47 protein-coding genes and 2 pseudogenes are annotated in these 51,862 nt (G+C 65.5%); 15 read left to right on the top strand and 34 right to left on the bottom strand.

Translation table 11 applies throughout. The features are described 5' to 3' along the window. Nucleotides 1-185: pseudogene (locus tag L0C59_RS06875) on the bottom strand (RNA methyltransferase); the annotation flags it as partial. Nucleotides 186-227: 42 nt separating this feature from the next. Here L0C59_RS06875 and L0C59_RS06880 point away from each other — a divergent pair. The 6 genes from L0C59_RS06880 to L0C59_RS06905 all read left to right on the top strand — a co-directional run bounded on the left by L0C59_RS06880 (nucleotide 228) and on the right by L0C59_RS06905 (nucleotide 7,580). After that, on the top strand, nucleotides 228-881 hold the full coding sequence (locus tag L0C59_RS06880) for a response regulator transcription factor (RefSeq protein ID WP_015716409.1): 654 nt from the start codon (nucleotides 228-230) through the stop codon (nucleotides 879-881). Further along, complete coding sequence (locus tag L0C59_RS06885) at nucleotides 881-1,873, top strand: M20/M25/M40 family metallo-hydrolase (protein ID WP_243090604.1); 993 nt, start codon at nucleotides 881-883, stop codon at nucleotides 1,871-1,873. The genes L0C59_RS06880 and L0C59_RS06885 overlap by 1 nt, the downstream gene beginning before the upstream one ends. Nucleotides 1,874-1,878: 5 nt before the next feature. Then, complete coding sequence (locus tag L0C59_RS06890) at nucleotides 1,879-2,712, top strand: hypothetical protein (RefSeq protein ID WP_243090605.1); 834 nt, start codon at nucleotides 1,879-1,881, stop codon at nucleotides 2,710-2,712. Nucleotides 2,713-2,850: 138 nt separating this feature from the next. Beyond that, the gene (locus L0C59_RS06895) at nucleotides 2,851-4,599 is read left to right on the top strand and encodes an ABC transporter ATP-binding protein (RefSeq protein ID WP_243090606.1); all 1,749 of its coding nucleotides are present in this window, start codon (nucleotides 2,851-2,853) and stop codon (nucleotides 4,597-4,599) included. Further along, complete coding sequence (locus L0C59_RS06900; RefSeq protein WP_243090608.1) at nucleotides 4,596-6,422, top strand: ABC transporter ATP-binding protein; 1,827 nt, start codon at nucleotides 4,596-4,598, stop codon at nucleotides 6,420-6,422. Before L0C59_RS06895 ends, L0C59_RS06900 begins: the two co-directional genes overlap by 4 nt. 3 nt (nucleotides 6,423-6,425) lie before the next feature. Continuing rightward, entirely contained in the window at nucleotides 6,426-7,580 is a 1,155-nt protein-coding gene (locus tag L0C59_RS06905) for a bifunctional folylpolyglutamate synthase/dihydrofolate synthase (RefSeq protein WP_243090609.1), read from the top strand. A 1-nt stretch (nucleotide 7,581) separates the two neighbouring features. Here the strand turns inward: L0C59_RS06905 and L0C59_RS06910 are convergent, their stop codons facing one another. From L0C59_RS06910 to glnA, 10 genes are all read right to left on the bottom strand, one after another. After that, complete coding sequence (locus L0C59_RS06910) at nucleotides 7,582-8,634, bottom strand: protease complex subunit PrcB family protein (protein ID WP_243090610.1); 1,053 nt, start codon at nucleotides 8,632-8,634, stop codon at nucleotides 7,582-7,584. Nucleotides 8,635-8,688: 54 nt separating this feature from the next. Continuing rightward, nucleotides 8,689-9,537: an ABC transporter permease gene (locus L0C59_RS06915; protein ID WP_243090611.1), complete on the bottom strand. Its 849-nt coding sequence runs from the start codon at nucleotides 9,535-9,537 to the stop codon at nucleotides 8,689-8,691. 4 nt (nucleotides 9,538-9,541) lie between these two features. Then, the gene (locus tag L0C59_RS06920; protein ID WP_243090612.1) at nucleotides 9,542-10,552 is read right to left on the bottom strand and encodes an ABC transporter permease; all 1,011 of its coding nucleotides are present in this window, start codon (nucleotides 10,550-10,552) and stop codon (nucleotides 9,542-9,544) included. A gap of 53 nt (nucleotides 10,553-10,605) precedes the next feature. Beyond that, nucleotides 10,606-12,189 (bottom strand): ABC transporter substrate-binding protein, encoded by a 1,584-nt coding sequence (locus tag L0C59_RS06925; protein WP_243090613.1) that lies wholly within the window; start codon nucleotides 12,187-12,189, stop codon nucleotides 10,606-10,608. Nucleotides 12,190-12,285: 96 nt separating this feature from the next. Then, complete coding sequence (locus L0C59_RS06930) at nucleotides 12,286-12,999, bottom strand: ABC transporter ATP-binding protein (RefSeq protein WP_243090614.1); 714 nt, start codon at nucleotides 12,997-12,999, stop codon at nucleotides 12,286-12,288. Further along, a complete protein-coding gene (locus tag L0C59_RS06935) occupies nucleotides 12,996-13,775 on the bottom strand; it encodes an ABC transporter ATP-binding protein (protein WP_243090615.1) in 780 nt (259 codons plus the stop codon). Before L0C59_RS06935 ends, L0C59_RS06930 begins: the two co-directional genes overlap by 4 nt. Next, nucleotides 13,772-15,100: a branched-chain amino acid ABC transporter permease gene (locus L0C59_RS06940; RefSeq protein ID WP_243090616.1), complete on the bottom strand. Its 1,329-nt coding sequence runs from the start codon at nucleotides 15,098-15,100 to the stop codon at nucleotides 13,772-13,774. The genes L0C59_RS06935 and L0C59_RS06940 overlap by 4 nt, the downstream gene beginning before the upstream one ends. Continuing rightward, a complete protein-coding gene (locus L0C59_RS06945) occupies nucleotides 15,097-16,065 on the bottom strand; it encodes a branched-chain amino acid ABC transporter permease (protein WP_243090617.1) in 969 nt (322 codons plus the stop codon). Before L0C59_RS06945 ends, L0C59_RS06940 begins: the two co-directional genes overlap by 4 nt. A 65-nt stretch (nucleotides 16,066-16,130) precedes the next feature. Continuing rightward, nucleotides 16,131-17,303, bottom strand: coding sequence for a branched-chain amino acid ABC transporter substrate-binding protein (locus L0C59_RS06950; RefSeq protein WP_243090618.1), 1,173 nt, complete (start codon nucleotides 17,301-17,303; stop codon nucleotides 16,131-16,133). A 145-nt stretch (nucleotides 17,304-17,448) separates the two neighbouring features. Then, nucleotides 17,449-18,789: a type I glutamate--ammonia ligase gene (gene glnA, locus L0C59_RS06955; protein ID WP_243090619.1), complete on the bottom strand. Its 1,341-nt coding sequence runs from the start codon at nucleotides 18,787-18,789 to the stop codon at nucleotides 17,449-17,451. Nucleotides 18,790-18,975: 186 nt separating this feature from the next. Here glnA and L0C59_RS06960 point away from each other — a divergent pair, with 186 nt between their 5' ends. Beyond that, nucleotides 18,976-20,634: a bifunctional metallophosphatase/5'-nucleotidase gene (locus L0C59_RS06960; RefSeq protein ID WP_243090620.1), complete on the top strand. Its 1,659-nt coding sequence runs from the start codon at nucleotides 18,976-18,978 to the stop codon at nucleotides 20,632-20,634. Nucleotides 20,635-20,704: 70 nt separating this feature from the next. Here the strand turns inward: L0C59_RS06960 and L0C59_RS06965 are convergent, their stop codons facing one another. The 3 genes from L0C59_RS06965 to L0C59_RS06975 all read right to left on the bottom strand — a co-directional run bounded on the left by L0C59_RS06965 (nucleotide 20,705) and on the right by L0C59_RS06975 (nucleotide 23,139). Continuing rightward, nucleotides 20,705-21,145 carry an MOSC domain-containing protein gene (locus tag L0C59_RS06965; RefSeq protein WP_243090621.1) on the bottom strand — a complete coding sequence of 147 codons (441 nt, stop codon included), beginning with the start codon at nucleotides 21,143-21,145 and terminating at the stop codon, nucleotides 20,705-20,707. Further along, on the bottom strand, nucleotides 21,142-21,837 hold the full coding sequence (locus L0C59_RS06970) for a c-type cytochrome (protein ID WP_423247927.1): 696 nt from the start codon (nucleotides 21,835-21,837) through the stop codon (nucleotides 21,142-21,144). Before L0C59_RS06970 ends, L0C59_RS06965 begins: the two co-directional genes overlap by 4 nt. Before the next feature lie 78 nt (nucleotides 21,838-21,915). Then, on the bottom strand, nucleotides 21,916-23,139 hold the full coding sequence (locus L0C59_RS06975) for a sulfite oxidase (RefSeq protein WP_243090623.1): 1,224 nt from the start codon (nucleotides 23,137-23,139) through the stop codon (nucleotides 21,916-21,918). A 151-nt stretch (nucleotides 23,140-23,290) separates the two neighbouring features. Here L0C59_RS06975 and mutS point away from each other — a divergent pair, with 151 nt between their 5' ends. Both mutS and mutL read left to right on the top strand, forming a co-directional pair. Further along, on the top strand, nucleotides 23,291-25,726 hold the full coding sequence (gene mutS, locus L0C59_RS06980; protein WP_243090660.1) for a DNA mismatch repair protein MutS: 2,436 nt from the start codon (nucleotides 23,291-23,293) through the stop codon (nucleotides 25,724-25,726). Continuing rightward, entirely contained in the window at nucleotides 25,723-27,345 is a 1,623-nt protein-coding gene (mutL, locus tag L0C59_RS06985) for a DNA mismatch repair endonuclease MutL (protein WP_243090624.1), read from the top strand. Before mutS ends, mutL begins: the two co-directional genes overlap by 4 nt. Here the strand turns inward: mutL and rraA are convergent. Next, nucleotides 27,239-27,733, bottom strand: coding sequence for a ribonuclease E activity regulator RraA (rraA, locus tag L0C59_RS06990; protein WP_243090625.1), 495 nt, complete (start codon nucleotides 27,731-27,733; stop codon nucleotides 27,239-27,241). The genes mutL and rraA overlap by 107 nt on opposite strands. Nucleotides 27,734-27,751: 18 nt before the next feature. Here rraA and purU point away from each other — a divergent pair, with 18 nt between their 5' ends. Together purU and L0C59_RS07000 are read left to right on the top strand one after the other, a co-directional pair. Further along, on the top strand, nucleotides 27,752-28,609 hold the full coding sequence (gene purU / locus L0C59_RS06995) for a formyltetrahydrofolate deformylase (protein WP_243090627.1): 858 nt from the start codon (nucleotides 27,752-27,754) through the stop codon (nucleotides 28,607-28,609). Between the two features lie 46 nt (nucleotides 28,610-28,655). Further along, nucleotides 28,656-29,867: a S1C family serine protease gene (locus L0C59_RS07000; RefSeq protein ID WP_243090629.1), complete on the top strand. Its 1,212-nt coding sequence runs from the start codon at nucleotides 28,656-28,658 to the stop codon at nucleotides 29,865-29,867. Here L0C59_RS07000 and L0C59_RS07005 read toward each other — a convergent pair. From L0C59_RS07005 to L0C59_RS07025, 5 genes are all read right to left on the bottom strand, one after another. After that, nucleotides 29,864-30,277 (bottom strand): hypothetical protein, encoded by a 414-nt coding sequence (locus tag L0C59_RS07005; RefSeq protein ID WP_243090662.1) that lies wholly within the window; start codon nucleotides 30,275-30,277, stop codon nucleotides 29,864-29,866. The two genes, L0C59_RS07000 and L0C59_RS07005, sit on opposite strands and share 4 nt — an antisense overlap. A 13-nt stretch (nucleotides 30,278-30,290) precedes the next feature. Continuing rightward, complete coding sequence (locus L0C59_RS07010; protein WP_243090632.1) at nucleotides 30,291-31,268, bottom strand: TAXI family TRAP transporter solute-binding subunit; 978 nt, start codon at nucleotides 31,266-31,268, stop codon at nucleotides 30,291-30,293. A 29-nt stretch (nucleotides 31,269-31,297) separates the two neighbouring features. Further along, nucleotides 31,298-33,415, bottom strand: coding sequence for a TRAP transporter permease (locus L0C59_RS07015; RefSeq protein ID WP_243090633.1), 2,118 nt, complete (start codon nucleotides 33,413-33,415; stop codon nucleotides 31,298-31,300). Nucleotides 33,416-33,476: 61 nt separating this feature from the next. Beyond that, complete coding sequence (locus L0C59_RS07020; protein ID WP_243090634.1) at nucleotides 33,477-34,460, bottom strand: TAXI family TRAP transporter solute-binding subunit; 984 nt, start codon at nucleotides 34,458-34,460, stop codon at nucleotides 33,477-33,479. A gap of 54 nt (nucleotides 34,461-34,514) precedes the next feature. Beyond that, nucleotides 34,515-35,606: a site-2 protease family protein gene (locus L0C59_RS07025; RefSeq protein ID WP_243090636.1), complete on the bottom strand. Its 1,092-nt coding sequence runs from the start codon at nucleotides 35,604-35,606 to the stop codon at nucleotides 34,515-34,517. A 68-nt stretch (nucleotides 35,607-35,674) separates the two neighbouring features. Between L0C59_RS07025 and L0C59_RS07030 the strand changes: the two genes are divergently transcribed. Then, a complete protein-coding gene (locus tag L0C59_RS07030) occupies nucleotides 35,675-36,871 on the top strand; it encodes an MFS transporter (RefSeq protein WP_243090638.1) in 1,197 nt (398 codons plus the stop codon). Here L0C59_RS07030 and wecB read toward each other — a convergent pair. Genes wecB through L0C59_RS07050 form a run of 4 tightly spaced genes read right to left on the bottom strand, consistent with a single transcriptional unit; the run spans nucleotide 36,846 to nucleotide 40,539 of the window. After that, nucleotides 36,846-37,964, bottom strand: coding sequence for a non-hydrolyzing UDP-N-acetylglucosamine 2-epimerase (gene wecB, locus L0C59_RS07035; RefSeq protein ID WP_243090639.1), 1,119 nt, complete (start codon nucleotides 37,962-37,964; stop codon nucleotides 36,846-36,848). The genes L0C59_RS07030 and wecB overlap by 26 nt on opposite strands. Before the next feature lies 1 nt (nucleotide 37,965). Continuing rightward, nucleotides 37,966-39,054 carry an MraY family glycosyltransferase gene (locus tag L0C59_RS07040; protein WP_243090641.1) on the bottom strand — a complete coding sequence of 363 codons (1,089 nt, stop codon included), beginning with the start codon at nucleotides 39,052-39,054 and terminating at the stop codon, nucleotides 37,966-37,968. Continuing rightward, nucleotides 39,051-39,677, bottom strand: a complete 627-nt coding sequence (gene upp, locus L0C59_RS07045) for a uracil phosphoribosyltransferase (RefSeq protein WP_243090642.1) — start codon at nucleotides 39,675-39,677, stop codon at nucleotides 39,051-39,053. Before upp ends, L0C59_RS07040 begins: the two co-directional genes overlap by 4 nt. A gap of 10 nt (nucleotides 39,678-39,687) precedes the next feature. After that, nucleotides 39,688-40,539 (bottom strand): phosphotransferase, encoded by an 852-nt coding sequence (locus L0C59_RS07050; protein ID WP_243090643.1) that lies wholly within the window; start codon nucleotides 40,537-40,539, stop codon nucleotides 39,688-39,690. A 106-nt stretch (nucleotides 40,540-40,645) separates the two neighbouring features. On the opposite strand from L0C59_RS07050, the gene L0C59_RS07055 reads away from it, so the two are divergent. Beyond that, the gene (locus tag L0C59_RS07055) at nucleotides 40,646-41,719 is read left to right on the top strand and encodes a radical SAM protein (RefSeq protein ID WP_243090644.1); all 1,074 of its coding nucleotides are present in this window, start codon (nucleotides 40,646-40,648) and stop codon (nucleotides 41,717-41,719) included. A gap of 28 nt (nucleotides 41,720-41,747) precedes the next feature. After that, a complete protein-coding gene (locus L0C59_RS07060; RefSeq protein WP_243090645.1) occupies nucleotides 41,748-42,137 on the top strand; it encodes an NADH-quinone oxidoreductase subunit 15 in 390 nt (129 codons plus the stop codon). On the opposite strand, the gene hemW is transcribed toward L0C59_RS07060, so the two are convergent. The 10 genes and pseudogenes from hemW to aceB all read right to left on the bottom strand — a co-directional run bounded on the left by hemW (nucleotide 42,134) and on the right by aceB (nucleotide 50,900). Continuing rightward, complete coding sequence (hemW, locus tag L0C59_RS07065; protein ID WP_243090664.1) at nucleotides 42,134-43,237, bottom strand: radical SAM family heme chaperone HemW; 1,104 nt, start codon at nucleotides 43,235-43,237, stop codon at nucleotides 42,134-42,136. The two genes, L0C59_RS07060 and hemW, sit on opposite strands and share 4 nt — an antisense overlap. A 279-nt stretch (nucleotides 43,238-43,516) precedes the next feature. Continuing rightward, the gene (locus tag L0C59_RS07070; protein ID WP_243090646.1) at nucleotides 43,517-43,687 is read right to left on the bottom strand and encodes a HEPN domain-containing protein; all 171 of its coding nucleotides are present in this window, start codon (nucleotides 43,685-43,687) and stop codon (nucleotides 43,517-43,519) included. 44 nt (nucleotides 43,688-43,731) lie between these two features. Next, on the bottom strand, nucleotides 43,732-43,896 hold the full coding sequence (locus tag L0C59_RS07075; protein ID WP_243090665.1) for a hypothetical protein: 165 nt from the start codon (nucleotides 43,894-43,896) through the stop codon (nucleotides 43,732-43,734). A gap of 47 nt (nucleotides 43,897-43,943) precedes the next feature. Then, nucleotides 43,944-44,057 (bottom strand): annotated as a pseudogene (locus L0C59_RS11130) (nucleotidyltransferase domain-containing protein); the annotation flags it as partial. Between the two features lie 4 nt (nucleotides 44,058-44,061). Then, nucleotides 44,062-45,282 carry a glycerate kinase type-2 family protein gene (locus L0C59_RS07085; protein ID WP_243090647.1) on the bottom strand — a complete coding sequence of 407 codons (1,221 nt, stop codon included), beginning with the start codon at nucleotides 45,280-45,282 and terminating at the stop codon, nucleotides 44,062-44,064. A gap of 2 nt (nucleotides 45,283-45,284) precedes the next feature. Further along, entirely contained in the window at nucleotides 45,285-45,464 is a 180-nt protein-coding gene (locus tag L0C59_RS11205; RefSeq protein ID WP_341474743.1) for a type II toxin-antitoxin system VapC family toxin, read from the bottom strand. A 42-nt stretch (nucleotides 45,465-45,506) separates the two neighbouring features. Beyond that, nucleotides 45,507-46,793 (bottom strand): glycolate oxidase subunit GlcF, encoded by a 1,287-nt coding sequence (gene glcF, locus L0C59_RS07090; protein ID WP_243090648.1) that lies wholly within the window; start codon nucleotides 46,791-46,793, stop codon nucleotides 45,507-45,509. Nucleotides 46,794-46,797: 4 nt separating this feature from the next. Then, nucleotides 46,798-47,844 carry an FAD-binding protein gene (locus tag L0C59_RS07095; protein WP_243090650.1) on the bottom strand — a complete coding sequence of 349 codons (1,047 nt, stop codon included), beginning with the start codon at nucleotides 47,842-47,844 and terminating at the stop codon, nucleotides 46,798-46,800. After that, the gene (locus tag L0C59_RS07100) at nucleotides 47,837-49,261 is read right to left on the bottom strand and encodes an FAD-linked oxidase C-terminal domain-containing protein (protein WP_243090652.1); all 1,425 of its coding nucleotides are present in this window, start codon (nucleotides 49,259-49,261) and stop codon (nucleotides 47,837-47,839) included. Before L0C59_RS07100 ends, L0C59_RS07095 begins: the two co-directional genes overlap by 8 nt. Nucleotides 49,262-49,337: 76 nt before the next feature. After that, nucleotides 49,338-50,900: a malate synthase A gene (gene aceB, locus L0C59_RS07105; protein ID WP_243090654.1), complete on the bottom strand. Its 1,563-nt coding sequence runs from the start codon at nucleotides 50,898-50,900 to the stop codon at nucleotides 49,338-49,340. A 98-nt stretch (nucleotides 50,901-50,998) separates the two neighbouring features. Here aceB and L0C59_RS07110 point away from each other — a divergent pair, with 98 nt between their 5' ends. Then, on the top strand, nucleotides 50,999-51,757 hold the full coding sequence (locus L0C59_RS07110) for an IclR family transcriptional regulator (protein WP_243090656.1): 759 nt from the start codon (nucleotides 50,999-51,001) through the stop codon (nucleotides 51,755-51,757). Nucleotides 51,758-51,862 lie beyond the last annotated feature (105 nt).

Genomic DNA, 51,862 nt, shown 5'->3' on the forward strand with positions numbered 1-51,862 from the left:
GGGTAGCGGTCGGGGCGGGGGGTGAGCACCTCCACCTCCTCCAGGAAAAGGGTTCCCCTGCGGCGCACGGGTTTCCCCCGCACCACCTCCCCCGGCAGGGCCCCCTTGATGAGGACGGCTCCTTCCCCGGTGCGGGCCAGGCCGTAGCCTCCCGGCACCAGCTTCTCCACGGTGAGAACCCTCACCCTCTCACCCTACACCAAGCCCGCCAGCGCTAAGATGAAGGGGTGATTCGGGTACTGTTAGCGGACGACCACGCCCTGTTCCGCCAGGGACTCAAGAGCCTCTTGGAGGCGGAAGGGGACTTCCGGGTGGTGGGGGAGGCCAAGGACGGCTGGGAGGCCTTAAGGCATGCCCTCGAGGCCAGGCCGGATGTCATCCTCATGGATATCCAGATGCCCAACCTGGACGGGGTGCAGGCCACCCAGGCCATCCTCAAGGAGTGGCCCGAGGCCAAGGTGATCATCCTCACCATGTACCGCCAGGATGCCTACGTTTTCGAAGCGGTGAAGGCGGGGGCCAGGGGTTACCTCCTCAAGGACACCGATGCCAGCGAACTCATCGGGGCCATCCGCCGGGTGCACGCGGGGGAGGTGCTCTTGGATGCCGAGCTGGCCGGGCGGATCATCCAGGACTTTCGGGCCAAGAAGGAGTCCAGCCTTCCCCTCCATGCGGAGCTTTCCGAAAGGGAGATCCAGATCCTCAAGCTGGTGGCCCAGGGCTACACCAACCTGGAAATCGCCGCAGAGCTGCAGCTATCCGAGAAGACCGTGCGCAACCGCCTTTCCGAGATCTTCCAAAAACTACACCTGAACAACCGCACCCAGGCGGCCCTTTACGCCATCCGGGAAGGGTTGGCCGGGCCTGAGCCCCAGGAGTAGTGGACCCGGTACGGCTTCTTCTGGAGCTCTCTCCCCTGGCGGGGGAAGGGGCACGGGGGGAGTTCGTGGCCGCCCACCTGCCCCGGGCCCGAAGGGATGGCCTGGGCAACGTGTGGGCGGGGGAGGGGCCGGTGCTCCTTTTGGCCCATCTGGACACGGTGTTGCCGCCAAGGCCCCCAAGGCGGGTGGGGGAGAGGCTCTACGGCCCGGGGGTGGGGGACAACTCCAGCGGGGTGGCCGTCCTCCTCTCCCTGCCCGAGATTCCCGGGGTGGTGCGGGGCTTCACCGTGGGGGAGGAGGGCTTAGGGAACCTGAAAGGGGCCCGGGCCCTGGTGGAAACCCTGGCCCCCGAGGTGGTGGTGGCGGTGGACGGGTATCTGCCGGGGGTGGTGGACCGGGCCTTGGGCTCGGTCCGCTTCCGGGCGTCCTTTCTGGGCCGGGGAGGCCACGCCTGGGGGGACAGGGGGACTCCCAATCCCGTGTTTGCCTTGGCGGAGGGGCTTGCCCAGCTTCATGCCCTTTTCAAGGAGGTGGGAGGCGAGGCCAGCCTGAACGCCAGCGGCCTCCGGGGGGGTGAGGCGGTGAACGCCATCCCCAAGGAGGCCTCGGCCCTGCTGGAGATCCGCGCTTTGGAGCAGGAGGCCCTTCCCCTCCTTTACCGCAAGGCCCGGGAGGTCCTGGAGGGGGCGGCCCGGCTTCACGGGGTGGAGGTCTCCCTGGAGGTCCTGGGAAGGAGGCCTGCAGGGGGCACCGCCACGCCCAGGCTTCTCCGGGCGGCGGAGGTGGCGCTGGCCAAGATCGGGGAAAGGCCCCAGTTCCAGCCAGGCTCCACCGATGCCAGCGCCGCCATCGAACGGGGCATCCCCGCCTTGGCCCTGGGGGTGTACCGGGGGGGTGGGGCCCATACCCCGGAGGAATGGGTGCTTCCCCAAAGCCTTTGGGAGGGGCGGGAGGTGCTCCTGGCCTTTTTGGAGGCCCTTGGCGTAGGATAGGGCGTATGCGCGTGGGTGTCTTAAGGGGCTTCCTGTCCCGGCGGTACCTGGGCTTTTGGGAAGCCTATCTAGAGGCCTTGGGGGTGGAGGGGGTGCGGGTGGAGGTGCCGCCTGCCCGCCACCAGCCCTACTGCCTGCCGGTGCAGGAGCTTTTGGCCCAGGTGGAGGCCCTGAAGGCCCAGGGAGTGGACTACCTGCTCCTTCCCGACCCCCAAGGGGGGGTGGAGTCGGAGAAGGGCGGGGGGCAGTGCCCTTGGCTTTTGGACCTCGAGGCCGCCCTCCTCCGCTACTTTCCGGGGCTTCCCCCGGTGCTCAAGGTGCCCGCGGAGCTCTCCGAGCGGGTTTTGGGCCGGGCGGCGGAGGTGGGCCACCTCCTCGCCCAAAACCCCATGCTGGTGGGCCGGGCCCTGGACCGGGTGCGGGGGCTTTTGAAGCCCCCTCCTCCCCTCAAGACCCCTTTGGGGAGCGTGGGGGTGGTGGCCCAGCCCTACCTCCTCGAGGACGCATCCTTCCGCAAGGGGGTGGAGGAGGCCTTGGCCCGGGAGGGGCTCATCCCCTACTTCCCCGACCTGCCCCCGGAGAAGCTGAGGGAGGAGGGGGATAGGCTCCTTCCCATGGACCTCCCCACCGACCGGGAACTGGTGGGCATGGTCCACTACCTCCACCGGCTGGGCCGGGTTAAGGGCCTTTTGCTGGTGGTTTCCTACGCCTGCCCTCCCATTCCCGGGCTCTTGCGCAAGGCAACGCGGCGGCTTGCCAAGCCCCATCGCCTGGTGACCCTGGGGGAGGACTGGCAAGAGGCCCTGCGCTCCTTGAGGGAGGAGATCCAGGGGGGTTAATCCCACCCCGGCTTGGCGAAGGCCGAGGCGGAGGCCCCGGGGCATCCTGGCCCTTGCGCTGATGGGGGATGGGAAAGGATATGCGGGGTGTGGCCGGGCCATTTTTCCGCCCAGGCGGTTTAGGGTAAACTCATGGCTATGACCGGTTGGTCAGTGGCTCCCCTCCGCCGCCTGGGGGCTTACCTTCGCCCTTATCGGGGGCGGTACGCCCTGGGGGTCCTGCTGGGCCTCCTTTCCATCTTCTTTTTCGTGCTTAGCCCTTACTTCCTGCGCCTGGCCGTGGATGCCTTGGGGCATGGCGGGCCCTATGGGCGCTATGCCTCCTTTTTGCTCCTCACCGCTGGGATCAGCGCCCTCCTTTCCTTCTTCATGCGCCGGCTGGCGGTGGTGGCCAGCCGCCTGGTGGAGTACGACCTCAGGAAGGACCTTTTCCATCACCTTCTCCGCCTGGACCGCTCCTTCTACCACGCCACCCGGGTGGGGGACCTGATGAACCGCTTGAACACGGATCTCTCCGCGGTGCGGGAGATGGTGGGGCCGGGGATCATGATGGGGAGCCGCCTTTCCTTTTTGGTCCTCCTGGCCTTCTTTTCCATGTATGCGGTGAACCTCAGGCTGGCCCTCTATCTCACCCTGATCCTGCCCTTCATCGCTTTGGCCATGTTCTATCTTCTCCGCCTCATCGACCGCCGTTACCGGGAGGCCCAGGAGGCCTTTGACGGGATCAGCACCCTGGCCCAGGAGGCCTTTAGCGGCATCCGGGTGGTGAAGGGATATGCCCTGGAGGGGCGCATGCTTTCCCGTTTCCAGGAGCTAAACCGCATCTACATGGGCAAGAGCCTGGCCCTGGCCAAGGTGGAGGGGCCCATGCAGGCCCTGCTGGGCTTTCTCATGGGGTTTGCCTTCCTCACCGTCCTCTGGGTGGGTGGGGGGATGGTGGTCCGGGGGGAGATGAGCGTAGGCCAGCTGGTGCAGTTCAACGCCTATTTGGCCCAGCTCACCTGGCCCATCTTGGGCCTGGGCTGGGTGATGGCCATGTACCAGCGGGGTTTTACCAGCTTGAAAAGGCTTTTGGAGCTTCTGGACCGGGAGCCCGCCGTTCGCGACCAGGACCCCTTGCCCCTTTCCGTGGCCCATCTTTCCGGGGAGGTGCGCCTCGAGGAGGTGGGGCTTTTCCGGGATGGGCGCTGGCTTCTTAAGGACCTCACCCTCACCATCCCCGAGGGGATGACCCTGGGGATCACCGGGCGCACGGGCTCGGGAAAAAGCCTCCTGGCGGCCCTCGTACCCCGCCTTTTGGACCCCACGGAGGGCAGGGTTCTCGTGGGGGGGTATGAGGTGCGGCGGATCCCCCTGGCCACCCTGCGCCAGGCAGTAGGGGTGGTCCCCCAGGAGCCCTTCCTTTTCAGCGAAACCATCCTGGAAAACATCGCCTTCGGCCTGGATACCCTGGATCGGGAGCGGGTGGAATGGGCGGCGAGGCTTGCGGGCATCCACGAGGAGATCTTGTCCTTTCCCAAGGGCTACGAAACGGTTTTGGGGGAGCGGGGGGTGACGCTATCGGGTGGCCAGCGGCAGCGGGTGGCCCTGGCCCGGGCCTTGGCCAAGGGGCCCAGGATCCTCATCCTGGACGATGCCTTAAGCGCTGTGGACACGGAAACCGAGGCCAGGATCCTTCAGGGCTTGAAAGGGGTCCTGGGCCGCCAGACCACCTTCCTCATCTCCCACCGCACCGCCACCTTGCGCCATGCGGACTGGATCATCGTTTTGGACGAGGGAAGGATCGTGGAGGAGGGTACCCATGAAAGCCTCCTCGAGGCGGGGGGCCTCTATGCCGAGCTGGACCGTATCCAGCGCATGGAGGTGGAAGGGGAGGTGGAGGGATGAGCCAGAATGCCTCCCATCGGGAGCAGGAGGACGCCTACACCAAAGCCTTTGACCGGGTCCTCTTCGCCCGCATCCTCCAGTACGTGAAGCCCTACCGGGCCCAGGTGGCCTTGGCCCTCCTCTTCCTCCTCCTCACCACCCTCACCGCCGCCCTTACCCCCCTCTTCTTCAAATGGGCCATCGACGGTGCCCTGGTTCCCAAGGAGGCCAAGCCCGTGGCGGAGCGCTTTGCCCTTCTCCTTTGGGTGAGCCTGGGCTTCCTCTTGGTGCGAGGGGTAAACTTCGCTGCCACCTACGGCCAGACCTACCTGATCCAGTGGGTGGGACAGAGGGTGCTCTTCGACTTAAGGAGTGCCCTTTTCGGCAAGCTTATGCGCCTACACCCGGGCTTTTACGACAAAAACCCTGTGGGCCGCCTCATGACCCGCATCACCTCCGACGTGGACGCCATCAACCAGTTCATCACCGGGGGGCTCGTGGGGGTCATCGCCGACTTCTTCACCATCCTGGGCCTATTGGCCTTCATGATGGTCCTAAGCCCTAAGCTCACCCTGGTGGTCCTCCTGGTGGTGCCCGTGCTCCTTTGGGTCACCGCCTGGGTCAGAAACGGCATGCGCACCGCTTACCGGGAGATGCGCCTGCGCTTGGCCCGCTTAAACGCCGCCCTGCAGGAAAACCTTTCCGGGGTGGAAACCATCCAGCTTTTCGTGAAGGAAAGGGAACGGGAGGAGAAGTTTGACCGCTTAAGCAGGGACCTCCTTAGGGCCTGGGTGGAGATCGTGCGCTGGTTTGCCCTCTTCTTCCCCGTGGTGGGGTTTTTAGGGGATCTGGCGGTGGCGGGCCTCCTTTTCTACGGCGGGGGCGAGGTGGTGCGGGGGGTGGCCACCTTGGGGCTTCTGGTGGCCTTCGTGGACTACACCCGCCAGCTTTTCCAGCCCCTGCAGGACCTTTCGGATAAGTTCAACCTCTTCCAGGGGGCCATGGCCAGCGCCGAGCGCATCTTTGGGGTTTTGGACGCGGAGGAGGAGCTCAAGGACCCGGAAAACCCCAAGCCCATCGCCCGCTTCCGGGGGGAGGTGGAGTTTCAGGGGGTGTGGCTGGCCTATACTCCCAAGGGCGTGGAGCCCACGGAGAAAGACTGGGTGCTTAAGGGGGTTTCCTTCCGCATCGCTAAGGGGGAGAAGGTGGCCCTGGTGGGGGCCACGGGGGCGGGTAAGACCAGCGTGGTGAGCCTCATCGCCCGCTTCTACGATCCCCAAAGGGGACAGGTGCTCATCGACGGGGAGGACGTGCGGAACTACCGCCAGGAGGACTTAAGGCGGCATGTGGGGATCGTGCTCCAGGACCCCTTTCTCTTCTCGGGCACCATTCTGGACAACCTCCGCCTTTTTGACGAGGCCATCCCCGAGGAGAGGGTGGTGGAGGTGGCCCGCTTTTTGGGGGTGCATGAGGCCATTTTGCGCCTGCCCCAGGGTTACCACACCCGGGTAGGGGAGAGGGGGGCAGGGCTTTCCACGGGGGAGAAGCAGCTCCTGGCCCTGGTGCGGGCCCTTTTGGCCAACCCGGACATCCTCCTCATCCTGGATGAGGCCACGGCCAACGTGGATTCGGAGACGGAAAGGCGCTTGCAGGAGGCCCTTTACAGGGCCATGGAGGGAAGGACTTCCATCGTCATCGCCCACCGCCTTTCCACCATCCGCCGGGTGGACCGCATCCTGGTCTTCAAAAGGGGGCGCCTGGTGGAGGAGGGTACCCATGAGGAACTCCTCCAGAAAGGGGGCTACTACGCCACCCTGTACCGTCTCCAGTACGCGGAGGGATAGGCCATGACCTACCGGGAGGCCACGGGGTGGCTCTTTGCCCAGCGCCGCCAGGGAGGGCGGGGCCTAAGCCGGGTGAAGGCCCTTCTGGAGCGCCTGGGGCATCCGGAGGAGGCTTTTGGGGCGGTGCACGTCCTGGGCACCAACGGGAAGGGAAGTGTGGTGGCCTATCTGGAGGCGGCCTTCCGCGCCGCGGGGCTTCCCTATGGGGCCTATACCAGCCCTCACCTCCTGGACTTTCGGGAGAGGATCCGCACCCATGGGGGGTGGATCCTCGAGGAGGAGGTGGTGGAGTTCGTGGCCTGGGCCAGGGGGGAGGCCTGGCCTGATCCCCCGGGGTTTTTTGATCTGGCCACCGCCTTGGCCTTCCTCCATTTCCGTAGGAAGGGGGTGGCCCTTGCGGCGGTGGAGGCGGGGGTGGGGGGGGAGAAGGACGCCACCAACATCCTCCCCCGGGTGGCCCTTACCGTGCTCACCAACGTGGGGGAGGATCACCTGGAGTCCTTGGGAGGAAGCCTGGAAGCGGTGGCCCGGGAGAAGGCGGGGGCCTTCCGCCAAGGGGTGCCGGTGGTCACGGGGGCCAAGGGGGTGGGCCTGGAGGTGGTGCGGGAGGTGGCCCGCGCCCGGGGAAGTCCCCTTTACCTTTTGGACGCTCTGGACCCCCTTTTTGCCCTGCCTGCGCCACCGGCCCTAAGAGGGGCCTTCCAGGAGGAAAACGCCCGGCTGGCGGCGGCGGCCTTGAGGCTCCTCGGCTTCCCCGAGGAGGCCATTGCCCAAGGGCTTCGGGAGGCGAGGCATCCAGGCCGGCTGGAGCGCTTCCTTTTGGAGGGGGTGGAGGTATACCTGGATGGGGCCCACAATCCCCCGGCGGCCCTGGCCCTTAGCCGGGAGCTTTCCGCCTACCACCTGGTCTTTGGGGCCTTTCCCCGGAAGGACGTGAAGGGGGTCCTGACCCACCTCCTTCCCAAGGCCAAAAGTGTCCGCTACACCCGAGCCGGGGAGGGGGCCTTGGGGAAGGAGCTGGGGGAGCCCTTCTTTGAGGAGCCCTGGGAGGCCCTGGCGGATGCCCTGGAGGCGGCCAAAGGGGATCCTGCCCCCATCCTGGCCGCGGGTTCCTTGTACCTGGTGGGGGCTTTGAGGGGAAGGCTTCTGGGGAGCTAGGCTATTCCCGGGCTTCGGCCAAGACCCTTCCCCCGGGGTCGGTGAAGACAACCCGGTTCACCCTTTCCAGCTCCAAGAGCACGTAGGGGCTGGTGAGGGCCTGGGTGACGATGGCCCCGGGCCTTGGGCTTTGCAGGTTCAGGATGACCCGTGCGGTTCCGCCCGCATAGGTGACCCCCACCACCTCGAGGCCATACCCCCCCGTGGTCTTCAAGCCCCAGAAGAAGGCGGCCACGCTTTTGTTGCGGAAGTCCACGCTGGGGGCGGGTGGGCGGGGGATGCGGTTTCCCACCGCCAGGTTCCAGACCTCGGAGAAGCGGGTGGGGTTGTTGGCCAGGAAGGCCTTGGGCTCGGTTTCCTGGAAGGCGGCGTTGGTCCCACGGTCCAGGATGCGGTAGGCGGGCGGGGGCGGGGTCACCACCTCCACTCTAAGCCCGTACTGCACCTGCAGGGCCCCGATGCGGTAGCCATCAGGGATGGGATCAAGGGAAAGGGGCCTTAAGAGGGGTTCTTTAAGCTCAAAGACCACCACCTGCCTGCCCCCCCGCCGGGCCAGGATCTCCCGGAGGAGGACCTGGGTTTCCGCCCCGGTGAAGGCGTAGAGGTCCGGGGTTCGGTACTGGGCGGGTTGGACCAGGCTGCGCCTTTCCCCTTCCCGTAGGCTTCCCGTAAGCTGTACCCAGCCTACCCCGTCGTAAAGCCAGCTGGAGCGCAAGTCGGCCTGGGCCCGCACCTCGAGGAGGCTTCCCTGAACCCCCCGCACCGCCTCTGCCAGGGGGCGCAGGGCAGGCCCCACCTCCCTGAGCACGGGATTCCCCTCAACCCAAAGGGCCCCCGGCACCGCCCAAAGGCTTTCCCCCAGGCCTTTTTCCAGGCGGAGGACCTGGGTGCCGAGCCGGACCTCCCGGGGCTCCCCGTAGAAGTAGGTCCAGCGCTCCGTGGCCTCGGGGAAGAGGAGCTGGGCCTCGGCCACCCGGTAACCCGTGCCTTCCAGAAGCTCGCAGGCGCTAAGGAGGGGCAAAAAGAGCAGGGCAAAGAGGAGGCCTTTTCTCATGGCTCCATGATACCCCTTTGGGGCCTGCCCCCTTCTTAAGGCCACCTTTAGCCTTTAGCGGCTTCGCGGGTCCAGGGCGTCCCTGAGGCCATCCCCCAGGAGGTTGAAGGCCAAAACGGTAAGCATGATGAAAAGCCCCGGGAAGATCATGGTCCAGGGGGCGTTCATGGCGTAGCCTCCCTTGAAGCTGTCGGCGATCATGGCCCCCCACTCGGGGGCGGGGGGCTGGGCCCCAAGGCCTAAGAAGCCCAAGGCGGCAGCCTCGAGGGTGGCGGTGCCGATGGACAAGGTGGCCTGGACCACCAGGGGCGCCAAGGTACCGGGCAGGATGTGGCGGAAGAGGATCCGGCCATTCCCCGCCCCCAGGGCGATGGCTGCCTGCACGAAGTCCAGTTCCCTTAAGGAGAGCACCATGGAGCGGGCCAGGCGGATGTAGACGGGGACTTGCACAATGCCGATGGCCAGCATGGCGTTTTGCAGGCTGGGACCCGACACCGCCACGATGGCGATGGCCAAAAGCGTCCCTGGAAAGGCCAGAAGCAGGTCGGCAAGCCAGCCGATGAGGAGCTCGGTCCTTCCCCGGTAAAACCCCGCCAGGAGGCCCAGCAGGGTGCCCAAGAAAAGGCCGATGCTCACCGAGATCACGCCCACCTGGAGGGAGATGCGGCTCCCGTGGAGGACCCGGGTGAAGACATCCCGTCCCAGGTGGTCGGTGCCGAAGGGGTGTTCCAGGGTGGGGGGCTTGAGCCGGTTCAGGTAGTCCCGGTCCGTGGCGGGGTCGTAGGGCTTCAGCAGGGGGATGAAAAGGGCCAGGAGGACCAGGAAAAGGGTCAGGGCTAAGCCCACCTTGCCGGAAGGCGATTTCAGGAAGCGCCGTAAGGCTTGACGGAAGGGGGTTTCCATGGGTTCACCTGTACTGGATCCGGGGGTCCAAAAGGGCGTAGGAGAGGTCCACCAGGAGGTTCACCAGGACGAAGACCGTGGCCACCACCAGCACCCCGGCCTGGACCACGGGGTAGTCGCGGTTGAGGATGCCCTCATAGATGTAAGAGCCGATGCCCGGCCAGGAGAAGATCGTTTCCGTGAGGATGGCCCCGCCCAGGAGGGTGCCGAACTGAAGGCCGACGATGGTGACCACGGGAAGGAGGGCGTTTTTTAGCGCGTGTTTCAGGATCACCTGGCGTTCCCCCAGGCCCTTGGCCCTGGCGGTGCGCACGTAATCCTGGGAGAGTACCTCCAGCATGGCGCTGCGGGTGATGCGGGTGAGGATGGCCAAGGGAATAGTGCCCAGGGTGAGGGCGGGGAGGATGAGGTGTCTAAGGGCGTCGGCCAGCACCTGGGGCTTGAGGGCCAGGATCCCGTCCAGGATCAAGAAGCCGGAGATGGGCCGAAAATCTATGGCTAAGTCGGTGGAAAGCCTTCCCCCCGTGGGCAACCAGTGCAGGTTCACCGCGAAGAGGTAGACCAGGAGGAGGCCCAGCCAGAAGACGGGCATGGATACTCCCACCAGGGAGAGGCTCATGGACAGCGTGTCCACAAGGCTATTCTTTCGCACCGCCGCCAGTATGCCCACGGGGATTCCCAAGACCACCGCCACCAAGGTAGCCGCCAAGGCCAGCTCAAAGGTGGCGGGCCAGCGCCTCTTCAGCTCTTCGGCCACGGGGATGGTGGACACGGCGCTGGTGCCTAGATCCCCGGTGAGGATGTTTTTGACAAAGGTGAGGTACTGGACGTATAGGGGTTTGTTGAGCCCGAGCTTTTCCCGGAGGGCAGCCAGCTGCTCCGGGGTGCCCCGCTCTCCCAGAATGGCCTGGGCGGGGTCGCCGGGGATGAGCTGCAGGAACAGGAAGACCAAAAGGGTGATCCCGAAGAGGACGGGGACCAGGCCCAGCAGGCGTCGTAAAACGTAGTTCCACATTTGTCCGCCTCAAAAAGCCCGGACCCCCCGCAGGGGGTCCGGGACGGAAACCCTTAGCGCTTCTCTATGGTCTCAAAGGACTCGGATCCCAAGGGGCTCGGCACCCAGCCGGTGATGTTTTTGCGCTTGGCCAGGAGGGGCTGGGAGTGGACGATGGGGATGCGCAGGGCCAGGCTGAAGGTGAGCTCGTCCGCCTGCTGGTAGAGGCGCTTGCGCTCCTCGAGGTTCGGGGTGGTGGCGGCCTTGGTGAGGATGTCGCCCAGCTCCTTCACGCAGAGGGGTTTGCCCGTGCCGTCGAAGAGGTCGGCGATGGGGCAGGCGAAGTGGGGGTCGTAGAAGTTCTGCGGGTCGCCGTAGTCCCCGGTCCAGCCCAGCATGTAGGCCTGGAAGCCAGGGGCCTTCTTGCGGTCCGCCAGGTAGCTGGCCCAGTCCTTGGTCTGGAGCTTGACCCGAATGCCGATGGCGGAGAGGTCCGCGGCCATGGCCTCGGCGATCTCCTTAGGGGTGGGGAAGTAGGGCCGGGAGACGGGCATGTACCAAAGCTCCAGGTCAAACCCATTGGGGTACCCGGCCTCCGCCAGGAGCGCTTTGGCCTTTTGGGGGTTGAACTCGTGGTCCGTGACCTTAGGAGACTGGAAGGCCTTCATGGAGGGCGGGGTGAAGTGGCCGTCGGTGAGCCCCAGCTTGCCCCAGAAGGCCTGGACGATAGCTTTCTTGTTCACCGCCATGGCGATGGCCTGCCGGACCCGGGGATCGGCGAGGGGTTTGTGGGAGGGGTTCAGGGCCAGGTAGCCCACGTTGAAGGAGGGACGGAAGACGGCGTCCAGGTTGCGGTCCGCCTCGAGGTCCTTGAGGTTGGCGGGGGGGATGTCGGTGGTGAAGTCAATGGTCCCGGCCTTCAGGGCCGCCAGGCGGGCGGCGGGGTCCTTGATGACCCGGAAGACCACCCGGTCCACCTTGGGGAAGCCCTTTTTCCAGTAGGTGGGGTTCTTTTCCAGGACCACCTGCTCCCCAGGCCGCCACTCCACCAGGCGGAAGGGGCCCGTGCCCACGGCGCTTCCCGTGGGAGAACCGTACTTGGCCCCATCCTTTTTGATGGCGGCGGGGCTGGCGATGCCGAAGTAGCCCGAGCCAATGGCGGCGGGGAAGGCGGGGAAGGGCTGGTTAAGGATGAAGCGGACGGTGTACTTGTCCACCACCTGGATTTCTTTCAGAATAGAGCCGGGATCCCCCTTGAACCCGCCGAAGAGTTCGGGCCAGATCTCGTATCGGGCGGCGGCGTCAATGCGGGTGGGGTTCTTGGGGTCCCACCAGCGCTCGATGTTGAACTTTACCGCCTCCGCATCCAGCTCGGTGCCGTCCTGGAACTTGACCCCCTGGCGCAGGCGGAAGGTCCAGACCTTGCCATCGGGGGAGCTGAACCAGCTGGTGGCCAGGCCGGCGGTGACCTCGGTGGAGCCGGGCTTAAAGTCCACCAGGGTGTCGTAGATCTGCCGTTGCACGTAGATGGAAATACCGTCGGTGATGTTCCCAGGCTCGAGGCTCACCGGCTCCCCGTTGGAGCCGAAGACCAGGGTTTTTTGGGCAAGCCCCAGGCCCAGGGCGACCACAAGGCCGAGAAGGATTTTCCTCTTCATACCTCTCCTTTCCGGGGTATTCCCCTTTGGTCCGGACCAAGTATAAGGCGCTCCCATAAGGGAGCGCAAGCCCGGGTATAAGGTAAGGGATGCCGTTTAACCTTCCCCCAGGTAGGCCTTCTGCACCTCGGGGTTTTGCGCCAACTCCTGGGCTGGGCCTTCCAGGGTGATCTCCCCCGTGGCCAGGACGTAGCCCCGGTGGGCGATCTGCAGGGCCAGGCGGGCGTTTTGCTCCACCAGCAAAATGGTGCGCCCCTCCCGGTTGAGCCTTTGGATGATCTCAAAGATGAAGTCCACCAGCACCGGGGCCAGGCCCATGGAGGGCTCGTCCATGAGGAGGATCCTGGGGTTTTGCATCAGGGCCCGGCCGATGGCCAGCATCTGCTGCTCCCCGCCGGAAAGGGTGCCCCCCTTCTGCGCCCGGCGCTCGTAGAGGCGGGGGAAGAGGGCAAACACCTCCTCCTTCCGCTTTTGCACCACCTTGCGGTCGTTTTCCAGGTAGGCCCCGATCTCCAGGTTCTCCTCCACGGTGAGGCGGGGGAAGATCCTCCGTCCTTCGGGCACGTGGCCTACCCCCAGGGCCACGATCTGGTGGGCGGGAAGGCGGTGGATGGGTCTGCCCTGGAAGAGGACCTCCCCCTGCCGGGGCTTGACCAGGCCGCTGATGGTGCGCAAGGTGGTGCTCTTGCCCGCCCCGTTGGAGCCGATGAGGGTCACGATCTCCCCTTCCTCCACCCGCAAGGAGATGCCCTTTAAGGCGTGGATGTGGCCGTAGTAGGTGTGGACGTCCTTTAGCTCCAGGAGGCTCATGCCGCACCTCCCGCAGCCCCCTTGCCCAGGTAGGCTTCGATGACCCGGGGATTGGTGCGCACCTCCTCCGGGGTGCCCTCGGCGATCTTGGAGCCGTACTCCAAAACGGCGATGCGGTCGGAGATGCGCATGACGAGACGCATGTCGTGCTCGATGAGGACGATGGTGATCCCGAGCTCCTCCCTAAGGCGCTGAATGAAGGCCTGGAGTTCCTCGGTTTCCTTGGGGTTCATGCCCGCTGCAGGCTCGTCCAGGAGGAGGAGCCTGGGCTTTAGGGCCAATGCCCGGGCGATCTCCAGCTTCCGTTGCTCCCCGTAGGGCAGGTTCTTGGCCAGCTCGTCCTTGCGGTGGAGAAGGCCCACGTACTCCAAAAGCCTTTTGGCCTCCTCCTCGGCCCGTTTTTCCTCCCTCCGGGCCAGGGGGGTGCGGAACACCGCGTGGAAGTAGGGGACGCGGATGTGGATGTGCATACCCACCAAGAGGTTTTCCAGCACGGTCATGGCCCCGAAGAGGCGGATGTTCTGGAAGGTGCGCCCCACCCCCTCCTTGGCGATCCGGTCCGGGGGTAGGCCGGTCACATCCTTGCCGAAGAGGAGGATCCTTCCCTCATCGGGAGGGTAGATGCCGGTGAGGAGGTTGAAGAAGGTGGTCTTGCCCGCCCCGTTGGGGCCGATGACGGAGAAGATCTCCCCCTGGTTCACGCTGAGGCTCACGTCGTTCACCGCCACCAGACCGCCGAAGCGCTTGGTGGCCTGGGTGACCTCGAGGGCCTTCATGCTTCCTCCATCTCTGCCCGGTGCCGCTTCTCGGGGATGAGGCCTTCCGGGCGGAAGATCATCATCAGCACCAGGATAAGGCCGAAGACCAGCCTTTCGTACTTGGCGGGATCCACCTGGTTGGGGATCTGGGGCAGGCTGGTGCGCACGAACTCGCTGAAGGTTTTGAGCACGTCCAGGTTGAGGATGGTGAGGGCCGCGGCTCCCAGGATGGCCCCGGGGATGGACCCCATCCCTCCCAGGATCACCATGCCCAGGATGGTGATGGAGGCCAAAAGGGTGAAGGACTCGGGGGATACGAAGGTGCGCTGGGCGGCGAAGATCACCCCCATCACCCCGGAGAAGGCGGCCCCGGTCATGAAGGCCAGGAGCTTGGTGGGCAGGAGGGGGATGCCCATGGAGCGGGCGGCCACCTCGTCCTCCCGGATGGCCACCCAGGCCCGGCCAAAGCGGGAGTTGGCCAGGTTCACGTTCACCAGCACCACCAGCCCGATCATGAGGAGGACCAGGAAGTAGAAGAAAAGCTGGTAATCCGTGGTCCGGTCCAGGTGCACCCCCAGGGTGGCCATCAGTTCCCGGAACCCGTCAATGGGGGGGCGTTGCACGGGGGTGATCCCCTGGGGGCCGTTGGTGAAGTTGATGGGGTGGTCCAGGTTGTTGGCGAGGATCCGCACCACCTCTCCCAGTCCCAGGGTGACGATGGCCAGGTAGTCCCCGCGAAGCCTAAGGGCGGGGAGGCCGATGAGAAGGCCGGTCAACGCCGTGGTGACGATGGCGATCCCCATGAAGAGGTACATGTACTCCCCGGGGAGGGGGAAGTTGCCCTGCATGAAGTTTTTGGCCTGTTCGCTGCCGAAGATGGCCCAGGTGTAGGCCCCCACGGCGAAGAAGGCGGCGTAGCCCAGGTCCAGAAGCCCCGCCATTCCCACCACCACGTTGAGCCCCAGGGCCATGGCGGCGTAGATGCCGATCTGGATGCCCAGCTCAAAGACAAAGGTGTTGGCGAAGCCCGCTAGGGGCACGGAGAGGAGTAGGATGGCCAGGCCCAAGAGGACCCGGATCCACCCCGGGATGCGGGACAGGGTGGTGAGGGCCACCAGGATCCCCACCAGGCCGATGAGGCCCAGGGTGTTCCCCGAGCGCATGAGGCCCACGGTGAAGGCCAGGGTGAGGAGGGCCAGGTTCAGGGTCCGCCAGTGCGGAACGAGGCGCAGGAAGGCGGTAACCCCTAAGGCCACCAGGCCGAAGAGGTGGCTTAGCGGGTTTGGAGCCAGGAAGGCGAGGCCCAGGTAGGCCAGGCTGAGAAGGAAGGAGAGGGCGTTCATACTTTCTCCTTGACCACCTGTCCCAAAAGGCCTTGGGGCCTGACCAGAAGGATGAAGATCAGGATGAGAAAGGCCACCACGTCCTTGTACTCGGTGCCGAAGTTGCCGTTTGTCAGGATGGGGAGGTAGGTGCCGAAGAAGTTTTCCAACTGCCCCAGCACGAGCCCGCCCAGCATGGCCCCTGGGATGTTGCCGATGCCCCCCAGCACCGCTGCGGTGAAGGCCTTGATGCCGGGCAGGAAGCCCACATAGGGGGTGATGGTGGTGTACTGCAGGGCGAAGAGCACCCCCGCCACACCCCCCAAGGATCCCCCGATGAGGAAGGTGCGGGAGATGATGCGGTCAGGGTCTATGCCCATGAGGCTTGCGGTGGGGAGGTCCTGGGCCACGGCGCGGATGGCCACCCCCAGCTTGGTGCGGTTCACCAGGTAGGTGAGCCCCACCAGCATGAGGATGGAAACCCCCATGAGGATGAAGGACTTGGTCTGGGCGAAGATGGCCCCGCCGAGGAGGCTCACCGACCCCTCGAGGTCCTCCACGGTGCGCATGCGCAGGAAAAACTCGTTGTGCCAAAGGCCTTCGATGAGGCGCACCAGGTCCTGGAGGATGAAGGAAACCCCGATGGCGGTGATGAGGGGCACCAGGCGGTTGGTGGTGCCCCTCTTCCGCAAGGGGCGGTAGGCGAAGCGCTCCACCAGGATGGCGGTGATCCCCGCCACCACCCCGCCCAGGATCAGGGCGAGGAGGAGGAGGAGGAAGCCATTGCCCACGTGGGGCGCCAGGTAGCGGAATACCTCTACCCCCACCACCGCCCCGATCATGAAGATCTCGGAGTGGGCGAAGTTGATGAGCTCCAAGACGCCGTAGACCATGGTGTACCCCAGGGCCACCATGGCGTAGACGAAGCCCAGGATGAGCCCGTCGAAGATCACCTGGGGCAGCAGGGCTAGGATTTGCTCCAGCAAGGTGCCTCCTTTCTCCGGGCCAAGGGGGTGGCCTTAAGGCCACCCCCTTGGGTTGGGATCCCAGTTTACTTGGCCCCTGGAGCGGCCATCTCGATGACGCGGATCAGCTTGTTGTCGGCCCAGTTGCCGGTGGAGGCCACCTGCATGACGAAGTACTTGGCCTTCTTGTTGTCGCCCTTGTCGTCAAACTCGATGGTGCCGGTCAGGCCTTCCATCTTCACCTGGCGCACCGCCTGGGCCACCTGCTCCCGGGTGGGCTTCTTGCCGCCCGCGGCCTTGATGGCCGCCTCGAGGGCGGCCAGGATCACGTTGGCGGAGTCGTAAGCGTAGATGCCGAAGCCCTCCATGTCCTTGCCATACTTCTGCTTGAAACGCTGGGCCACGGCCTTGGCCTTGGGGAAGGCGGAAACCGGGCCAGCCACCGTGGTGTAGAAGGTGCCGGCGGCGTTTTCCTTACCCGCCAGGCGGACGAACTCGCTGGCGTCCAGACCGTCCCCGCCCATGAGCCGGGTCTTGACCCCCCGCTCGCGAAGCTGCTTCACGAAGGGGCCGATCTGGCTGTAGATGCCCCCGAAGTAGATGAGCTCGGGCACGGGCCGGGCCGCCCGGATCTGGTTGATGATGGGCACGAAGTTGGAGGTCTCCTCGGTGCCCACGAAGGCCACCGCCTTGCCGCCCAGGGCCTCGAGGCGCTTCTTGAACTCCTCCGCCAGGCCCTGGCCGTAGGCGGTCTTGTCGTGGATGACGAAGACGTTTTTCACCTTCAGGTTGTTGAAGGCGTACTCCGCACCCACCGGCCCCTGGACGTCGTCACGCCCACAGATGCGGTTCACGTTGGGGAGCTTGCGGTCGGTGACCCGGGGGTTGGTGTTGGCGGGGGAGACCATGACCAGGTTCACCCGGGCGTACACCTCGCTGGAGGGGATGGCCACGCCCGAGTTCAGGTGGCCCACCACGCCCAGGATGTCGGGGTCGTTGATGATGCGGTTGGCGTTGGCCACGCCCACGTCGGGGTTGGCCTGGTCGTCGTAGGGGACCAGGACCAGGTCAAAGCCCAAGGCCTTGAACTTGGCCTTGGCCTCCTCAATGGCCAGCTCTGCCCCCAGCTTGATCTGCTCGCCCAGGGCGGCCTGGGGGCCGGAAAGGGGGGACTGGGTGGCGATCTTGATCACGTTGGCCTGGCCTAGGGCCATGCCCAGGGCGGCCACACCTGCTGCCAGCAAGCCGATTTTCCTCATACGCACCTCCTTAAGAGCACGCGTTCGCGTTGCGGCCCCATTCTAAGGGGGGGGTACCGGTTCTTGTCAATGCCCCCTGGTAAGTTTATGCCTGACCCATGGGTCAGGCCCTCCCCTGGGAGGGGGAGGGGCCCAATACCCACCCTCAGTACGTGGCCAGGTACTGGTCCAGCTCCCACTGGTGGACCGTGACCCGGTAGTCGTCCCACTCCATCTGCTTGGCCTGGAGGAAATGGGTGTAGACGTGCTCGCCCAAGGCCTCCCGGATCACCGGGTCCTTGCGCAGGGCCTCGAGGGCCTCCCTGAGGGTCCCTGGGAGCTCGCGGATCTTGTGCTTACGCCTTTCCCGCACGCTCATCTGGTAGATGTTGCGCTGGATGGGGGGTGGGGGGAGGAGCTTGCGCTCGATCCCGTCGATGCCGGCTGCGGCCATGACCGCCAGGGCCAGGTAGGGGTTGGCGGAGGGGTCGGGCATCCTGAGCTCGGCCCGGGTACCCACGCCCCGGCGGGCGGGCACGCGGATCATGGCCGAGCGGTTGGCCGCGGACCAGGCGATGTTGGTGGGGGCCTCGTACCCGGGGGTGAGGCGCTTGTAGGAGTTCACCAAGGGGTTGGTGATGGCTACCATGCCCTCCGCGTGCTCCAGGAGGCCGGCGATGAAGTGGAGGGCGGTCTGGGAAAGCTGGTACTCGGCCTTGGGGTCATAGAAGGCGTTCTCCCCGTTTTTGAAAAGGGAGAGGTGGGTGTGCATGCCGCTGCCGTTTATGCCCCGGATGGGCTTGGGCAGGAAGGTGGCGTGGAGGCCGTGGTTCAGGGCCACCCGCTTCACCACCCACTTGAAGGTGGCGATGTTGTCGGCGGTGGTGAGGGCATCCGCGTACTTGAAGTCGATCTCGTGCTGGCCCGGGGCCACCTCGTGGTGGGAGGCTTCGATCTCAAAACCCATGGCCACCAGGACGTTAACCATGTCCCGCCGGGCCTCCTCCCCCTTGTCGATGGGGGCCAGGTCGAAGTAGCCTGCCCGGTCGTGGGTTTCCACGGTGGGCAAACCGTCAGGCGTGCGCAGGAAGAGGAAGAACTCCGGCTCGGGGCCCGCATACATGTTGTCAAAGCCGAGCTTCTTAAGCCGCTCCACCTGGCGCTTCAACACGTACCGGGGATCCCCCTCGAAGGGGCGGCCATCGGGGTAGGCCACGTCGCAGATGAGGCGGGCCACCCGGCCCCGCCCGGGATCTTCCAGGGCCTCGGGCAGGATCACGAAGGTGTTGTAGTCCGGCTTGAGGAGCATGTCCGACTCCTCAATCCGGGTGAAGCCCTCGATGGAGGAGCCGTCAAACATGATCTCCCCGTCCAAGGCCTTCTCAAACTGGGACTCGGGGACCTCCACGTTCTTCACCACGCCCAGGATGTCGGTGATCTGCAAGCGCAGGAACTTGACCTTCTCCGCCTTGAGCGCCTTGAGGATTTCCGCCTTGGTGTACGCCATTTTTTAACCTCCTTAGCCTGCTGAGCCCGGGTACTCACCCATTTCCCCCAGCAGATTGCGCAAAGTGTACGGCAAAGATATGCACACTGTCAAGAGGAAGTGGTTCACTTTGCAACCTGGACGGGCTCGAGGCCCTTGACCCTAACCTGACCTACCCTTGGGTAGACTGGAACCTGGAGGTCGGGTATGTATAAGCGGCGCGAGGTATTGAAGGCAGGAGCGGCTTTGGGCTTGGCGAGCCTAGGTCTGGGGCGGGCCCAGGGGGGGTTTACCCTCACCCTGGTGCACACCAACGACACCCATGCCCACCTGGAGCCCATGGAGCTCACCCTTTCCGGCAAGAAGGTGCGGGTAGGGGGCGTGGCCCAGCGGATCGCCTTTTTTGACCGGTTGAGGGCTAGCCGGAAAAACCTCCTTTTCCTGGATGCCGGGGATGTGTTCCAGGGTACCCTGTACTTCAACCAGTACCGGGGCCTGGCGGACCGCTACTTCATGCACCGGGCCCTTTACCGGGTCATGGCCTTGGGCAACCATGAGTTCGACCTGGGGCCGGGTCCTTTGGCGGAGTTTTTGAGGGGGGCCCGGTTCAAGGTGGTGTCCGCCAACGTGGGGGTGGGGCGGGAGCCCAGGCTCAAGGGGCTCTTTACCCCCTATGCCGTGGTGCCGGTGGGTGGGGAGAAGGTGGGGGTGATCGGCCTCACCACCCCGGACACCCGGGAGATCGCCAACCCCGGGCCCACCGTGGACTTCCTGGACCCCTACGAGGCCGCCCAAAAGGCGGTGTACGAGCTGCTGAAAAAGGGGGTGAACAAGATTGTGGTCCTCTCCCACCTGGGCTACGGGGAGGACCTGAAGCTGGCCAGGAGGCTCGTGGGCGTGCAGGTGATCGTGGGCGGACACTCCCATACCCTTTTGGGGAGCTTCCCCCACAAGGAGCTGGCCCCGGCGGGGCCCTACCCCACGGTGGTGAAGAACCCCGAGGGCAAGGACGTCCTGGTGGTGCAGGCCTGGGAGTGGGGGAAGGTGGTGGGCCTCTTGGAGCTCACCTTTGACGCCAAAGGGGAGCTCCTTGCCTACAAGGGCGAACCCCTCCTCATGACCCCTGAGGTTTCCCCCGAGGACTTCTTCGCCAAGGAGGCCCTCCTGGCCTATGCCCAGCCGGTGATGGCCCTGATGGGACAGGTGATCGCCCAGGCCAAGGTGGACCTGATCGGAGAAAGGGCCATCGTGCGCAAGCGGGAGAGCAACCTGGGTAATCTCATCGCCGACGGCATGGTTTGGAAGACCAAAAACGCCGGGGTGCAGATCGCCCTGCAAAACGGCGGGGGGATCCGGGCCTCCATTCCCAAGGGCCCCATCACCGTGGGCAAGGTCTACGAGGTCCTGCCCTTCGGCAACACCCTGGTGGTTATGGACCTCAAGGGCAAGGAGATCAAGGCGGCTTTGGAGAACGGGGTTTCCCAGTGGGAGCAGGGGGCGGGCCGCTTCCTCCAGGTTTCCGGCCTGCGCTACGCCTTTGACCTCTCCAGGGCCCCAGGGGAGCGGGTGGTGCGGGTGGAGGTGAAGACGGAGAAGGGCTTTGTGCCCCTGGACCTCGAGGCCACCTACCGGGTGGTGGTCAACAACTTCATCGCTGCTGGGGGCGACGGCTTCACCGTGCTCAAGGAGGCCCAGGGCTACCGGGTGGACACCGGCTTCAGCGATGCGGAAAGCTTCATGGACTACCTCAAGGAGCTCAAGGAGGTGGAGGCGGGCCTCGAGGGGCGGATCGAGGTGTTGAACGAGCCCAAAGGGGAAAGGCCTGCCTACTGGGCTTTTGATCTTCCCTTGGGAGTGGGCGTCTAGGCTACCCTTGGCCCATGGGGAAAGGAAGTGGGGCCCGGGGGACGCGTCCCCCGGGCCCCGGGTTTTACGGCTAAACGGCTAGGAGCACCTGGACGGGGTCCCCCACCCGCACCAAGCCCCCCTCGAGGACCCGGGCGTAAAGCCCCCGGCCCCCATAGAGGAGCTTGGGAAGCTTCAGGTCAAACTGGGAGAGGCTGGAGCAGACCGTGCACACGTAGGAGAACTCCAAAAGGGCTTCCCCTACCCTTAGGCGGGTACCTGGGGGGAGGTCGTGAGGGTCGAGATCCAAAAGGAGGTTTTCCCCTAAGGCCCCAAGGGGAAGCTCGATCCCCGCCCCCCTGGCCTTCTCATAGGAGGGAAGCCCGGCCACCAGGACAGCCCGGTCGGGGTCCTTGCCCGCATGCCGGTCCCCCTTGGCCCCGAAGCCCGCCAGGAGTTCCAAGGACTCCACCCGGGGCTTGGGAAGCCCCGAGCCCAGGCCTAGGTGGAGGGAGACGACCTTACCCCTCATGGCAGCTTCAGCCCTTGCCGGTGTTTTAGCACCTCTTCCGGGCTTAGGACCTTGGCCCGGGCCGCCTTGACCTCCTCGGGGGTGTAGGGCGTGAAGCCTTGGGGGGTACCCCACGTCGCCAGATAGTTCAGGACCAAGGCAACCTCCTCGTCGGGGAGCCAAGCGAAGGAGGGCATGATGCCGGCGTACTCCTTCCCCTCCACTTGGATGGTGCCTTGGAGGCCATAAAGCACCGACAACAGGAGGTAGGTCCGGCCACCTTCCGCCTTGAGGATTTTTTCCACATGTCCTCTCAGGGGTGGGAAGGCGGGGGGATTGCCTTCCCCTTGTGGGCCGTGGCATCCCTGGCAGTTGGCGTAGACCTGGGCCCCGGTCTTGGGGGAGGAAGCTGGCTGGGCCGGGGGTGAGGCGGGTGGGGGCTCGGTGCCCAGGTAGGTGGCCAGGTAGTCCAGGATGGCCGCCCTCTCCTCGGGGGTGAGGCTTAAGCCCCGGAGCACCATTTCGTCAATAACCCCATCCCAGCGATCCCTAGAAAGCCGCTCCCGGGCTACAAAGCCGATGTCGTGGCAAGCCTGGCACTTGGCCAGGACCAGGTCCTTTCCCGGGCCCTCCGGGAGGGTATACTGCCCCAGCGCCAGGTAACCGGCAAGCCCTAGGGTGAGAAGGCCTAGAGGCAAAAAAGGCTTTTTCACATCACGCATGTTACCCCCGGTGGGTAAATGGTTTGTAGCCTAAAGAGCCCCTGGCCAAGGGCCAGGGGCGAGGAAGCTTCAGGCCACGCTGAACTTTACCCGCATCACCCCGTTATACTCATAGCCCCGCTCGTTCCAGGCGATGTTGCCATCCAGGGGCTGGCTACGGCCAGCGGCATCCCAGGCCCGGGCCATTACTTCGTGCTCTCCCGGGCGCAGGTAAAGGGTGGTCCGCCACCGGACCCAGCCGAAGGTCTTACCCTGGGTGGAGAGCTGGGCCTGGTGCCAGGTACGGCCGCCATTGGTGGATACCTCCACGCTCACGATGGGGACGATGCCGTCGTTGAAGGCCACCCCTTCTACCCGCACGTAAGGGCCTTCCACCGTCTGGCCCTCGAGGGGGGCGAAGATGAAGCTGTTAAGGGTAACCAGCCAGTTGGCGCGGGAGTTCTGGAGGGTATAGGGGTAGCGTTTCCCAGGCTCCTGGGGAAGGAAGGGAAGGTGGGTGTTGGGGATCGCGGGCACCCGGTAGCGGGGCACCTGCTCGGCGGTGGTGTTTTCTCCCTCGGCAAACTCAATCTTCTCCACCCATTTCACGTTGTTCACGCCAAAATACCCGGGGAAGACTAGGCGCACAGGCCCGCCGTGCACAGCGGGCAGGGGTTCCCCGTTCATGGAAAGGGCCAGGAGAGCGTTTTCCAGGGCATGGATGGGCACGGAGCGCACAAACTCGGGGGCGTTCCCCTGGCGGCTGGCGTGGGCGGTGATGAACAGGGCCTTCTCGCTCACCTTGACCCCTTTGGCCGCCAGGATGTCTTGGAGGCGCACGCCGCGGAAGGTGACGTTACCCACCCCACCCCGTTGCCAGGGGTTACCTGAGGGACGGGGGTTGTAAAGGGTGCGCCCGTTTCCCGAGCACTGAAGGACCATGGTGACCTCGGTCTGGGGCAAGGCGAAGAGCTCGCTGGCCTCGAAGGTGAAGGGCTTGTCCACCAGCCCCCCCACCTCCACCTTCCAGCCCTGGGGGCTGGCCCCTTCCACGGTGTTGTACCCGGGAAGGTCTACGTTGTTGCGGATGTAGAGGATCTCCTTTGAGGTGCGCTCCGGGTTGCTGGCCAGAAGGTCATAGGGGGTTTCCATGACCACGGGGCGTTGAGAGAGGACGATCAAATTGGCGTTTTTCCCCTTAACCAGCTGGTCGGCGGTGGGGGTTTGCTGGGCCATAACCCGGCCTCCAGCAGCCAGGAGCGCTGCACCCATGCCCATAAGCTTTAGCGTGGTGCGACGGTCAACTTTTTCCATATTAAACCTCCTTACCTTTAGGACCCTTGTCCCTTTAGGTTAGGATATTAACCGTTAACCTTACCCCTGTCAAGTTGGGGTACGTTGCAAAACCCCCGCTTCTTATCGGAAGATTCCAACGGGGTTATCCCAGGGTATGGTCTGGATTATCATGGAGGCCATGCTCAAGGGCGAAGGCCCTGGACCCCTGCCCCCCCTTCTCCAGCAGTACGTGGAGCTGAGGGATCGCTACCCCGATTACCTCCTCCTTTTCCAGGTGGGGGACTTCTACGAGTGCTTTGGGGAGGACGCGGAGAGGCTGGCCCGGGCCTTGGGCCTGGTCCTCACCCACAAGTCCAGCAAGGACTTCACCACCCCCATGGCGGGGATTCCCCTCCGGGCCTTTGACGCCTATGCGGAAAGGCTTTTGAAAATGGGTTTCCGGTTGGCGGTGGCGGACCAGGTGGAGCCGGCGGAGGAGGCCGAGGGATTGGTGCGGCGGGAGGTGACCCAGCTCCTTACCCCCGGCACCCTGGTGCAGGAGACCCTCCTTCCCAAGGAGGCCAACTACCTGGCGGCCATCGCCACGGGGGATGGCTTTGGGGTGGCCTTTTTGGACGTCTCCACCGGGGAGTTCAAAGGCACCCTGCTTAGGAGCAAGAGTGCCCTCTACGACGAGTTATTCCGCCATCGGCCCGCCGAGGTGCTCCTGGCCCCGGAGCTCAGGGAAAACCGGGAGTTTGTAGAGGAGTTCCAGAAGCGCTTCCCCGTTATGCTTTCGGAGGCTCCCTTTGAACCGGTGGGGGAAGGGCCCCTGGCCCTGCGCCGCGCCCAGGGGGCGCTCCTTTGGTACGCCCGCTGGACCCAAGGGGAGGGGTTTTCCCCAAGGCCCTTCCGCCCCTATGACCCGGGGGCCTTCATGCGCCTGCCCGAGGCCACCTTAAGGGCCCTCGAGGTCTTTGAGCCCATCCGGGGCCAGGACACCCTTTTTGGCGTCTTGGATGAGACCCGCACCGCCTTTGGCCGCAGGCTTCTGCAAAGCTGGCTCCGCCACCCCTTGCTGGAGGCGGGTCCTTTGGAGGCCCGGCTGGACCGGGTGGAGCGCTTCGTCAGGGAAGGGGCCCTGCGGGAGGGGGTGAGGCGGCTCCTTTTCCGCATGGCGGATTTGGAAAGGCTTGCCACCCGCTTGGAGATGGGGCGGGCAAGCCCCCGCGACCTGGGATCCTTGCGCCGTAGCCTGGAGATCCTGCCCGAGCTTTGGGCCCTTCTGGGGGAGGAGGTGGTCCTGCCCGACCTGGGTTCCCTTCTGGAGGAGCTGAAGGCGGCCTTGGAGGCGGAACTCCCCCTGAAGCTCTCCGAGGGAGGGTTGATCCGCGAGGGCTACGATCCCCACCTGGATGCCCTGCGGCAAGCCCACCGGGAGGGGGTGGCCTACTTCTTGGAGCTGGAGGAGAGGGAGAAGGCCAGGACCGGCATCCCCACCCTGAGGGTGGGCTATAACGCCGTATTCGGCTACTACCTGGAGGTGACCCGGCCCTATTACGAGAAGGTGCCCCCCGAGTACCGGGCCATCCAGACCCTCAAGGACCGGCAGCGCTACACCCTGCCGGAGATCAAGGAGAGGGAACGGGAGCTTTACCGCCTCGAGGCCCAGATCCGCCGCCGGGAGGAGGAGGTCTTCCTGGAGCTCAGGGAAAAGGCCAGGAAGGAGGCGGAGGCCCTCCGGGAGGTGGCCAGGGCCCTGGCGGAGCTGGACGTCTTTGCCGCCTTGGCGGAGGTGGCGGTGCGCTACGGCTACACAAGGCCCCGATTCGGCGATAGGCTTCACATCCGCGGGGGGCGCCACCCGGTGGTGGAGCGCCGCACCAGCTTTGTTCCCAACGACCTGGAGATGGCCCACCAGCTGGTCTTGGTCACCGGGCCCAACATGGCGGGGAAGAGCACCTACCTGCGCCAGACGGCCCTCATCGCCCTTCTGGCCCAGATCGGGAGCTTCGTTCCCGCGGAGGAGGCCACGCTTCCCCTCTTTGACTGCATCCTCACCCGCATCGGGGCCTCCGACGACCTGGCGGGGGGGCGGAGCACCTTCATGGTGGAGATGGAAGAGGTGGCCCTGATCCTCAGGGAGGCCACGGAGAAAAGCCTGGTCCTCTTGGACGAGGTGGGAAGGGGGACGAGTTCCTTGGACGGGGTGGCCATCGCCACCGCCGTGGCCGAGGCCCTGCACGAGAGGCGGTGCTACGCCCTTTTCGCCACCCACTACTTTGAGCTCACCGCCTTGCCCCTTCCCCGGCTGAAGAACCTGCACGTGGCCGCCAAGGAGGAGGAAGGGGGTTTGGTGTTCTACCACCAGGTCCTGCCGGGCCCCACCACCAAGAGCTATGGGGTGGAGGTGGCCCGCATGGCGGGGCTTCCCAAGGAGGTGGTGGAGCGGGCCAAGGCCCTTCTCCAGGTCCTCACCGCCCGCAGGGAGGGGGTGGCCGAGGCGGTGTTGGAAAGGCTTTTGGCCCTGGACCCCAATAGCCTCACCCCCCTCGAGGCCCTCCGCCTCTTGCATGAGCTCAAGGCCTTGGCCTTGGGTGCCCCCCTGGATACCATAAAGGGGTGATCCGCCCGCTTCCCGAGGAACTCCGGGGGCTTCTGGCCCGGGGCGAGGTGCTCTTTTCCCTGAAGGACGCGGTGCGGGAGCTTTTGGAAAACGCCCTGGACGCGGGGGCCAAAAGGGTGCGGGTGGAGCTCGTGGGTGGCGGACGGGAGAGGATCGTGGTGGAGGACGATGGCCAGGGGATCCCCTTGGCGGAGCTTCCCTTGGCGGTGGAACCCTTTGCCACCAGTAAGCTCCTGGACCCGGGGAGGATCACCACCCTGGGCTTTCGGGGCCAGGCCCTATACGCCCTAAGGCAGACGGCCCTCCTCAGGATCCGCTCCCGGCCCCGCTTCCAGGTGGGCGGGGGGCTTCTTTTGGCCCATAGGGACCGGGTGGAGCTCAAGGAGGTGCCCGCCCCTCCCGGGACCCGGGTGGAGGTGGTGGGGTGGGAGGGGGAGGGCACGGAGCGGGAGGTGGGGGAGCTTTTAAGGCGCTATCTCCTTCACTATCCTTGGCTTTCCCTGGCCTTCTTCGCCGAGGGGGAGGCCCGGCTTCTCTTTCCGGGGGCGGGGCTTAAGGAGGCGGCCCGGCTGGCCTTTGGCCGGGTCCTGGCGGAAAGGCTTTTACCCCTGGAGCGGGAGGCCGAGGGCATGCGCCTTCAGGGCCTGCTTTCCGGACCCCAGGCCTCCCGCACCCGGCCTGACCTCCTCTTTCTCGCCATCAACGGCCGGCCCGTGGCCTGGCCGGAGGGCTTGCTGAAGGCCGTGCGCCGGGCCTACCGGGAGCTTCTTCCCGAGGGGCATTTCCCCGTGGGCGTCCTGAACCTCACCCTGCCCCTCGAGGCCTTCCGCCTGCGGCTGGATGCCAGGAAGGAGGAGGTGGCGGTCTTGGAGGAGGTGGAGGGCTTTGTGGAGGAAGGCCTGAGGGAGGCCTTCCAAAGGCATCACCTGGCCCGGAGCCTCCCCGAACCCCGGCCCCTCATGCCCCTAAGTCCGCCCACGCCCTCGGGGCTTCCCCCTTTGCGATACCTGGGGCAGTTCCGGGGTAGCTACCTCTTGGCGGAGGCGGGGGATACCCTCTACGTGGTGGACCAGCATGCCGCCCACGAGCGGGTGCTTTACGAGGAGTTTCAAAGGCGCCTTAAGGAGGAGGGGTTAAAGGAGCTTCCCTATCCGGTTCTGGTGGAGCTTTCCCCCGGGGAGGAGGCCCTATTGCCGGAAAGGCAGGAGGCCTTGGCCTCCCTCTTTGCCCTCGAGGCCTTTGGCCCAGGCAGGGTCAGGCTTCTGAAGGCTCCCCCCTTCCTCCATCCCTATCCCCTCCTCCTTCCGGAGGCCTTCCGCGAGGCCTTGAGGGGGGAGGGTAGGGGCCTCACGGAGCTTCTGGCCCGCCTGGCCTGCCTGCCCGCGGTGAAGGCGGGGCACCCCCTGTCCCGCGCTGAGGGCCAGGCCCTTTTGGACGCCCTTCTGCGGTGCCAAACCCCTTGGGTCTGCCCTCACGGCCGGCCCACCCTTTTGGCCCTTAAGGAGGAGGACCTCATCCGCCGGTTTGGCCGCCGCTCTGGGGCGAGGGCAGGAGAAGAATCCCGTCCTCGTCTGCCAGAAGAAGGTCTCCCGGAAGAACCCTGGCCCAGGGGAGGTTAAGGGGTACATCCACCTCCCCCAGGCCCTCCTTGGCGCTCTTCCTGGGGGTGGCCGCCAAGGCCAGGATGCCCAGGGGCACTTCCTTGAGCTCCTCGGTATCCCGCACGGCCCCGTGGATCACCACCCCAGCCCAACCCCGCTCCCAGGCCAGCCGGGCTAGGTTGCCCCCCAAAAGGGCGGTCTTCAGGGAGCCTCCCCCGTCCACCACCAGCACCTGGCCTTCGCCTTCCTCCTCCAAAAGCCTTCGCACCAGGGCGTTGTCCTGGAAAACCTTTAGGGTGCGCACCCGCCCTTGGAAGCGGGTTTTTCCGCCAAAGCTCCTGAAGACCATGGGCAGGGTTTCCGCCTGGGGATGGGCGTCCGATAGGTCGGTGGTCCGCCAGTCCATGGGGATATAGTAGCGCCTATGGAAGAGGCGCGGCTCCTCATCACCTGCCCGGACCGGCCCGGAATCGTGGCCGCGGTCTCCGGGTTTCTTTACGCCCATGGGGCCAACATCACCGATCTGCAGCAGTATTCCACCGATCCCGAAGGCGGGACCTTTTTCATGCGCCTGGCCTTCACCACCCCCCACCTGGACCTTTCCCGCCCCGCCCTGGAGAGGGCCTTCCAGGACGTGGTGGCAAGCCGCTTCCAGATGGAATGGCGCCTGGCCTACGCCTCGGAGAGGAAGCGGGCGGCCATCCTGGTCTCCAAGCCGGCCCACGCCCTGTTGGAGCTCCTCTGGCGCTACCGGGTGGGGGAGCTTGCCATGGACCTGCGGATGGTGGTCTCCAACCACCCCCATCACCGGGAGGAGGTGGAGCGCTTCGGCATCCCCTACCACCACGTGCCGGTGGAGAAGGGGAGGAAAGAGGAGGCGGAGGAAAGGATCCTGGGCCTCTTGGAGGAGGAGGGGGTGGAGCTTGTGGTCCTGGCCCGTTACATGCAGATCCTCTCCCCCCGCTTCGTGGCCCGCTACCCCATGCGCATCATCAACATCCACCACTCCTTCCTGCCGGCCTTTGTCGGGGCCGACCCCTACCGCCAGGCCCACGAGCGGGGGGTGAAGATCATCGGGGCCACCGCCCACTACGTCACGGAGGAGCTGGACCAGGGTCCCATCATCGAGCAGGACGTGGTGCGGGTATCCCACCGCCACACGGTGGCGGAGATGCGCAGGCTGGGGCAGGAGCTGGAGCGCACCGTCCTGGCCCGGGCGGTGCGCTGGCACCTCGAGGACCGCGTCCTGGTCCACGGCAACAAGACCGTGGTCTTCGTCTAATCGGGGCCTAACCGGGAGAGCGTAAGGTAGGTTCGGGAGGTGGCGCATGAACCTAGCCCGTTCCTTTGTGGGTTTTTTGGTGCTTTCCCTGATGGCGGGGGCCGTGCTCTGGTGGGGTTTGAGCAACGGCCAGACCCCGCGCTCCCAGCCTGCGCCTACCGAGGCGGGGCTTTTGGAGTACGAGCGCAACACCGTGGAGATCGTGGAGAAGTACGGGGACGGGGTGGTCTACGTGGGGGTCGTGACCCGTCCCCAAAGGGTCCAGCTTCCCCCCGGATTCGAGTTCTTCGCCCCGTTTTTGCAGATGCCCCCGCAGGAGGGCACGGGCTCGGGCTTCGTGATCGATAAGGAGGGGCACATCCTCACCAATTACCATGTGGTGGCGGGAGCCAGCCGCATCACCGTAAAGTTCCACAACGACCCCAAGGAGTACCAGGCCCGCCTGGTGGGGGCGGCCCCGCCTTTGGACCTGGCCCTCCTCAAGGTGGAGGCGCCCAAGGAAAGGCTGGTGCCCCTGGTCCTAGGGGACTCTGACCGCATAAGGGTGGGGCAGAAGGCCATCGCCATGGGGAACCCCTTTGGCCTGGAGTTCACCGTGACCCAGGGGATCGTCTCCGCCATCCGGGAAAACCCCGGGGCCATTGGGGACGAGTCGGGTCTGGTGCCCCAGGTGATCCAGACGGACGCGGCCATCAACCCTGGAAACTCCGGGGGGCCCCTCCTCAACTCCCGCGGGGAGGTGATCGGCATCAACACCGCCATCTTCACCCCCACGGGCCAGTTCGGGGCCGCCCAGTTCGCCGGGGTGGGGTTTGCCCTGCCCATCAACCTGGTGAAGCAGTACCTGCCCGAACTCAAGGCGGGGAAGACCCTGACCGCGGAGGAGATCGTCAAAAGCCGCCCCCGGCTTGGCGTGTCCCTGATCCCCCTTTCCGTCTACCCGGAGCGGCTTCGCCAGCAGTACGGGCTTCCCGCCTCCGGCCTCATGGTGCAGGAGGTGGAGAGGAATAGCCCCGCTGCCCGGGCGGGCCTAAGGGCCCCAAGCCGCTTTGCCTATTTGCAACTCCCCACAGGGGAGACCCTCCAAGTGGGGGTGGATGGGGACGTGCTCCTCAAGGCCGACGGGGTTCCCCTTTCCTCCATCGCCCAGCTCCGCCAGGTCCTCTACAGCAAAAAGCCCGGGGAGGCGGTGAGCCTCGAGGTGTGGCGCCAGGGCCGCACCCTTACCCTGAAGGTGGTCCCCCAGGTCCTCCGTTAAGGGGGCCAGAGGAGGCGGAGGCGAAGGCACCCCTTTTCCACGCGGAACCAGGTGTTGCCCAGCCTTAGGGCCAGCCCCACCTCGGAGCAGTAGGCTAGGGTCTTTCGCCTTTCCCTGGCCAGCGCCTGGTTCCAGGGGTACTGGCCGGCGGTGTAGTAGGCTTCCGTTTCCGGGTCGGTGAAGGCCCGAAAACCCCCGAAGGCCCAGGGCAGGCGGAACTCCAAGAGGACGGGCTTACCCGTCACCGAGTTGACGAACTCCACCTGCCCTTGCTCCCAGGCGCTCAGGAGGAGGATCCACCTTTTCTGTCCGTCCTCCACCACCACCACCCGGGCCAGGCCGAGAAGGACCAGGGCAAGCCAAAAGGCCCAACTCCTTAGGAGCTGGGCCAGCCTGGTGCCGAGGTGGATGGGCTTCACCGGCCTACTTCAGGGCCCCGGCTTCCCGGAAGTAGCGCAGGGCCCCCTCGTGGTAGGGGATGGTGCCTCCCACAAAGCGCACGGCGTTTTCCAAGGAGGTGTCCCGGGCGGCGGCCACCGCCTGGCGCAGGGTGGCCAGGTTCTCAAAGGTGGCCTTGGTGAGGGCGTACGCGGCTTCCTCGGGCAGGCTTTGCGGGCAAACGAAGAGGTTCCAGAAGGTGAGGGTGGGGGTGTCGCTCCGGGCGCCGTAGACCGCCTTGGGGATCACCCCAGGGCCGGCGAGGCCGGGAAAGCGTTTCTGGAAGGCCTGCACCACGGTGCTCTTGGGATCCAAGGGCACCAGGTGGATCCTCTGCCCCTTTCGGGCCAGGGAGGCGGAGAGCTCGGTGATGGCCCCGGTGGGCAGGCCCCCCGACCAGAAGAAGGCATCGATGTTGCCCTCGGCCAGGGCGTTGGCGCTTTCCTGAGCCCCCAGGCGCTCCTGCTTGGCGAAGTCCTTGGGGGATAGCCCGGCGGCCTGGAGGACCAGTAGGGCCTCCACCTCCGTTCCCGAGCCCGGGGCCCCGGTGGACACCCGCTTCCCCTTTAGGTCCTGCACCACCCGGATGCCCGTTCCCTCCCGGGTGACGATGTGCAGGAAGTTGGGGTACATGGCGAAGAGGATGCGCACGTTTTTGGCGGGTCTATCCTTAAAGCGGTCGTGCTGGCCGGTGTAGGCCAGGTAAGCGGAATCGGGCAACACGGTGCCGCAGTAGTAGGTGCCCCCGCCCGTGCGGTTTTCCAGGAGGAGCAGGTTGTCGATGGAGGCCGCGGTCTGGATGGCCTGGGCCTCGGCTACCCCGGCCTTGTTCCAGATCTCCGCCAAGGTGGTGCCGTAGTAGAAGTAGACGCCTCCCACACCCCCGGTGGCCACCACCACCTTGGGCTTCTGGGCAAGACCCAGGCCCGCCAGGGCCAAGAGGACCAACAGGGCTCTCTTCATAGCCTTACCTCCTTTCCTTCGGCCTTACCCTAAGGCTTCCCGTGGGCTCCCGTCAACCCTTTGCGGAAGAAGGGAAGCCCGAGCAGGAAGGCCGCCAGGTTCAGGGGTCCGTAGGGTGCGAAGAGGAAAACTGCCAGGATACCCAAAGCCCAGGCCTCCCAGCGCTTGAGGGGCCTGCGGGTGTAGCCTGCGGCGGAGGCGGAGAGGTAGATGATGCCGATGGCCACCGAGAGGAAGCGCTCCAGGATCATGCCCCAGGCCTCGCCGGGAGGGGAGTTCTCCAACACGGGCACGATGAGAAGGGCGGTGCCGGAGTAGGAGAGGAGGAAGAAGAAGCCCACCAGGTACTTGGAGAGGGCCACCCGCGCCGCATAGACCCCGGTGACCAGGGGGTTGGTGCCGAAGACGCTGGATGCGGCATAGGCGGAAAGGGCCACGGGCGGGGTTACATCCGCCAGGACCGCGTAGTAGAAGAGGAACATGTGGGTGGCGAGGAGGGCGGCGGAGTCGGGGATGCCGTTTTGCTTGGCCAAGGCGATGATGGCGGGGGCGGTGAGGGCCGAGGTGAGCACGTAGGTGGCGGTGGGGGGCACTCCCATGCCCAGGATCAGGCTGAAGACAGCGGTGATGAGGGTGGCGAGGAGGAGGTTTTCCCCCGATACCTGCTGGAGAAGCTGGCTAAACTTGGAAGGAAGGCCGCTGATCACCATCATGGCGAAGATGAGGTTGGCGGCGGTCACGGCGGTGCCGATGGGCAGCAGAGTGCGGAAGCCATCCGCTAGCCCTTGGAAGATGGGGGAGATGCCTTGGGGCCGGAGGGTGGGATCCAGGTAGGTTAGGACGATGAAAAAGAGGAGGGCCAGGCTGGCGGCGGTGCGCACCTCGTAGCCCAGGTAGAGCATGACGATGATGAGGAGGATGGGCAGGAATAGGGTGCTGTAGCGAAGGATATAGGCCAGGCGGCTCATGCCCAGCTCCGCTCCTACCGGGGGCAGGCCCGCCTTGCGGGAATAGAACTCGTTGAAGGCCAAAACGGCGGTCAGGTAAAGCAGAGCGGGCCCCAAGGCCATGACGATCACCTTCAGGTAGGGTATCTGGAGGATCTCCACCATGATGAAGGCGATGGAGCCCATGACCGGGGGGGTGATGAGGGCGATGGTGCCCGCAGTGGCCACCAGGCCTGCGGCCACCAGGCGGTCGTAACCTGCCCTCTCGTAAAGGGGCTTGGTAAGGGCAGCGACAAACTGGGTATCCGCGGCCCCGGAGCCGGAGAACATCCCCATGAACACGCTGGCCAGGCCGGTGACCCGCCCGGGGGTGGCGGGGTGCTTGCCCACCAGGGCCAGGGCCAGGTTGGCCACCACCCTCCCCAGGCCCAAGGCCCCGATCATCCCGGAAAGCAGGGTGAAGTAGACCAGGTACTTGGCGGAGACCCCGGTGATGAGCCCGTAGATGCCGGCTTCCGTCTCGTTGAAGGTCTTGCCCAGGAGGAGGTCTATCCCCTGCCGGCTTCCCTTAAAGGCCCCGGGGAAGAGGTCGGCGTAGAGGTTGTAGCTGAAGAAGAAGAGGACCAGCACCGGCATCACCGGGCCCAGGAGGCGGTAGACCAAGCCCAGGACCAGCATGATGAGCCCGAAGGACATGGCCATGTCCCAGGGCTCGGGAAGCACCGCCCGGTAGACCAGCTCCTCAAAGAAGCGGAGCTGGTAGAGGGTGGGGAATAGGGCTAGGAGAAGGGCCAGGAGGTCCGCAGGGCGCTTAAGGCCGGGCAGAAGGGCGGGAAGGGCTGCCACCCCCCAGTACAGGAAGCCCACCGCCTTGGCTTCCCAGGGAAGGCTGACCCCGGGAACGTTGGGGAAAAGGAAGTTGTAAAGGGGGATGAGGGTAAAGAGGAAAAAAACCCAGGAGCCAAAGGTGCGCTTCCGGGGGAGGTGGAAAGAAACCAGGTAGCCTCCCAAGAGGAGGAAGAGCACGTGGGTGCTTCGCTGGAGCTGTACTATGTCCAGGATGGGGATCTCCGCCCTGGCCAAGGGGGTGAAGGGATGCAGGACCAGATAGAGGCTGTAAAGGGCTCCCAGGATCAGGATCCAGCGGGTGAACCGGGCCAGGGGGGTGGAGGACGGGGTTTGAGGGTGCTCTAGCTCCATGGTTGCCTCCAAAAAAGCCCGGGGCCTGGAGGGTTCCAGGACACCCGGGCTAAGGCATGGCCTACTTGATGAGGCCTTTCTCCTTTAGGTACCGCTCAGCCCCGGGGTGGAAGGGGATGGGGAGCTTCCCGTAAAGCTTGGCGGTGGCCTCGAGGCTGGTGTCCTTGGCGGCGGCCACAGCGGTGCGCAGGGTGTCCAGGTTCTCGAAGATGGCCTTCATGATGGCGTACCCGGCCTCCGCGGGCAGGCTTTCCGGACAGACCACGATGTTGCCCGTGGCCAGCCCCGGCACGTCGGTGCGGGTGTTGTAGACGTTCTTGGGCACCTTGTAGGGGTCCACCAGGCCCGGGAACCGCTTCATGACCACCTGGGCGGTGGTGCTCTTGGGGTCGATGGGCACCAGGTGGATGCGGTCCCCCTTGCGGGCGAGGGTCTGGGAGAGCTCCACGATGGAGCTGGTGGGCACGCCCCCCACCCAGAAGAAGGCGTCCAGGGTGCCCTCGGCCAGAGCCTTGGCTCCTTCCGCCACGGGCAGGCGCTCCCGCTTGGCAAAGGTTTCCGGCTTGACCCCTGCCCCCTGCAGGACCAAAAGGGCCAGGTTTTCCGTGCTGGAGCCGGGCTGGCCGGTGGAAACCCGCTTGCCCTTAAGGTCCTGCACCACCTTGATGCCGGTCTTTTCCGTGGTCACCAGGTGGATGAAGGAAGGGTACATGTAGAAGAGGACCCGCTGGCTCTTGGCGGGTTTGTCCTTGAAGCGGGGCTCCTCCCCGGTGTAGGCCACGTAGGCGGAGTCGGTGGTGGTGAGGGCGCAGTAGTAGGTGTTGCCCGAGGTGCGGTCCCGGAGGAGTTGCAGGTTGTCGTAGGAGCCACCGGTCTGCACCGGCTGGGCCTCCACCGCCCCGGCCTTGTTGAGGATGTCCGCCATGGCGGTACCGTAATAGAAGAAGACGCCTCCGGTGCTCCCCGTGCCGATCACCACCTTGGGCTTCTGCGCCAGGCCTAGGCCTAGGGCCACAAGACCGATGAGGATAAGGGTTCGCTTCATGGTCGCCTCCCGTATACTTTTGCGCTCCTAACCTACCCTACCCTTGGGTGGCTGTCAAGGTGAGGAACGTCCTAGCATCCGCACCTGGAAGGCCCTTAGGAGATCGGTCTTGCTGAGGATGCCGCGAAGCTGTTCCCCTTCCATCACCAGGGCCCGGACGTACCCCCGCTCGGCCATCCGTTCCATGGCGGCGAGGGCCTCCTCCTCCGGGGAGAGGACCAAGGGCTCTTTTAGGTGGTGGACCACCGGGTCCAAGGGGTCGGCTCCCTCCAGCCCCTCGAGGCCCACCACCCCTAGAACCCGCCCCTCCTCTACCACGGGAAAGCCGGAAACCTTGTGGGCCAGGGCCAGGCCCAGCACCTCCTGGACCGAAAGCCCCGGCGGGACCACCAGGGGGTTTGGGGTCATCAAGTCCCTTACCTTGAGCCCACTTAGGGCTTGGGCCAGGAGGGTGGCCTCCACCTCGGCCCTCGAGGCCATGTACACGAAAAAAGCGATAAGGATCAGGAAGGGGTTGAGGACCACCAGGCCGAAAAGCCCCAAGGCCCAGGCCACCGCCTGGCTCAGGGCCAGGGCCTGCCGGGTGGCCTGGAGGTAGGGTTTGCGGAAGGCCAAAAGCGCCCGGTAGACCCGGCCCCCGTCCAAGGGCAAGGCCGGAAGGAGGTTAAATAGTCCCAGCATCAGGTTCACCAGGGCCAAATAGTGGGTGAGGAACCCCAAGGCCCCAGCCTCCACCCGTAGCAAACGGAAGAGGAGGGCCAGGGCGAGGCTCACCGCTGGCCCCGCCAGGGCGATCCCGAGCTCCTTTTGGGGTTCCCTGGGGATCCTTTCCATCTGGGCCACCCCGCCCAAAAGCCAAAGGGTGATGCGCTTGGTTTCGATGCCGAAGCGCCGGGCGGTTAAGGCGTGCCCGAGCTCGTGCAAAAGCACGGAGGCGAATAGCCCTAAGGCGGCCGATAAACCCAGGAGAAAGGGCAGGCTGCCTTGGAGCAGGGAGGGGTCCTGGGGCAGGCCAAAAAACTCCAGGTAAAGGGGTAGGTTGCTGCCGATGAGAAAGGCCATCAGGGGCAGGATCAGGAGGAAGGAGAGGTCCAGGTAGAGGGGGATTCCCAGGACGCGGAACAGGGGAAGGCCGCGCTGGAGCATGCCTCAGTATAGGCATAGGGCAGGGGGCGGCTTGATAATGACTGGTCAGTCAGTCGTAGGATAAAGGGGTGCTGGCCTTGGCCCTCCTCCGAGACCCCCTTTATCGCTCCTACTGGCTCGCCCTTTTTGCCTCCCAGATGGGCACCTGGATGCAGTCCGCGGCCCAGGGCTGGCTGGTCCTCCTCCTTACGGGAAGCGCGGAGAGGCTTGGGCTCGTGGTGGCCCTGCAGTTTTTGCCTTCCCTGCTCTTTTCCCTCCCCGCCGGGGTCTTGGCGGATCGTTACCCCAAGCGGAACCTCCTTCTCTTTACCCAGGGGGGCATGATGGTTCTGGCCCTTCTTATGGCCCTCCTCATCCTCACCGGAGGGGTGCGGTACGGCCACGTGCTCCTCTTCGCCTTCCTCTACGGGGCCTTGAACGCCATGGACCTCCCGGTGCGCCAAAGCTTCACCGTGGAGCTGGCGGGCCGGGACCGGTATCCGGGGGCCATCGCCCTTAACTCCTTTGGCTTCAACACCAGCAGGTTGTTGGGGCCGGCCCTGGCGGGGTTGTCCATCGCCTTCTTTGGCGTGGGGGTGGCCTATTTGGCCAATGCCCTTTCCTTTTTGCCCCTTCTTTTGGTCCTGCGCCGAACCTCCCTGGGCCCCAGGGAGGAGGAAGGGAATGGCCGCTTTTGGCGGGAGGCCCAGGAGGGGGTGCGCTTTGTCCTGGAGCATCCCTTGGTGCGCCGGGTGGTGGGGCTTTTGCTCTTCGCTAGCCTCTTGGGCATGAACTTCCAGACCCTGGTGCCCGCCTATGCCCGGCTGGTCCTGGGTCTTTCCGCCACCGGGTATGGCGCCTTGCTGTCCAGCGTGGGGCTTGGGGCCCTGGGGGCGGCTTTGGTCATGGCCTTCACGGGTCGGCCCAAACCGGGCAGGCTTCTTCTAGGGGTCTTTTTCCTTTCCCTGGCCCACCTGGGCCTCTTCCTGCCCTACGCCTTCCTGGCCCCCTTCTTTTTGGCCCTGGGAGGGTTCGGCATGATCTCCGTGCTCATCAACGCCAACACCCTGGTGCAGCTATCCGTGCCCGACCGGATCCGGGGCCGGGTGATGGCGGTGTACAGCCTGGTGATGCTGGGCACCGGGCCCCTTGGGGCCTACCTCACCGGGCTTCTCTTTGAGCTCCTCGGGGGGCGCCTGGCCGCCTTGGCCCTGGGAGGAGCGGTGCTGATGGTGGGGCTTTACGGGCTACGCCCCTGGCCTAGGGAGCCCAGTCCTCCGGCCTAGGCCCCAGGCCCAGGCGCCAGGCCACCCCCTGGGCCACCCGTATTCCCGCCTTCCCGTCCCCGTAGGGGTTCTTGGCCTGTCGCATGCGGGTGAGCTCCTCGGGGTTTTCCAGCAAAGCCCTCACCGTGAGGTAAACCCTTTGGGGATCGGTGCCCGCCAGCCTCAAGATGCCCGCCTCGAGGCCTTCCGGCCTTTCCGTGACGTTCCTGAGCACCACCACGGGAACCCCCAAGGCCGCTCCCTCCTCCTGAAGCCCCCCGGAGTCGGTGATGAGGAGGAGGCTTTCCCGCATAAGGGCGGCCATGGGCCCGTAGTCCAGGGGATCCAGGAGGAGAAAGTTCTTTACCCCTTTGAGCACGGGAAAGACCGCCTCCCGCACCACGGGGTTAAGGTGTACTGGGTAGACGAAGGTGAGGTGGGGAAAGGCTTCGGCCACCTTCCTCAAGGCCCGGGCAAGCTCGGAAAGGATGGGCCAGTTCTCCCGGCGGTGCATGGTCACGGTCACGTAGGGCCCTGGGGGAAGGCCCTGGGGGAGCCGGCCCAGTTGGGCGGCCAAGAGCACGGCATCCACCCCCGTCTGGCCGGTGACCAGGACCGTTTCCCCCCGCTTCCCCTCCCTTAGGAGGTTCTCCTTGGCCAGGGGGGTGGGGGCGAAGTCCAGGTCGGTGAGGACGTCGGTGAGGCGGCGGTTGGCCTCCTCGGGAAAGGGTTCCTTGAGGTTGCCGCTCCTTAAGCCCGCCTCCACGTGCCCCACGGGAAGCCCCACCAGGAAGGCCGCCCAGGCTACGGCGAAGGTGGTGAGGGTGTCCCCGTGGACCAGCACGTAGTCCGCCCGCATCTCCTCGAGGGCCCTGGCCGCCTGGGGCAGGATACGGGCTGCCAGGTCCGGCAGGGCCTGGCGCTCTTGCATCACGTCCAGGTTCCGGTCCTCCTGGATGCCGAAAAGCCCCAGGGCCTGCCTCAGCTGCTCCCGGTGCTGGCCGGTGAGGAGGACGAGGGGCTTGATGTGGGGGTACCCCTTCAAGGCCAGGTAGACCGGGGCCATCTTGGTGGCCTCGGGCCGGGTGCCAAAGGCCAGAACCACGCGCTTCATGCTATTCTGCCCCCCTCCAAAGGGCCCTAAGGCGGCGGTAGGTCACCCACCCCAGGCCGGAAACCGTGGCGAAAAGGCTTGCCAGGATGGCCTCCTTGGGCATGCCCAGGTAGACCATGGCCAGAAGGTTAAAGAGGAGGGCAAGCCCCCACAGGAGGAAGGCCACCCGCCTTTGGGAAAGCCCCCGGGCCAGGAGCCGGTGGTGGATGTGGTCCTTGCCGGGGGTGGAAAGGGGGTTTTGCCCCCGAAATAGCCTTCGCACCACCACCTGGGTGGTGTCCAGGATGGGGAGGAGGAGGAAGAGGGCTGGGGGGAGGAGGCCCAAAAAGGTGGTGAGCTTCAGGTTGCCAAGGAGGGCGGTGGCCGCCAGGGTGTAGCCCAGAAAGTAGGCCCCCGCATCCCCCAGGATGATGCGGCTGGGGTGAAGGTTGTGCCGCAGGAAGCCCAAGGCGGCCCCGGCCAGGGCCGCCAGGACCAGGGTGCCTGCCGCCCAGTAGGGAAACTGGGCGCTCACGAAGAGGAGGCTCATGGCGCTAATGTACGCCACCCCGCCCGCCAGCCCATCCAGGCCGTCCATGAGGTTCAGGGCGTTGGTAATCCCCACCACCCAGAGCCAGGTGAGGAAAAGCCCCAAGACGGGATCCAGGGGGGTGCCGAAGGCGGCCTCGAACCGCACCCCCACCGCCATGAGGAGGAGGGCGGCCAGGGTCTGCACGAAGAGGCGAAAGAGGGGCGGCAGGCCGAACTGGTCGTCGATGAAGCCCACCAGCACCAGCCAGGCTCCTCCCAGGAGGATGGCGAGGATTTGGATAAGAACCTGTTCCACCAGGATGGGCCTTAGGAAGGCGGCCACCACCAGGGCCAGCACCACCCCCGCGTAGACTGCCAGGCCCCCGGCGTTGGGCAGGGGCTCCCGGTTTAGGCGCCTTTCGTTGGGCATGTCCGCCCAACCCACCTTGAGGGCGAAGCGGCGCACCTGGGGCAGGAACCGCCAGGTGAAGAAAAGGGCCAGCAGGAAGGCGAAGGCCACGGTGAGCCAGCCTGTGCCCGTGGGCTCGGCGATGCCTATCCTGCGGAGAAGCTCGGTCATTTGGTCCCGTAGATCCGGTCCCCGGCGTCCCCCAGGCCGGGAACGATGTAGCCGTGGTCGTTCAGGCGCTCGTCGATGGCCGCCACCACCACCTCGGTGTCGGGGTGGTCCTGGGCGATGCGCTCCAGGCCCTCGGGGGCAGCGATGAGGCACATGAGCTTGATTCCCGTGGCCCCCTTCTCCTTAAGCAGGGTGAGGGCGTGGCTGGCGCTTCCGCCCGTGGCCAGCATGGGGTCCAGGAGGAAGACCCGGCGCTCGTGGATATCCGGGGGTAGCTTGGCGTAGTACTGGACGGGCTTGAGGGACTCGGGGTCCCGGTAGAGGCCGATGTGCCCCACGCGGGCATGGGGCACCAGCTTGAGGATGCCCTCCACCATGACCAGTCCGGCCCGCAGGATGGCCACCAGGGCCAGCTTCTTGCCGGAAAGTACCTTGACCCGGGCGGGGGCCACAGGGGTTTGCACGGTGGTTTCCGTGAGCTCCAGGTCCCTCATGGCCTCGTAGGCCATGAGGAGGGACAGCTCCTCCGCCAGCTCGCGAAAGTCCTTGGCGCCCGTGCGCCTATCCCGGAGGTGGGCCAGCTTGTGCTGGACCAAGGGATGGTCCACCAGGGTGATCCTCATCCCCCAAAGCCTAACACGCCCGGTTTCTTGGGGGAAAGCAGTCTTGGAAGAAGCCCAGGGCCCGGGGGAGCTTCTCCGAAAGGGCCTCGAGGAAACCCTCGGGTTTTTTCGTGCGGAACCAGTGGAGGTCGTGGAGGTAGGTGAGGGGCACGTAAAAGGCCAGGCGCTCCCGCACCTCTTTGGGGTACAACCGCGCCAGGCGGAAAAGAGCCTCGCGGGCCCGTCCCTCCCCCAAGAGGTCCAGGCTTCCCGTCTTGAGGAGGGCCAGGTCCCGGGCGGGATCGTCCCCGCCGGAGCGGACCCAGTCCACCAGGAGCACCTCGAGGTCGTCATGGGAGGGGTTTTCCTGGGTCTTGAGGAGGAGGTTTCCCGCCCAGGCGTCCCGATGGCAGAAGCGCTTCTCCACCCCCGCCACCCAGGGGACCTCCCGCATGAGGGCCTTGGCGAGGGCAAGGGCTTCGGGCACGGAGGCCAGGCTTTCGGCGAAGCGCTCTAGCCTCTCCAGAAGCTCCTCCCGCTCCACGTACCCCGGCTCGGGGAGGCGGTGGAGGGAGAGGAAGAGGTGGGAGAGGGCAGCCAGGGCCTTGGGGGTGAAGGCTTCGGGGCTAAAGGGTTTTCCGGGGAAGCGGCGGATGACCAAGACCCCCTGTCCCTCCACCTGGGCCACCCCCAGGACAAAGCTTCCCAAGCCGGCGCGGGCCATCCTCTCCGCCTCGAGGGCTGCCAGGTGAGCCTCGCCAGCCCGGTATACCTTGTAGACCCTTTCCCCATCCGTGTACACCCGGGCTTCAAAACCGCCCAGGGGGGTGAGGCGAGGGAGGGTATCGGGGGAGAGGAGGCCCTTCAGGGCCGAGAGCACCACGGGGCTTATTCTAAGGGCCTCGAGGGGGGATGAGGGGTCCCACGAGGAGGTTGCCCTTGGTCATTTTCCTTAATCCTCATCCCCGGGTAGCCCGTAGTCTAAGGACGTGGAGCTTTTGCGCCCGGAGGCCACGGTGCTCTCCTTGGGGGACAGGGTCCTCTCCTTTGACCGGGAGGGCCGGCCCTACCACTACTTCCGCCAGGGACTTACCTTCAAGCGGGCCTTGGACGGAAGCCTGCACCTGCGCCACCGGGAAGGGGAGAGGAGAAGGCGCCGTTTGGCGGAAGGGGAGGCCCTGGAGGTCTATGGGGAAATCCTGGAGCTGGCGGATGCCCACCTGCAAGACCCCGTGCGCCGGGCCGAGGTCCTCCGCTGGACCCCGGAGGCCCTTTCCGACCCCACCCCTTATCGCCGGGCCTACGCCTGGCCCGTGAGCATTCTTCCCCCGGATGCCTACCTTTCCGTGGTCCTCCAGGCCACCACGGGGTGCACTTGGAACCGGTGCGCCTTCTGTTCCTTCTACCAGGACCGCCCCTTTCGGAAGCGAAGCCCTGAGGCTTTCCGGGAGCATGGGGAGCGGGTTTTGGAGCTTTTGGGAAGGGGAAGGCTTTTAAGGCGCGGGGTTTTCCTGGGGGATGGCAATGCCTTGGCCTTGGGCGAGCCCCTCCTTTCCCTTCTGGAAGAGGCCCGCCGGGCCTTCCCCGGGGAGCCCATCCTGGGCTTTTTGGACCTCTTTACAGGCTTGAAGAAGGAGGTTGCCTGGTGGGAAAGGCTCAGGGCCTTAGGGCTTAGGCGGGTGTACATCGGCTTGGAGACCGGGCATGCTCCCTTGCTTACCCTCCTTAACAAGCCCGGGCATCCCCGGGAGGCCTTGCCCCTGGTGAAGGCCTTGAAGGAAGCGGGGCTTTCCTTGGGGGTCATCCTCATGGTGGGAGCTGGGGGCTTGGCCTACGCCGAGGCCCACCGCCGGGAAAGCCTGGCGCTTTTGGCCCAGCTCCCTTTGGGGAAGGAGGACGTGGTTTACCTCTCCCCTTTCCAGGAGGAGCCTAGTACTCCCTACGCTCTCCTGGGCCTAGAGCCCCTTCCCCATGTGGAGGCGGAGCTTGCCGCCTGGGCCAGGGAACTCCGCCGCTTGGGGCTGCGGGTGGCCCGGTACGACATCCGGGAGTTTCTCTACTAGAGGACCCTGGGGCTGGTATACTCGGGCCATGAGCGCCGCGCACGAACGGGAACTCTATGAGGCCTGGGTGGAGCTCCTCTCCTGGATGCGGGAGTACGCCAAGGAGAAAGGGGTCCGCTTTGAGAAGGAGGCGGACTTCCCCGATTTCATCTACCGCATGGAGCGCCCCTATGACCTTCCCACCACCATCATGACCGCCTCCCTTTCCGACGCCTTGGGAGAGCCTTTTCTCCTGGCGGACGTCTCCCCCCGGCACGCCAGGCTGAAGCGCATCGGCATCCGCCTTCCCCGGGCCCACATCCACCTGCACGCCCACTATGAGCCAGGGAAGGGCTTGGTGACGGGGAAAATCCCCCTTACCAAGGAGCGCTTCTTCGCCCTGGCCGACCGGGCGCGGGAGGCCTTGGCCTTCGCCTAGTCCTCGAGGGCCTCCCATAGCCTCAGGACCACCTGGTGCAGGAGGGGGAATGCCCTGCGGGTGGGTCTGAGGCGAGGGCCTTCCACCTGCAAAAGGCCCTCTTCCGCCAGGGAAGCGGCGGCAGGCTGGAGCCTAGGCCAGAGGCTTAGGCCTGTTCTCCCCTCCACCGCCTCCACATCCACCCCCTCCCTCAGGCGCAGGCCCAGCATCAGGCTTTCCTTGGCATGCTCCAGGGGGGGGATAGCCTCCTCCTGAGGGGGCTCCCCCAGGAGCCAGCGGGGGAGGGGAGGGTTGGTGCGGCGGAGGGCGTAGACGGGTGCTGTGCCCGGGTACTGGCCGGTGGCCCCGGGGCCCAGGGCCAGCCAGAAGCCATTCCGCCAGTAGGCTAGGTTGTGCCGGGCCTCCTCGCCGGGCCTGGCGAAGTTGGATACCTCGTAGCGCACAAGGCCGGCTTCCTCCAGGATCTCCCCCGCCCTCTCCATGGCCCAGGCTTCCCGCTCCGGGTCCTCCTTCACGCCCAAAAGGGCAAAGGGGGTACCCTTTTCCACCTGCAGGGTGTAGGCGGATACGTGTCCTACCCCCAGGGAGGCGGCCTCCTTTAGGTCCTTCTCCACCTCCTGCATGGGCAGGCCCAGGATGAGGTCCAGGGAAACCCTAAATCCCCCCTCCAAAGCCCACTCCACGGCCTTCAAGGCTCCCTTTCGCCCATGGGCCCGGCCCAGAAACCTGAGCACCCGGTCCTGGAAGCTTTGCACCCCTAGGGAGAGGCGGGTTACCCCCAGGTCCTTTAGAAGGGCCAGGCGTTCGGGGTTTAAGGTGCCGGGATTGGCCTCGAGGGTCACCTCCGCACCCGCTTCGGGCCTCCAAGGGAGAGCCTGAAAGAGCTCCACCAGCTCCCGGTCTTTGAGGTAGCTGGGGGTTCCCCCGCCCAGGTAAAGGGTCGTTAGGGGCTCAGGGTGGACCTCGTTAAGCCTTTGGGCTTCCTCCTTCAGGCGCTTTAGGTAGGCCTCCACCCACCCCGGGCCCCGGCGCACCACGTGGAAGTCGCAGTAGGGGCAGAGGGTGGGGCAGAAGGGGACATGGACGTAAAGACTAGCCATGGTGGAGGGAAAGCTTCCCAGGGGGACGACCTTGTGGCTGGCGGAAAGGGCCAGCTTCGGGTACGCCACTCCTCGCTTTAAGTGTAGAGGAAAGTTCAGGGGCTAACGGACGGGCTCCAAAGGACCCCCTTTTGGGCCGAGGCGAGGGGGGTCAATGGCCGGTTAAGCACCCTTTTCGCCCAAGCCACGGCCTGCTCGGCGAGAAGAGGAGCCCCTTTCCCATCCTCTTCCGTGGCCTCAGGGGGGTCCCCCGGGTAGCGGCCTGCCACGGCGAAGGGGTTAAGCCGCACCAGGGTTTCTAGCTCTGGGGGCACCGGGAGGGGGGGACGGATCAGCCGAAGAAGCCGTGTCGTGGCTTTTGGGAAAAGGGACGCCAAGGGCGATAAGGAGTGCGTTGAGGGCCTTTTCTGCGGCCTGCTGGACGTCAAAGCACGGGTCCTCCCAGACCACCTCCGGGCTGGGCGGGCCCGGGCCAAGCTAAAGGTGCCTAAGCATCAAGCGGCATAGAGCACCCGGCCCTCCCTCAGGGCCTTTGGGTAGACGGTCAACCAGGCACTTTGATACTTCTCCAGGTCGTCCTGGGTGGCCAGGATAAGATCCAGGCTAAAGTCCCTCTTGACCTTACTGGTGGCCTCATAGAGGTCTTTCCAGACCCGCATGTTTTGTACTCATGGGGCACCACGATGAGAAGGTCGTAATCGCTTTCTGGGCGGGCTTCCCCCCGGGCCCGGCTGCCGAAGAGGCCGAAGAGGATGATCTTCCGCACCGGGACGGTTTTGAGGATGGCGGAAAGGACCGGCTCCAGCTCCGGGTACTCCACGCCCTTAGTCCACAAAGAGGAGGCGGAAGTCGTTGAGGTTGGTGCCGGTGGGCCCTGTGCGCAGGAGGGTTCCCGCCCGCTCAAAAAAGCCCAGGCTGTCGTTGGCCTCTAGGAAGGGCCTCGGGTCCAGGCCCAGGTCCCAGACCTCGGGGGTGAGGAGGGCCCCCGCCGCGCCCGAGGTTCCATCCAGCCCATCGGAATCCGCGGCCAGGGCGTAGAGGGGGGCTTGGAGGTGGGCGTAGAGGGCAAGGAGGAACTCCAGGTTCCGCCCTCCCCTGCCCCTTCCCCTCACCCGCACCTGGGCCTCGCCCCCGGAGAGGAGGAAAAGGGGGGTTTTGAAGGGAAGCCTGTGGGCGCGAAGGGTTTCCACCAGCTCCGCATGGAAGCGGGCTAGGGCCCGGGCCTCGCCGCCGAAGCGGTCCGAGAGGATCACCGCCCGGTGGCCTTGCCGCCTTAGGAACTCTTGGGCGGCCTCGAGGAGGTCCAGGTTGCGCCCGGCGATCCGGTAGGCGAGCCGCTTTAGGGCAGGGTCTTCTGGCTTCAGGGTTTCGGGAAGCCGGCCCCTCAGTCCCTCTTCCAACACCCGTCTGGCCTCGGGAAAAGCCAAGCCGTAGCGGTCCAGGATGGAGAGGGCCTCGAGGTAGGTGCTGGCATCGGGGTGGAAGGGCCCCGAGGCGATGACCCCGGGATCATCCCCTGGCACGTCGGAGAGGAGAAGTACCCGGACCTGGGCCCGGGTGGTCTTTAGAAGCCTTCCCCCCTTCACCTGGGAGAGGTGCTTGCGCACGGTGTTGATCTCCCTTATGCTGGCCCCGCTCTTTAGAAGGGCCTCCGTCAAGACCCGTTTTTCCTCCAGGGAAATCCCCAGGGGAAGGCACCAAAGGGCGCTTCCCCCACCCGAGACCAAAGCCAAAACCCGGGCCTTGGGGGAAAGCCCCTTAAGGAGCTCCAAAACCTCCTGGGCCGCTTTGAGGCTTTCCCCATCGGGCAGGGGATGGCCGGCGAAGACCGCCCTTAGCCCCAAGGCGTCCTGCCCCTTGGGCAGGGTGAGGTGATAGGGCACCTCCCCGTAGCGATCCAAGGCTGCCCTCAGCATCCACGCCCCTCCCTTGCCCACCGCCAGGATAAGGTGGGGCTTGGCCTTGGGAAGGGCCTTAAGGGTGAGGCGGTAGGGGTGGGCTTCCTTTAGGGCTTGGTGGAAGGTGGCAAGAAGAAGGAGTTTCACCTTTAGGCCGGATCCGTTTGGGCGAAATCGTCACCCTTATAAAGTAGGGGCATCCCTTCCAGGCGAGCCGTGGCGTAGCTTAAACGATGGCCAAAGTTGAGCCCTGCCGGGTGTTGCGCACGGCCATAGCGTCTATAGGTATGGATAGCCTCTTGAGCATGCCCCTTGGTAAAGGGGTCCACCTCTGCTTGGAGAATGTCTTTATGGTGGAGGCCATGCTCCGATTATAGAGCAAGCCCGTTGGTCTCCTTTTCCTCAAGGCCCCCACCCGCATATAGCATCTCCAAAAGCTCCGCCGTGTGCACAATGGGGATGCCCTGGTCCAGGTAGGCCTGAATCTGGGTGAGGCAGCCGATGTTGCCCGTAACCACCAGGTCGGGCTGGGTAGCCTGGAGATTTTCCGCTTTTCTCCTGCCCAACACCTCGGCGATCTCCGGTTGGAAAAGGTTGTAGGTGCCGGCGCTTCCGCAGCAGATCTCCCACTCCTTGGGCTCCAGCACCTCCACCCCGGATGCCTTCAGGATCCTCCTCGGGGCTTCCCGCACCCCTTGGGCGTGGGCCAGGTGGCAGGCGTCGTGGTAGGCCACCCTGAGGGGCCTTGGGGGCGGGGGAGGGGGGATGAAGCCCAGCTCCTCCAGGATGACGGTGAGGTCCTTCACCTTGGCGGCCAGGGCCCGGGCCTCCTCCTCCTCGGGCTCCCCCAGGAAGAGAAGGGGATACTCCTTCATCCCCGAGCCGCAACCGGCGGCGTTGGTGACCACATAGTCCACCTCCCGGAAGACCTGAAGGTTCCTTCGGGCCAAAGCCCTGGCCCCCTCCTTGTCCCCAGCGTGGAGGTTCAAGGCCCCACAGCAGACCTGCTCCTGGGCCACCCATACCTCCACCCCGTTTTCCTGGAGGACCCGGATGGTGGCCCGGTTGATGGAGGGCCTCAGGACCTGCTGGGCGCATCCCAGCAGGATTCCCACCCTGGCCCGCCTTTGGCCCTTGGCGGGGTAGACCTCCTGGTAGGACTCCCTTTCCGGCAGGCGGTCGGGAAGGAGAGCGATGGGGGCCTTTAGGGCCTTGGGTAGGGGAAGGGGCTTCAGGAGGGGTTTTAGCCGGCTTCCTAGTCCGGCCAGGGGCCGAAAGCGCTCAGGGTAGGGGAGGATGCGGAGGAGGGACTGGCGATAGGCCAGTTCCAGGGGGTAGCGGTGGCGCTTCTTTTCGGTGTGGAGGCGGAAGGTGGCGATGAGCTCCCCGTAGGGGACGCCGCTGGGACAGGCGGTAACGCAGGCCTGGCAGGCCAGGCAACGATCCAGGTAGGGAAGGGCTTCCTCCAGGGGAAGGTTGCCCTCGAGGACCTCCTTCATGAGGAAGATCCGCCCCCTGGGGGAGTCCATCTCCTCCTGCAGGACCAGGTAGGTGGGGCAGGTGGGGAGGCAAAAGCCGCAATGCACGCAGGCCTCTATGGCGTGGGCCATCACCTCCCCTTCCTTGCCCAGGGTTTCCACGGGTATGCGGTGCTGCATGCTCTCACCCTAAGGGAAAACGGCCCCTGGGGTCCAGGGCCAGCTTAACCTCGCGGAAAAAGGCTTCGGGCGGGAGGGGGAAGAGGGGGTCCTGGGCGCCCTTTAGGACCAGGTGGGGAATCCCTGCCCGCCTGAGGGATTCCAGTCCCTTGGCCTCCATCCCCGCATAGAGGAGTTCCCCTCCCCCCAGGTACCGCCTGGGCCCCAGGGGCAGGCCTTCCAGCTTGGGCACCAGGGCCAGGGTGGAGGGAACCTTGACCCAGATGGGGGCCTCCTCCAGGAAGCGGAGGTTTCGCACCCCTTCCCAGTGGGCTTCGTCCTCCGCCAGCACCTCGCCTTCCTTTTGCAGGATTTCCTGTAGCCGCTTTAGCCTTTTCCCCAGGCTTTCGGGGAACCCCCCCAGGCGGATCTCCAGGGTGGCCGGGGGGATGAGGTCCAGGGCCAGAAGGTCCAGGGGAAGTACCCGGAGGCGTTCCATGGCGGCAAGGGCCTCCCCTGGGTTCCCATAGGCCAGCCGCAGGGTTTGGGTGGCCCTGGGGGAGGGGAAGACCTTGAAGGAAAGCTCCACCATGACCCCGAAGGTTCCCAGGGAACCCACCATGAGGCGGTGGAAGGGGAAGCCGGCGGCGTTTTTCACCACCTTGCCCCCGCCCCGCACCAGCCTCCCTTCCCCGTCCACGAAGCGCACCCCCAGGATGAAGTCCCTCAAGCCCCCAAACCGCTCCCGCATGGGTCCGGAAAGCCCCGCTGCCACCGTGCCCCCCAGGGTGGCCCCCTGCTCCGCCAGGGGTGGGTGGAAGGGCAGGTACTGGCCGTGGGCCCGCAGGGTTTCCTCGATCTCCTTAAGGGGTGTGCCGGCGTATGCGGTGAAGACAAACTCCTCGGGGGCATACTCCAGGATGCCCCTGAGGCCCGAGAGATCCAGGAGGGTCTCCCCTTCCTTGGGGGTGGAAAGGGCGGGCTTGGTCCCGCCCCCCTTGGGGCGCAGGCGGGCATGGGTGCGCACAGCTTCCTGCACTTCTTCCAGAGAGGAAGCGAAAACCTCAGGCATAGAGCTCTCCCAGGTCAGTTTTCAGGCCACCTTGATGCGGGCTTTGCCCGTAGCCTGGGAGCACCTTGCCCCGGTTGGCCAGGCCCTTGGGGTCCAGGGCCTCCTTGACCCGTTCCATGGCCAGGAGGTCTTCGGGAGCGAACATCTTTGGCATATACCCCTTCTTCTCCACCCCGATGCCGTGCTCCCCGGTCAGGGACCCCCCCAGGCGCACGCAAAGCTTTAGGATCTCCCCGGCCAACTCCTCCGCCCGCTCCAGCTGTCCGGGTTTCTTGCCGTCGTAGAGGACCAGGGGGTGAAGGTTCCCGTCTCCGGCGTGGAAGACGTTGGCCACCCTAAGGCCGTACTCCTGGGAAAGCCTTCCGATCTCCTTCAGGGCCTCCCCCAGGCGGCTTCGGGGCACCACCCCATCCTGGACGATGTAATCGGGGGAAAGCCTTCCCACGGCGCTGAAGGCGGCCTTGCGCCCCTTCCAGATGGCCTGGCGCTCCGCCTCGCTTTGGGCGATGCGCACCTCCAGGGCGCCGCTTTCCCTGATCACTTGGGCCAGGAGCCTGGCCTCCTCTTCCACCTCCTCCTTGGGGCCTTCCAGCTCCACGATGAGGAGGGCCTCCACCCGAGGGTAGCCGGCCCTCACCGCTGCCTCGGCGGCTTCTATGGCCAAGCGGTCCATGATCTCCATGGCCCCGGGGAGAAGCCCGCTTTGGATCACCCGGCTCACGGCGTCCCCGGCGGCCTCGAGGCTCCCGTAGGCGGCCAGCAGGGTGTGGTAGGCCTCGGGCTTGGGAAGAAGCCTCAGGGTGATCTCCAAGGCTACCCCCAAAAGCCCCTCGGTGCCCACGAAAAAGCCGTGGAGATCGGGGCCTACTCCCTCCAGGCTCTCCCCGCCTAAGCGCACCACCTCCCCTTTGGGGGTGACCACCTCGAGGCCCAGCACGTGGCCTGCCGTCATCCCGTATTTCAGGCAGTGGGCCCCGCCGGAGTTGAAGGCCACGTTCCCGCCGATGGTGGAGATGGGCTGGCTGGAGGGATCGGGGGCGTAGTAGAGGCCAAAGGGGGCCGCCTGCCGGGAAACCTCCAGGTTCACCACCCCCGGCTCCACCACCGCGATCCGGGCCTTGGGGTCCAGGCGCAGGATGCGGTTCATGCGGTTGAGGGCGATGACCAGGCCTCCCTCCACGGGCAAGGAGCCTCCCGAGAGGCTGGTGCCACTTCCCCGGGCCACGAAGGGCACCCCGTGGCGGTAGCAAAGGCGCACCGCCTCCACCACCTCCTCCTTCCCTTCGGGAAGCGCCACGGCCAAAGGACGCTTGCGGTAGGCGGTGAGGGCGTCGGACTCGTAAGGCACAAGCTCCGCCTCCCTGGTCAGCAACCTCCCCGGGGGAAAGAGGGCCCTAAGCTCTTCCAGGAACCCCATTGCCACCTCCTGCCTCAAGTTTATCGGAAGGGGCGTGTGGCCTGCCCCGCCCCTTCCTGGCCCATTTCCCTTGGCCTCAATCCAGATAGTCGTAGGCCACCAGGGTCAGAAACTCGATGAACTCCTCAGAGAGGACCAGCTTGTCCAGGATCTCCTCGGCCTCCTTGTAGCGGCCGACCCCCCGTCCGCCCAGCTTGGCCAGCTCCTCCTCCTTGATCTTCTGGTAAAGCTCGGCGGTGACCGGGCGGCCGTCCTCCAGGGTGGCCTGCCGGTGCACCCATTGCCAAAGCTGTGCCCTGCTGATCTCAGCGGTGGCGGCATCCTCCATGAGGTTGAAGATGGCGGCGGCCCCGTTGCCGAGGAGCCACTGGTTCAGGTACTGGAGGGCCACGGAGATGTTGTTGCGCAGGCCCGCCTCCGTCACCTTGCCCCCCGGGATCTGGAAGTTCAGAAGGTCCTCCGCCCTCACCTGGACGTCCTCGCGCCGCACGTGCTTCTGGTGGGGCTTATCCCCCAGGTACCGGTCGAAGACCTCCTGAGCCACGGGCACCAGGTCGGGGTGGGCCACCCAGGTGCCGTCAAATCCCTGGGAGGCCTCCCGCTCCTTGTCGGAGCGCACCTGCTTTAGGGCCCTCTCGTTCACCTCGGGGTCCTTGCGGCTTGGGATGAAGGCGGCCATGCCCCCGATGGCGTGGGCCCCGTGGATGTGGCAGGACTTCACCAGAAGCTCGGTGTAGGCCTTCATGAAGGGCACGGTCATGGTGACCTGGGCCCGGTCGGGGAAGATGGGGGCGGTGGTGGCGAACTTTTTGATGCAGCTGAAGATGTAGTCCCAGCGGCCGGCGTTGAGCCCAGCGGCGTGCTCTTTGAGCTCGTAGAGGATCTCCTCCATCTCGAAGGCCGCCAGGATGGTCTCGATGAGCACCGTGGCCCGGATGGTGCCCCGGGGGATGCCCAGGTAGTCCTGGGCGAAGTTGAAGACCTGGTTCCAAAGCCGGGCCTCGAGGTGGCTTTCCATCTTGGGCAGGTAGAAGTAGGGGCCGCTTCCTTGCCTCAGGAGCTCGTGGGCGTTGTGGAAGAAGTAGAGGCCGAAGTCAAAGAGGCTTGCGGAGATGGGCTCCCCGTCCACCCGCACGTGTTTTTCCACCAGGTGCCAGCCTCGAGGCCGGACCACCAGGGTGGCCACCTTTTCCCTCAGCTTGTACTCCTTCCCCTCCGGGCTTACAAAGTCGATCTGGCGGCGGACGGCATCGTAGAGGTTCTTCTGTCCCTGGATCACGTTGTCCCACGTGGGAGAGAGGGCGTCCTCAAAGTCCGCCATGAAGACCTTGGCCCCGGAGTTCAGGGCGTTGATGATCATCTTGCGGTCCACGGGACCGGTGATCTCCACCCGGCGGTCCAGAAGGTCCGGCGGGGCCTCCGCCACCTGCCAGGACCCGCCCCGCACGAAGGCGGTTTCCTCGGGAAAATCCGGTTTTCCCCCGGCCTTGTACCTTTCCCAAAGGGTTTTCCTGCGCTCCAAAAGCGCCTTGCGCACGGGGTTGAACTCCCGGTGCAGGGCCGCCACGAACCCCAAGGCCTCTTCCGTGAGCACCTCTCCCAGGAGGGGATGGTCTTTGAGGATTTCCACGCCCTTCATGGTGGTTTGAGCCTAAGGGAGGGGGTGAGGATTTGTCAAGAAGCAAAACGATTTTTTGTATATTGAAAAATAACCCAGGGGGTGCTAGCCTGGGACCCATGCCACGACCCAGGAGGAAAGGAGCCGAGGAGGTGAAGACCTTGGAGCGGGGCCTGAGCGTCCTCGAGGCCTTGGCGGAGCTTAGGGAAGCGGGGCTTTCCCCCCTGGCCGAGCGGACGGGACTCACCAAAAGTACCCTTTACCGCCTCCTCCAGACCCTGGTGCGCCACGGCTTTGTGGAGGAGGAAAGGGGGGTTTACCGGGTGGGGCCCAAGGCCTTTGCCGTGGGTCAGGTTTATCCAAGGCAGAACCTGCTCCTCGCGGTGCATCCTGAGATGGAGGCCTTGGCGGCGGAGACGGGGGAGAGCGTGAACCTGGCGGTGCTGGCGGGGAGGGAGGCCCTCTATCTGGACCAGGCGGAGGGGGCCAGGCTGGTGCGGCTCTTCACCGCTCCGGGAAGCCGGGCTCCCCTGCACGCCACGGGGGTGGGGAAGGTGCTTCTCGCCTTCCGGGGCATTCCCGAGGGGCTACCCCTCACCCCCTACACCCCTTCCACCCTTACCCGCCTCGAGGACCTGAGGCGGGAGCTGGAAACCGTGCGCCGGAGGGGCTACGCCCTGGACAACGAGGAGAGGGAGCTGGGGGTGCGCTGTGTGGCCGCTCCCGTTTTCGGCCCCGAGGGGGAGGTGGTGGCGGCCCTGTCCCTCTCTGCCCCCGCCAGCCGCCTTTCCCTGGAGGAGGCCCACCGCTTGGCTTCCCGGGTGATGGAAGCGGCCAGGAAAGCTTCCTTGCGCCTAGGTTTTGTGCCTGCTTTATAATAGCATTGGTTAGGAGGGTTTAGCGGAGGGAGCTAAAGGCCATGGACAAGGACCGTCCCGTGTACGTGATCTCTGTGGCGGCGGAGCTCTTGGAGATGCACCCGC

Source organism: Thermus neutrinimicus (assembly GCF_022760955.1).
GTDB lineage: Bacteria > Deinococcota > Deinococci > Deinococcales > Thermaceae > Thermus > Thermus neutrinimicus.

Coding starts and splice junctions, on each gene's coding strand:
- L0C59_RS06890 (WP_243090605.1), top strand. CDS start 1,879: ATGCGCGTGGGTGTCTTAAGGGGCTTCCTGTCCCGGCGGTACCTGGGC.
- L0C59_RS06895 (WP_243090606.1), top strand. CDS start 2,851: ATGACCGGTTGGTCAGTGGCTCCCCTCCGCCGCCTGGGGGCTTACCTT.
- L0C59_RS06900 (WP_243090608.1), top strand. CDS start 4,596: ATGAGCCAGAATGCCTCCCATCGGGAGCAGGAGGACGCCTACACCAAA.
- L0C59_RS06905 (WP_243090609.1), top strand. CDS start 6,426: ATGACCTACCGGGAGGCCACGGGGTGGCTCTTTGCCCAGCGCCGCCAG.
- L0C59_RS06910 (WP_243090610.1), bottom strand. CDS start 8,634: ATGAGAAAAGGCCTCCTCTTTGCCCTGCTCTTTTTGCCCCTCCTTAGC.
- L0C59_RS06915 (WP_243090611.1), bottom strand. CDS start 9,537: ATGGAAACCCCCTTCCGTCAAGCCTTACGGCGCTTCCTGAAATCGCCT.
- L0C59_RS06920 (WP_243090612.1), bottom strand. CDS start 10,552: ATGTGGAACTACGTTTTACGACGCCTGCTGGGCCTGGTCCCCGTCCTC.
- L0C59_RS06925 (WP_243090613.1), bottom strand. CDS start 12,189: ATGAAGAGGAAAATCCTTCTCGGCCTTGTGGTCGCCCTGGGCCTGGGG.
- L0C59_RS06930 (WP_243090614.1), bottom strand. CDS start 12,999: ATGAGCCTCCTGGAGCTAAAGGACGTCCACACCTACTACGGCCACATC.
- L0C59_RS06935 (WP_243090615.1), bottom strand. CDS start 13,775: ATGAAGGCCCTCGAGGTCACCCAGGCCACCAAGCGCTTCGGCGGTCTG.
- L0C59_RS06940 (WP_243090616.1), bottom strand. CDS start 15,100: ATGAACGCCCTCTCCTTCCTTCTCAGCCTGGCCTACCTGGGCCTCGCC.
- L0C59_RS06950 (WP_243090618.1), bottom strand. CDS start 17,303: ATGAGGAAAATCGGCTTGCTGGCAGCAGGTGTGGCCGCCCTGGGCATG.
- glnA (WP_243090619.1), bottom strand. CDS start 18,789: ATGGCGTACACCAAGGCGGAAATCCTCAAGGCGCTCAAGGCGGAGAAG.
- L0C59_RS06960 (WP_243090620.1), top strand. CDS start 18,976: ATGTATAAGCGGCGCGAGGTATTGAAGGCAGGAGCGGCTTTGGGCTTG.
- L0C59_RS06965 (WP_243090621.1), bottom strand. CDS start 21,145: ATGAGGGGTAAGGTCGTCTCCCTCCACCTAGGCCTGGGCTCGGGGCTT.
- L0C59_RS06975 (WP_243090623.1), bottom strand. CDS start 23,139: ATGGAAAAAGTTGACCGTCGCACCACGCTAAAGCTTATGGGCATGGGT.
- mutS (WP_243090660.1), top strand. CDS start 23,291: ATGGAGGCCATGCTCAAGGGCGAAGGCCCTGGACCCCTGCCCCCCCTT.
- rraA (WP_243090625.1), bottom strand. CDS start 27,733: ATGGACTGGCGGACCACCGACCTATCGGACGCCCATCCCCAGGCGGAA.
- purU (WP_243090627.1), top strand. CDS start 27,752: ATGGAAGAGGCGCGGCTCCTCATCACCTGCCCGGACCGGCCCGGAATC.
- L0C59_RS07000 (WP_243090629.1), top strand. CDS start 28,656: ATGAACCTAGCCCGTTCCTTTGTGGGTTTTTTGGTGCTTTCCCTGATG.
- L0C59_RS07010 (WP_243090632.1), bottom strand. CDS start 31,268: ATGAAGAGAGCCCTGTTGGTCCTCTTGGCCCTGGCGGGCCTGGGTCTT.
- L0C59_RS07015 (WP_243090633.1), bottom strand. CDS start 33,415: ATGGAGCTAGAGCACCCTCAAACCCCGTCCTCCACCCCCCTGGCCCGG.
- L0C59_RS07020 (WP_243090634.1), bottom strand. CDS start 34,460: ATGAAGCGAACCCTTATCCTCATCGGTCTTGTGGCCCTAGGCCTAGGC.
- L0C59_RS07025 (WP_243090636.1), bottom strand. CDS start 35,606: ATGCTCCAGCGCGGCCTTCCCCTGTTCCGCGTCCTGGGAATCCCCCTC.
- wecB (WP_243090639.1), bottom strand. CDS start 37,964: ATGAAGCGCGTGGTTCTGGCCTTTGGCACCCGGCCCGAGGCCACCAAG.
- L0C59_RS07040 (WP_243090641.1), bottom strand. CDS start 39,054: ATGACCGAGCTTCTCCGCAGGATAGGCATCGCCGAGCCCACGGGCACA.
- upp (WP_243090642.1), bottom strand. CDS start 39,677: ATGAGGATCACCCTGGTGGACCATCCCTTGGTCCAGCACAAGCTGGCC.
- L0C59_RS07060 (WP_243090645.1), top strand. CDS start 41,748: ATGAGCGCCGCGCACGAACGGGAACTCTATGAGGCCTGGGTGGAGCTC.
- hemW (WP_243090664.1), bottom strand. CDS start 43,237: ATGGCTAGTCTTTACGTCCATGTCCCCTTCTGCCCCACCCTCTGCCCC.
- L0C59_RS07075 (WP_243090665.1), bottom strand. CDS start 43,896: ATGCGGGTCTGGAAAGACCTCTATGAGGCCACCAGTAAGGTCAAGAGG.
- glcF (WP_243090648.1), bottom strand. CDS start 46,793: ATGCAGCACCGCATACCCGTGGAAACCCTGGGCAAGGAAGGGGAGGTG.
- L0C59_RS07095 (WP_243090650.1), bottom strand. CDS start 47,844: ATGCCTGAGGTTTTCGCTTCCTCTCTGGAAGAAGTGCAGGAAGCTGTG.
- L0C59_RS07100 (WP_243090652.1), bottom strand. CDS start 49,261: ATGGGGTTCCTGGAAGAGCTTAGGGCCCTCTTTCCCCCGGGGAGGTTG.
- aceB (WP_243090654.1), bottom strand. CDS start 50,900: ATGAAGGGCGTGGAAATCCTCAAAGACCATCCCCTCCTGGGAGAGGTG.
- L0C59_RS07110 (WP_243090656.1), top strand. CDS start 50,999: ATGCCACGACCCAGGAGGAAAGGAGCCGAGGAGGTGAAGACCTTGGAG.